At 37.6% G+C, this 54342-nt stretch carries 68 protein-coding genes, 3 pseudogenes, 1 riboswitch and 1 other annotated feature (2 of these 73 running past the window's edge); of the genes and pseudogenes, 49 read left to right on the top strand and 22 right to left on the bottom strand.

Translation table 11 applies throughout. The features are described 5' to 3' along the window. Positions 1–649: the 3' portion of an MFS transporter gene (locus MKZ18_RS13285; RefSeq protein WP_025910936.1), read on the top strand. It extends 590 nt beyond the left edge of the window; the window shows 649 of its 1239 coding nt (coding positions 591–1239); the start codon falls outside the window, past its left edge; the stop codon is at positions 647–649. 11 nt (positions 650–660) lie between these two features. Continuing rightward, positions 661–2130, top strand: a complete 1470-nt coding sequence (locus MKZ18_RS13280; protein ID WP_251385769.1) for a glycoside hydrolase family 32 protein — start codon at positions 661–663, stop codon at positions 2128–2130. 34 nt (positions 2131–2164) lie between these two features. On the opposite strand, the gene MKZ18_RS13275 is transcribed toward MKZ18_RS13280, so the two are convergent. Further along, the gene (locus tag MKZ18_RS13275) at positions 2165–2410 is read right to left on the bottom strand and encodes a DUF6241 domain-containing protein (protein WP_251385768.1); all 246 of its coding nucleotides are present in this window, start codon (positions 2408–2410) and stop codon (positions 2165–2167) included. A gap of 178 nt (positions 2411–2588) precedes the next feature. Further along, the gene (locus tag MKZ18_RS13270; RefSeq protein WP_251385766.1) at positions 2589–3131 is read right to left on the bottom strand and encodes a hypothetical protein; all 543 of its coding nucleotides are present in this window, start codon (positions 3129–3131) and stop codon (positions 2589–2591) included. A gap of 638 nt (positions 3132–3769) precedes the next feature. Between MKZ18_RS13270 and MKZ18_RS13265 the strand changes: the two genes are divergently transcribed. From MKZ18_RS13265 to MKZ18_RS13235, 7 genes and pseudogenes are all read left to right on the top strand, one after another. Further along, complete coding sequence (locus MKZ18_RS13265; protein ID WP_025910941.1) at positions 3770–4504, top strand: DsbA family oxidoreductase; 735 nt, start codon at positions 3770–3772, stop codon at positions 4502–4504. A gap of 394 nt (positions 4505–4898) precedes the next feature. Further along, the gene (locus MKZ18_RS13260) at positions 4899–5462 is read left to right on the top strand and encodes a histidine phosphatase family protein (protein ID WP_144593678.1); all 564 of its coding nucleotides are present in this window, start codon (positions 4899–4901) and stop codon (positions 5460–5462) included. A gap of 164 nt (positions 5463–5626) precedes the next feature. Beyond that, positions 5627–5893 (top strand): PadR family transcriptional regulator, encoded by a 267-nt coding sequence (locus MKZ18_RS13255; protein WP_061785558.1) that lies wholly within the window; start codon positions 5627–5629, stop codon positions 5891–5893. Positions 5894–5899: 6 nt separating this feature from the next. Continuing rightward, positions 5900–6508 carry a DUF2812 domain-containing protein gene (locus MKZ18_RS13250; RefSeq protein WP_061785544.1) on the top strand — a complete coding sequence of 203 codons (609 nt, stop codon included), beginning with the start codon at positions 5900–5902 and terminating at the stop codon, positions 6506–6508. A 202-nt stretch (positions 6509–6710) separates the two neighbouring features. Then, entirely contained in the window at positions 6711–7139 is a 429-nt protein-coding gene (locus MKZ18_RS13245) for a DUF4188 domain-containing protein (protein ID WP_090752826.1), read from the top strand. Between the two features lie 153 nt (positions 7140–7292). After that, positions 7293–8906 (top strand): putative polysaccharide biosynthesis protein, encoded by a 1614-nt coding sequence (locus MKZ18_RS13240; RefSeq protein WP_025909684.1) that lies wholly within the window; start codon positions 7293–7295, stop codon positions 8904–8906. A 189-nt stretch (positions 8907–9095) separates the two neighbouring features. Then, positions 9096–9605, top strand: a pseudogene (locus tag MKZ18_RS13235) (transposase); the annotation flags it as partial. A 100-nt stretch (positions 9606–9705) separates the two neighbouring features. Here the strand turns inward: MKZ18_RS13235 and MKZ18_RS13230 are convergent. The 4 genes and pseudogenes from MKZ18_RS13230 to MKZ18_RS13215 form a co-directional block, all read right to left on the bottom strand. After that, positions 9706–10464 (bottom strand): annotated as a pseudogene (locus tag MKZ18_RS13230) (IS3 family transposase); the annotation flags it as partial. After that, entirely contained in the window at positions 10463–10741 is a 279-nt protein-coding gene (locus MKZ18_RS13225; RefSeq protein WP_144593676.1) for a YrdB family protein, read from the bottom strand. The pseudogene MKZ18_RS13230 and the gene MKZ18_RS13225, both read right to left, overlap by 2 nt. Before the next feature lie 6 nt (positions 10742–10747). After that, positions 10748–11347: a TetR/AcrR family transcriptional regulator gene (locus MKZ18_RS13220; RefSeq protein ID WP_061786596.1), complete on the bottom strand. Its 600-nt coding sequence runs from the start codon at positions 11345–11347 to the stop codon at positions 10748–10750. 27 nt (positions 11348–11374) lie between these two features. Continuing rightward, a complete protein-coding gene (locus MKZ18_RS13215; protein ID WP_061786595.1) occupies positions 11375–12088 on the bottom strand; it encodes an MBL fold metallo-hydrolase in 714 nt (237 codons plus the stop codon). A gap of 153 nt (positions 12089–12241) precedes the next feature. Here MKZ18_RS13215 and MKZ18_RS13210 point away from each other — a divergent pair, with 153 nt between their 5' ends. The 5 genes from MKZ18_RS13210 (at position 12242) to MKZ18_RS13190 (ending at position 16644) form a co-directional block, all read left to right on the top strand. Further along, on the top strand, positions 12242–12550 hold the full coding sequence (locus tag MKZ18_RS13210; protein WP_186317454.1) for a LysR substrate-binding domain-containing protein: 309 nt from the start codon (positions 12242–12244) through the stop codon (positions 12548–12550). Positions 12551–12683: 133 nt separating this feature from the next. Further along, positions 12684–13190 (top strand): MarR family transcriptional regulator, encoded by a 507-nt coding sequence (locus MKZ18_RS13205; RefSeq protein ID WP_025909552.1) that lies wholly within the window; start codon positions 12684–12686, stop codon positions 13188–13190. After that, positions 13185–13400 (top strand) — a binding site (T-box leader). (Overlaps the previous gene by 6 nt.) 40 nt (positions 13401–13440) lie before the next feature. Next, positions 13441–14685, top strand: coding sequence for a tyrosine--tRNA ligase (tyrS, locus tag MKZ18_RS13200; protein WP_025909553.1), 1245 nt, complete (start codon positions 13441–13443; stop codon positions 14683–14685). A 223-nt stretch (positions 14686–14908) separates the two neighbouring features. Further along, positions 14909–15910 carry a DUF3231 family protein gene (locus tag MKZ18_RS13195; RefSeq protein ID WP_144593674.1) on the top strand — a complete coding sequence of 334 codons (1002 nt, stop codon included), beginning with the start codon at positions 14909–14911 and terminating at the stop codon, positions 15908–15910. Between the two features lie 128 nt (positions 15911–16038). Further along, positions 16039–16644 carry a hypothetical protein gene (locus MKZ18_RS13190; protein ID WP_025909893.1) on the top strand — a complete coding sequence of 202 codons (606 nt, stop codon included), beginning with the start codon at positions 16039–16041 and terminating at the stop codon, positions 16642–16644. A gap of 285 nt (positions 16645–16929) precedes the next feature. On the opposite strand, the gene MKZ18_RS13185 is transcribed toward MKZ18_RS13190, so the two are convergent. Further along, on the bottom strand, positions 16930–17175 hold the full coding sequence (locus MKZ18_RS13185) for a hypothetical protein (protein ID WP_062686637.1): 246 nt from the start codon (positions 17173–17175) through the stop codon (positions 16930–16932). 287 nt (positions 17176–17462) lie between these two features. Here MKZ18_RS13185 and MKZ18_RS13180 point away from each other — a divergent pair, with 287 nt between their 5' ends. Then, positions 17463–18326, top strand: a complete 864-nt coding sequence (locus MKZ18_RS13180) for an SDR family oxidoreductase (RefSeq protein WP_025909895.1) — start codon at positions 17463–17465, stop codon at positions 18324–18326. 120 nt (positions 18327–18446) lie between these two features. Next, positions 18447–19529 (top strand): iron-containing alcohol dehydrogenase family protein, encoded by a 1083-nt coding sequence (locus tag MKZ18_RS13175; RefSeq protein WP_144593673.1) that lies wholly within the window; start codon positions 18447–18449, stop codon positions 19527–19529. Positions 19530–19587: 58 nt separating this feature from the next. Here MKZ18_RS13175 and MKZ18_RS13170 read toward each other — a convergent pair whose 3' ends face one another. Next, entirely contained in the window at positions 19588–19869 is a 282-nt protein-coding gene (locus MKZ18_RS13170) for a hypothetical protein (protein ID WP_061786202.1), read from the bottom strand. Between the two features lie 305 nt (positions 19870–20174). Between MKZ18_RS13170 and MKZ18_RS13165 the strand changes: the two genes are divergently transcribed. The 3 genes from MKZ18_RS13165 to MKZ18_RS13155 all read left to right on the top strand — a co-directional run bounded on the left by MKZ18_RS13165 (position 20175) and on the right by MKZ18_RS13155 (position 23753). Then, positions 20175–20615: a DUF5392 family protein gene (locus tag MKZ18_RS13165; RefSeq protein ID WP_025909898.1), complete on the top strand. Its 441-nt coding sequence runs from the start codon at positions 20175–20177 to the stop codon at positions 20613–20615. A gap of 166 nt (positions 20616–20781) precedes the next feature. Then, positions 20782–23541 carry a phosphoenolpyruvate carboxylase gene (ppc, locus tag MKZ18_RS13160; protein ID WP_144593672.1) on the top strand — a complete coding sequence of 920 codons (2760 nt, stop codon included), beginning with the start codon at positions 20782–20784 and terminating at the stop codon, positions 23539–23541. A 65-nt stretch (positions 23542–23606) separates the two neighbouring features. Continuing rightward, the gene (locus MKZ18_RS13155; protein WP_025909900.1) at positions 23607–23753 is read left to right on the top strand and encodes a hypothetical protein; all 147 of its coding nucleotides are present in this window, start codon (positions 23607–23609) and stop codon (positions 23751–23753) included. Positions 23754–23806: 53 nt separating this feature from the next. Here the strand turns inward: MKZ18_RS13155 and mgrA are convergent. Continuing rightward, a pseudogene (mgrA, locus tag MKZ18_RS13150) lies at positions 23807–24798 on the bottom strand (L-glyceraldehyde 3-phosphate reductase). 154 nt (positions 24799–24952) lie between these two features. On the opposite strand from mgrA, the gene MKZ18_RS13145 reads away from it, so the two are divergent. Next, positions 24953–26278 (top strand): D-serine ammonia-lyase, encoded by a 1326-nt coding sequence (locus MKZ18_RS13145; RefSeq protein WP_035320725.1) that lies wholly within the window; start codon positions 24953–24955, stop codon positions 26276–26278. Between the two features lie 33 nt (positions 26279–26311). Here MKZ18_RS13145 and MKZ18_RS13140 read toward each other — a convergent pair whose 3' ends face one another. Then, entirely contained in the window at positions 26312–27517 is a 1206-nt protein-coding gene (locus MKZ18_RS13140) for a Mur ligase family protein (RefSeq protein ID WP_260864951.1), read from the bottom strand. A gap of 17 nt (positions 27518–27534) precedes the next feature. Next, positions 27535–27846: a Mur ligase domain-containing protein gene (locus tag MKZ18_RS13135; protein WP_260864950.1), complete on the bottom strand. Its 312-nt coding sequence runs from the start codon at positions 27844–27846 to the stop codon at positions 27535–27537. 550 nt (positions 27847–28396) lie between these two features. On the opposite strand from MKZ18_RS13135, the gene MKZ18_RS13130 reads away from it, so the two are divergent. Then, positions 28397–29086, top strand: coding sequence for a FadR/GntR family transcriptional regulator (locus MKZ18_RS13130; RefSeq protein WP_061786206.1), 690 nt, complete (start codon positions 28397–28399; stop codon positions 29084–29086). Positions 29087–29152: 66 nt separating this feature from the next. Here the strand turns inward: MKZ18_RS13130 and fabZ are convergent, their stop codons facing one another. From fabZ to MKZ18_RS13115, 3 genes are all read right to left on the bottom strand, one after another. Next, on the bottom strand, positions 29153–29590 hold the full coding sequence (fabZ, locus tag MKZ18_RS13125; protein WP_025909904.1) for a 3-hydroxyacyl-ACP dehydratase FabZ: 438 nt from the start codon (positions 29588–29590) through the stop codon (positions 29153–29155). A gap of 104 nt (positions 29591–29694) precedes the next feature. Next, complete coding sequence (locus MKZ18_RS13120; RefSeq protein WP_025909905.1) at positions 29695–29874, bottom strand: hypothetical protein; 180 nt, start codon at positions 29872–29874, stop codon at positions 29695–29697. Between the two features lie 390 nt (positions 29875–30264). Then, positions 30265–30879 carry an NAD(P)-dependent oxidoreductase gene (locus MKZ18_RS13115; RefSeq protein WP_025909907.1) on the bottom strand — a complete coding sequence of 205 codons (615 nt, stop codon included), beginning with the start codon at positions 30877–30879 and terminating at the stop codon, positions 30265–30267. Positions 30880–31213: 334 nt separating this feature from the next. On the opposite strand from MKZ18_RS13115, the gene MKZ18_RS13110 reads away from it, so the two are divergent. The 6 genes from MKZ18_RS13110 (at position 31214) to MKZ18_RS13085 (ending at position 36264) form a co-directional block, all read left to right on the top strand. Beyond that, complete coding sequence (locus MKZ18_RS13110; RefSeq protein WP_167556121.1) at positions 31214–31390, top strand: hypothetical protein; 177 nt, start codon at positions 31214–31216, stop codon at positions 31388–31390. A gap of 24 nt (positions 31391–31414) precedes the next feature. Then, complete coding sequence (locus MKZ18_RS13105) at positions 31415–32905, top strand: hypothetical protein (RefSeq protein WP_144593671.1); 1491 nt, start codon at positions 31415–31417, stop codon at positions 32903–32905. A 134-nt stretch (positions 32906–33039) separates the two neighbouring features. After that, positions 33040–33585: a helix-turn-helix domain-containing protein gene (locus MKZ18_RS13100; protein WP_239422052.1), complete on the top strand. Its 546-nt coding sequence runs from the start codon at positions 33040–33042 to the stop codon at positions 33583–33585. Then, positions 33582–34109, top strand: a complete 528-nt coding sequence (locus tag MKZ18_RS13095) for an IS630 family transposase (RefSeq protein ID WP_100346442.1) — start codon at positions 33582–33584, stop codon at positions 34107–34109. The genes MKZ18_RS13100 and MKZ18_RS13095 overlap by 4 nt, the downstream gene beginning before the upstream one ends. A 237-nt stretch (positions 34110–34346) precedes the next feature. Next, on the top strand, positions 34347–34544 hold the full coding sequence (gene cspD / locus MKZ18_RS13090; protein ID WP_025909909.1) for a cold-shock protein CspD: 198 nt from the start codon (positions 34347–34349) through the stop codon (positions 34542–34544). Between the two features lie 142 nt (positions 34545–34686). Continuing rightward, positions 34687–36264: a peptide chain release factor 3 gene (locus tag MKZ18_RS13085; RefSeq protein WP_025909910.1), complete on the top strand. Its 1578-nt coding sequence runs from the start codon at positions 34687–34689 to the stop codon at positions 36262–36264. Between the two features lie 32 nt (positions 36265–36296). Here the strand turns inward: MKZ18_RS13085 and MKZ18_RS13080 are convergent, their stop codons facing one another. The 3 genes from MKZ18_RS13080 to MKZ18_RS13070 all read right to left on the bottom strand — a co-directional run bounded on the left by MKZ18_RS13080 (position 36297) and on the right by MKZ18_RS13070 (position 38367). Beyond that, the gene (locus MKZ18_RS13080) at positions 36297–36623 is read right to left on the bottom strand and encodes a DMT family transporter (RefSeq protein ID WP_025909911.1); all 327 of its coding nucleotides are present in this window, start codon (positions 36621–36623) and stop codon (positions 36297–36299) included. 124 nt (positions 36624–36747) lie between these two features. Next, positions 36748–37877 (bottom strand): IS3 family transposase gene (locus tag MKZ18_RS13075; protein ID WP_318757758.1). Its coding sequence is split into 2 segments (ribosomal slippage): positions 36748–37598 and positions 37598–37877, totalling 1131 coding nucleotides; the frame shifts between segments, so codons are not numbered across the junction. A gap of 244 nt (positions 37878–38121) precedes the next feature. Then, positions 38122–38367 (bottom strand): hypothetical protein, encoded by a 246-nt coding sequence (locus tag MKZ18_RS13070; protein ID WP_341344555.1) that lies wholly within the window; start codon positions 38365–38367, stop codon positions 38122–38124. 111 nt (positions 38368–38478) lie between these two features. Here MKZ18_RS13070 and MKZ18_RS13065 point away from each other — a divergent pair. Further along, positions 38479–39608 (top strand): IS3 family transposase gene (locus MKZ18_RS13065; RefSeq protein ID WP_318757758.1). Its coding sequence is split into 2 segments (ribosomal slippage): positions 38479–38758 and positions 38758–39608, totalling 1131 coding nucleotides; the frame shifts between segments, so codons are not numbered across the junction. Here MKZ18_RS13065 and MKZ18_RS13060 read toward each other — a convergent pair. Then, entirely contained in the window at positions 39589–40029 is a 441-nt protein-coding gene (locus MKZ18_RS13060) for a hypothetical protein (protein ID WP_340842504.1), read from the bottom strand. The two genes, MKZ18_RS13065 and MKZ18_RS13060, sit on opposite strands and share 20 nt — an antisense overlap. A 137-nt stretch (positions 40030–40166) precedes the next feature. Here MKZ18_RS13060 and MKZ18_RS13055 point away from each other — a divergent pair, with 137 nt between their 5' ends. The 4 genes from MKZ18_RS13055 (at position 40167) to MKZ18_RS13040 (ending at position 42036) form a co-directional block, all read left to right on the top strand. Continuing rightward, entirely contained in the window at positions 40167–40745 is a 579-nt protein-coding gene (locus MKZ18_RS13055) for a poly-gamma-glutamate hydrolase family protein (RefSeq protein ID WP_062686646.1), read from the top strand. 145 nt (positions 40746–40890) lie between these two features. After that, positions 40891–41379: a VOC family protein gene (locus tag MKZ18_RS13050; RefSeq protein ID WP_144593669.1), complete on the top strand. Its 489-nt coding sequence runs from the start codon at positions 40891–40893 to the stop codon at positions 41377–41379. A 23-nt stretch (positions 41380–41402) separates the two neighbouring features. Then, positions 41403–41528, top strand: coding sequence for a hypothetical protein (locus MKZ18_RS13045; RefSeq protein WP_258954115.1), 126 nt, complete (start codon positions 41403–41405; stop codon positions 41526–41528). Positions 41529–41541: 13 nt separating this feature from the next. Then, complete coding sequence (locus MKZ18_RS13040) at positions 41542–42036, top strand: tetratricopeptide repeat protein (protein WP_340842505.1); 495 nt, start codon at positions 41542–41544, stop codon at positions 42034–42036. 19 nt (positions 42037–42055) lie between these two features. On the opposite strand, the gene MKZ18_RS13035 is transcribed toward MKZ18_RS13040, so the two are convergent. Continuing rightward, positions 42056–42379, bottom strand: a complete 324-nt coding sequence (locus MKZ18_RS13035; protein WP_025909916.1) for a YnfA family protein — start codon at positions 42377–42379, stop codon at positions 42056–42058. A 269-nt stretch (positions 42380–42648) separates the two neighbouring features. Between MKZ18_RS13035 and MKZ18_RS13030 the strand changes: the two genes are divergently transcribed. From MKZ18_RS13030 to MKZ18_RS13020, 3 genes are all read left to right on the top strand, one after another. After that, positions 42649–42852, top strand: coding sequence for a zinc ribbon domain-containing protein (locus MKZ18_RS13030; protein ID WP_025909917.1), 204 nt, complete (start codon positions 42649–42651; stop codon positions 42850–42852). A gap of 76 nt (positions 42853–42928) precedes the next feature. Then, positions 42929–44257, top strand: coding sequence for an AlbA family DNA-binding domain-containing protein (locus MKZ18_RS13025; protein ID WP_260864949.1), 1329 nt, complete (start codon positions 42929–42931; stop codon positions 44255–44257). Positions 44258–44442: 185 nt separating this feature from the next. Next, positions 44443–44601 carry a hypothetical protein gene (locus tag MKZ18_RS13020; RefSeq protein WP_153301146.1) on the top strand — a complete coding sequence of 53 codons (159 nt, stop codon included), beginning with the start codon at positions 44443–44445 and terminating at the stop codon, positions 44599–44601. Positions 44602–44840: 239 nt separating this feature from the next. Here the strand turns inward: MKZ18_RS13020 and MKZ18_RS13015 are convergent, their stop codons facing one another. Then, positions 44841–45134 (bottom strand): DinB family protein, encoded by a 294-nt coding sequence (locus MKZ18_RS13015; RefSeq protein WP_340842506.1) that lies wholly within the window; start codon positions 45132–45134, stop codon positions 44841–44843. Between the two features lie 118 nt (positions 45135–45252). Here MKZ18_RS13015 and MKZ18_RS13010 point away from each other — a divergent pair, with 118 nt between their 5' ends. From MKZ18_RS13010 to MKZ18_RS12985, 6 genes are all read left to right on the top strand, one after another. After that, entirely contained in the window at positions 45253–45717 is a 465-nt protein-coding gene (locus MKZ18_RS13010) for a GNAT family N-acetyltransferase (RefSeq protein WP_076512450.1), read from the top strand. 85 nt (positions 45718–45802) lie between these two features. Then, positions 45803–45922: a YjcZ family sporulation protein gene (locus MKZ18_RS13005; RefSeq protein WP_076512449.1), complete on the top strand. Its 120-nt coding sequence runs from the start codon at positions 45803–45805 to the stop codon at positions 45920–45922. Positions 45923–46080: 158 nt separating this feature from the next. Beyond that, positions 46081–46194: riboswitch (SAM riboswitch) on the top strand. An 83-nt stretch (positions 46195–46277) separates the two neighbouring features. Then, positions 46278–47096, top strand: a complete 819-nt coding sequence (locus MKZ18_RS13000; RefSeq protein WP_025909920.1) for a MetQ/NlpA family ABC transporter substrate-binding protein — start codon at positions 46278–46280, stop codon at positions 47094–47096. Between the two features lie 12 nt (positions 47097–47108). Next, on the top strand, positions 47109–48122 hold the full coding sequence (locus MKZ18_RS12995) for a methionine ABC transporter ATP-binding protein (RefSeq protein ID WP_035320727.1): 1014 nt from the start codon (positions 47109–47111) through the stop codon (positions 48120–48122). 1 nt (position 48123) lies between these two features. Continuing rightward, complete coding sequence (locus tag MKZ18_RS12990; protein ID WP_025909921.1) at positions 48124–48789, top strand: methionine ABC transporter permease; 666 nt, start codon at positions 48124–48126, stop codon at positions 48787–48789. A gap of 16 nt (positions 48790–48805) precedes the next feature. After that, positions 48806–49756 (top strand): L-lactate dehydrogenase, encoded by a 951-nt coding sequence (locus tag MKZ18_RS12985; RefSeq protein ID WP_061785583.1) that lies wholly within the window; start codon positions 48806–48808, stop codon positions 49754–49756. Positions 49757–49815: 59 nt separating this feature from the next. Here the strand turns inward: MKZ18_RS12985 and MKZ18_RS12980 are convergent, their stop codons facing one another. Further along, positions 49816–50265, bottom strand: coding sequence for a hypothetical protein (locus MKZ18_RS12980; protein ID WP_025909924.1), 450 nt, complete (start codon positions 50263–50265; stop codon positions 49816–49818). A gap of 120 nt (positions 50266–50385) precedes the next feature. Here MKZ18_RS12980 and MKZ18_RS12975 point away from each other — a divergent pair, with 120 nt between their 5' ends. The 6 genes from MKZ18_RS12975 (at position 50386) to MKZ18_RS12950 (ending at position 53317) form a co-directional block, all read left to right on the top strand. After that, positions 50386–50607 (top strand): DUF1659 domain-containing protein, encoded by a 222-nt coding sequence (locus MKZ18_RS12975; RefSeq protein WP_025909925.1) that lies wholly within the window; start codon positions 50386–50388, stop codon positions 50605–50607. Between the two features lie 16 nt (positions 50608–50623). After that, positions 50624–50836: a DUF2922 domain-containing protein gene (locus tag MKZ18_RS12970; RefSeq protein ID WP_025909926.1), complete on the top strand. Its 213-nt coding sequence runs from the start codon at positions 50624–50626 to the stop codon at positions 50834–50836. A 64-nt stretch (positions 50837–50900) separates the two neighbouring features. Next, on the top strand, positions 50901–51320 hold the full coding sequence (locus MKZ18_RS12965; RefSeq protein ID WP_025909927.1) for a BlaI/MecI/CopY family transcriptional regulator: 420 nt from the start codon (positions 50901–50903) through the stop codon (positions 51318–51320). Further along, on the top strand, positions 51317–52138 hold the full coding sequence (locus tag MKZ18_RS12960; protein WP_340842507.1) for a M56 family metallopeptidase: 822 nt from the start codon (positions 51317–51319) through the stop codon (positions 52136–52138). The genes MKZ18_RS12965 and MKZ18_RS12960 overlap by 4 nt, the downstream gene beginning before the upstream one ends. Before the next feature lie 64 nt (positions 52139–52202). Beyond that, positions 52203–52919, top strand: coding sequence for a DsbA family protein (locus tag MKZ18_RS12955; protein ID WP_025909929.1), 717 nt, complete (start codon positions 52203–52205; stop codon positions 52917–52919). Continuing rightward, the gene (locus tag MKZ18_RS12950; protein ID WP_061785581.1) at positions 52916–53317 is read left to right on the top strand and encodes a disulfide oxidoreductase; all 402 of its coding nucleotides are present in this window, start codon (positions 52916–52918) and stop codon (positions 53315–53317) included. Before MKZ18_RS12955 ends, MKZ18_RS12950 begins: the two co-directional genes overlap by 4 nt. 98 nt (positions 53318–53415) lie before the next feature. On the opposite strand, the gene MKZ18_RS12945 is transcribed toward MKZ18_RS12950, so the two are convergent. Further along, positions 53416–53862: a DUF2798 domain-containing protein gene (locus MKZ18_RS12945; RefSeq protein ID WP_144593667.1), complete on the bottom strand. Its 447-nt coding sequence runs from the start codon at positions 53860–53862 to the stop codon at positions 53416–53418. Positions 53863–54052: 190 nt separating this feature from the next. On the opposite strand from MKZ18_RS12945, the gene MKZ18_RS12940 reads away from it, so the two are divergent. Together MKZ18_RS12940 and MKZ18_RS12935 are read left to right on the top strand one after the other, a co-directional pair. Beyond that, entirely contained in the window at positions 54053–54208 is a 156-nt protein-coding gene (locus tag MKZ18_RS12940; protein ID WP_025909932.1) for a YvrJ family protein, read from the top strand. 112 nt (positions 54209–54320) lie between these two features. Continuing rightward, on the top strand, positions 54321–54342 hold the beginning of the coding sequence (locus MKZ18_RS12935) for a hypothetical protein (protein ID WP_076512444.1). Its footprint extends 458 nt past the window's final position; 22 of the gene's 480 nt are visible here — the first part of the coding sequence; the start codon lies at positions 54321–54323; the stop codon falls past the right edge of the window.

The raw sequence follows: 54342 nt of genomic DNA, 5'->3' as shown, positions 1-54342 counted from the left end.
AGCTGAATCCGTTAAAATGAAAGACGTTTGGAATCTCTTTTTATTGAAGGACTTCTGGTTCTTCATGGTTTATATACTTGGCGTTACGTGCATTTACGGCGTATATGACCAGCAATTTCCTATCTACTACGCATCATTATTTCCAACAGAGCAGTTGGGAAATCAGGTTTTTGGTTATTTAAATTCATTTCAAGTTTTCTTGGAAGCTGGAATGATGTTTCTAGCACCTTTTATTGTTAATAAGCTTGGAGCAAAGAATAGTTTAATTCTAGCAGGTCTCCTTATGGCACTTCGCATCATAGGGTCTGGCCTGGTTGGTGGGCCAATTGGGATTTCATCTATGAAACTCATTCATGCGCTTGAACTACCAATCATGTTAATTGCTATCTTTAAATATTTAGCGGCCAACTTCGATACACGCTTATCATCTATTCTTTACTTGGTTGGCTTTCAGTTTGCCTCACAGGTAGGAGCTTCTATCATGTCTCCACTTGCAGGAATGTTATATGATTTAGTTGGTTTTAGATCTACATACTTAATTATGGGTGGCTTTGTGTTATTTTTCACCATTCTATCAATCTTTACATTGTTAAATCACAAAAAACAACCTGTGCTGAAGCAGGCTAACAATGTACCTAAAATAGTGTAGGGGGAATGAATATGTTAACAACGAACGGAATTCAACAAGCAACGGAAGCAGTGGAACAAGCAAAGAAAAAGGTAAACAATCGTCATCGTCTCGGCTATCACATTATGGCTCCAGCAAATTGGATTAATGATCCAAATGGTCTTGTTCAATTTAAAGGAGAGTATCACGTTTTTTATCAGCATCATCCTTATGATGAAAATTGGGGTCCTATGCACTGGGGACATGTGAAAAGCTTAGATTTAGTTAATTGGGAACATCTTCCGATTGCACTTGCTCCAGAAGATGCTTGTGACAAGGATGGCTGCTTTTCTGGTAGCGCAGTTGATAATGATGGAGAGCTTACGTTAATTTATACGGGACATCATTATATCGACAAAGAAAGAGACTTGTTTTATCAAAACCAAAATATTGCAGTCAGTACAGATGGAGTACATTTCAAAAAGATAGTCGAGAATCCAGTTATTGAAAAGCCGCCAGCAGATAGCTCTCATCATTTTCGTGACCCAAAAGTATGGAAGCGCGGAAGGGATTGGTATATGATAGTGGGGAATTCAAAAAACAACATTGGTCGCGTTATTTTATATCGCTCTCCAAACCTTCGAAACTGGGAGTATATTGGCGTACTAGCAGAAGGAAACGAGCAGCTTGGTTATATGTGGGAATGTCCAGATTTCTTTGAGCTTAACGGTAAACATGTTCTACTGATGTCACCACAGGGGATAAAAGAAGCTGGAGATCACTTTAAAAACTTGTTTCAAACGGGCTATATGATTGGAGAATATGGGTACGACAAGAACAAGTTTGGGCATGGAGAATTTATTGAGTTAGATTATGGTCATGACTTTTATGCGGTTCAAACATTTTTAGACGATAAAAACCGTCGGATTGCAATTGGCTGGATGGATATGTGGGAATCGGATATGCCTACAAAGAAAGATGGCTGGTGCGGAGCACTTACATTACCTAGAGAACTTACGCTTTCAGCTGATGGAAAGATAAAGATGGTGCCTGTTGCAGAGGTGACACAGCTTCGAGAAAAGAAGCTGTCAGCGATTGAAAATCAAACGATTACTTCTAGCTATGAAATGGGTGTGCAGGGTTCAATGTTTGAGGTTGAAGCTGTGTTAGAGGTGACGAATGCAGAGAAGGTAGAGCTAGTACTTCGAGGCATCGAAAACGAAGCCACAGTTCTTGCCTATGACAAATCTACAAATAAACTTAGGATTGATTGCTCTAAATCAGGCAAGAAAAAAGATGGAATTCGTCGTGTCAAACTAGCAGCTAGTGACCAGTTGAAGCTACGTATTTTTGTTGACCGCTCTTCGATTGAAGTATTTATTAATGAAGGAGAGGCTACGATGACAAGTCGTATCTATCCAACAGAACCGTATCGCAGTGTAGAATTTACAAGTTGTTCAGGAAAAAGTCTACTGAAAAAAGCAACGTGCTGGAAATTAAAAGATATTTGGAATGAGAAATAAGCAAAAAGCACGGGACTAGTCCCGTGCTTTTTCGCTACTCTGCAAAATTATTCTCAATGAATTTTTGTTCTTCTTCAATTGTTAGTGTGCCGTAGGCTTGACCAACATTTCTACCTTGAAGTCTCCAAAAAAAGTTATGGTCTTCTGCAACTGTTGAAAAATTATCATTTTCCCAACGTTTTAAGATCGTTAGCATGTCTGTTTTATGTTCAAAAGAACTTGCTTCTACAATTGCAATCACTTTTTTGACATTTTCATTTGTTAAAGGAACCGCCCCCATTTATCCTGAGCACGCACTTTTTGATGAGTCATCTCGTGCATAATTTGCATCACTTCACTTTCTTCAGAATCAGCGGTTATACCGAGTTCTTCTGATACGCCACCTATAAAGCTTGCTTGTTCTTTAATTTTTTCTTCAATTTCTTCTGCTTTTTCCTTTTCAACAGAAGCAGCTGTGGTTAAAGAGGAGTATCCTGCTTTTTTGTCGTTAATCGAAGCGGACCCATAATGAACCAAATAAATACGGAAGAAATAATGGCTATGAGCCAGTAAATGAGCCAAAACGTATCTTGAAAGGGAACGATAAAAAAAGCAGATCCAATCAATATAAGCATAATAAGAGAGCACTTACAAAAACGGTAAAAGGAGCGCCACTGCTCTTGCTTTTTTGCTTCACCAACTAAACAGATTTTCTCAGGAAGCGTACCGTTATTCCATTTATGGTTCGCCCATTCGTCTGCCCACTTGATGGTTTGGTGGCCATAAACGATGGAAAATGCAATATATGCTGCCGATAAGCCGTGAAAAAAGGTTGGCTTTGTTCCGGTCGATAAATCGATAAATGTAACTCCTAACAGAAATAAATCAATAAGCGGTGTTGCTGCTAACAAAACAAGAGAGAGCTTTTCTTTTTTCCATACATACCGACAAAGCAATCCTAAAGCCAAGAACACCCAAAAAGCGACTTCTCCCAGTATAATGGCTAGAAAAATAGGGTTCATATACCTAGGTTCCTCCTTCTTACTTCAAGGTAGTCAATTCTATCATGACAATCATTTCAGCTAATCTTTCTTGTGAAATTAAATTTTTTAATCATAGTATAGTGCTGTTCAGCTTAACAAATAAGGAAAATTCCATGTATCTCTCTATGTGTATATGAAAAGTATAACTGCTCGTTTTAAATAAAGTAACATAACAAAAGGAAAAAAATTCATTTTTTGAAGTCGTAGTAAAAACTCAGGCTAAAGTTGTAGAAAAACATGCCAAAAGATACGGCAGGTGATGGATACGATAAAAGCTCTTTATTCATACAATGAAGATAGAAAGAAAGAGAGCGTTAGTAATAGAGGAGGAACCAATAATGACAGCTAAACAAAATGTTGAAACGAAAAAGCATATGTTTAAAGAATACTGGAATGAAATAATTAAAGCCCTCATTGAGACGAAATAAAAGGAGGAACAAATATGATTTACGTAAATGATTATGTGGTAAAAACCATTCATGAACTACACGTGCAAGAAGTTGAGCGAAAACGATTTTACCTTACCATATTTAAGCGCCAACATTGAGCATCTTATTAAGAGTTTCTTCAGTCATATGGTATGATAACAAATATCTTGAATTGAAGAGGTGCGAGTTATGAAAATTGAAGTATGGTCGGACTTTGTTTGCCCATTTTGTTATATTGGAAAACGTCGTTTAGAGGATGCCCTTGCGCAGTTTCCACATAAAGATGATGTTGAAGTGGAGTTTAAAAGCTTTGAACTTGATCAAAATGCGCCACTAAATACAGGTCAAACCATTAATGAAGCGTTAGCGAAAAAGTATGGCATGACGATTGAACAAGCGCAGCAGGCAAATGAAGGTATCGGCCAGCAGGCTAAAAGCGTTGGACTAACGTTTAATTTTGATAATATGAAGCCGACGAATACCTTTGATGCGCATCGCTTAGCAAAGTTTGCTAAAACAAAAGGTCAAGAAGAAGTAATTACTGAAAAATTACTCTATGCGTATTTTACAGAATCAAAAAATCTTGGTGATCGTGAGGTTCTTGTAAGCGTAGCGGAAGAAGCGGGCTTAGATCGCTCAGAAGCACTAGCCGTTCTGGAAGATAAAACGTCGTACTCAAATGATGTCCGTATTGATGAAAGTTTAGCGCAACAATACGGCGTAACGGGTGTTCCGTTTTTTGTCATTAATCAAAAGTATGCTATTTCAGGCGCACAGCCAAAAGAAACGTTCACAAGTGCTCTTGAAAAAGTATGGGCAGAAGAAAACCCAGCTCCTAAACTGCAGGATTTATCTGGGGATAGCTCTGTAGATGCAGCCTGCGTGGATGGGAACTGTGCCGTTCCATCAAAAGATGAACAATAACTAGTAAGTTATATCGTAAGAAAAAAGGAGAGAGCTTAAGCTCCTCCTTTTTTAATGGAATAATTTATTCACTTTTTCTTCGTTGTTTAGATAATCTGTAGCTAACTCTTTTAGTGACTGTTCACTGGAGAAATCGCTTAGTTGTTGAGTATACCAGCTTTCCAACTCCTTTTTTGTAAGTGTATATTCAGTATCATCAAATTGAAAGGTGATCCAGTTTGCATTTTGAATTAACGCAAAGATAAAGGTAGCGTTATAAATAGTGAATTGTTAAAATTAAACAAATGTGTAGCATTCCTTCAAGAAGTGAGCTTAGATTTCACAATATTGACAATAGAAATAAATTGAATATTTTGGTAATGTGTAAGTGGGACAATTGGGAAAAGGAGTATCTATGAAAATATCGTTTATAAGACATGGTAAATCTGCTTGGAACGAAAATGAAAAAATAAGCAGTGAACAATTTCGTGAATGGGTGTCAGCTTATGACGAAAAAGGCGTTCAGGAAGAAGAAGAGTACCCGCAGTCAACGGTCGAAGTTGTTGCTAGCAGCGGCATCGTACTAACGAGTGACTTAAAAAGAAGTCAACACTCAGCTAATCTATTGACGAGAGGGTCACGATTAAACTCAGACAGTATCTTTAGAGAAGTAGAGCTCCCTCAATGTACATTTGGTCAGTTTATTAAATGCAAACCAGCTGTTTGGCTTGTCATATTAAGGCTTTTATGGCTGGCTGGATACAGTCAGTCATGTGAGTCGTACAAGCAAGCGAGAAAGCGAGCAAAAATTGGAGCAGAACGCTTAGTTCAATATGCCAAAAATAAAGAGACAGTTGTCCTTGTTGGTCACGGATTTTTTAATCGTTTACTCGCAAAAGAACTAGAGAAAATGGGCTGGGTTACATATGAAAAAATGAGCAGCAAACATTGGAAGTGCATTACATATGAGTCGCCTTAATAAGTAGGTAAAGTCATCGCTTTTGGAAGCGATGGCTTTTTTATCTTTTTGGAAAAATGTTGACATATACAGTTAAACTATATATAGTTTAACTGTATAAAGTTGAACTGTATAAAGAGGGTGAATAAGTGAAAAAGCATAAACTTCTTCCGTTATCAGAAACAATGCACTATATTTTATTAGCTTTACGAGAACCTTTGCACGGATACGCGATTATGAAAAGAATTGAAGAGCTAAGTAATCATGATGTTCGGATTGCAGCCGGAACGCTATACGGAGCGATTGAAAATTTATTAAAACAAAAGTGGATTAAGCAGGTTCCATCTGATGATCCGAGGAGAAAAGTATATAACATCACAGACGAAGGGAAGCGTATTTTGAAAGTTGAACAACAGCGCTTAGCCCATATACTTTCTTTATATAAGGAGTGAGTGATCATGAAGAAATTTAAACTGTTTATCGATGTGGAGAAAGAAGAAGACTGGCTCAATGAAATGATAAGAAAAGGATGGCTTTGTCAACGAGTTGGGATGTTTGGAAGCTATCGTTTTATTAAAAGCTCTGCTGTAAGTCATGTTATTCGACTTGATCACCAAACGTTTAAAAATAAAGCTGATTTCTTATCTTATAAAACGCTCTATGAAGACTATGGGTGGAAGCATATTGCTGGAACAAAAATGAGTCATACACAGTATTGGATGGGGGAACCAGACGGAGATACGGAGTTGTTTTCAGACCTTTCTTCTCAAATTTCGTATTACAAGCGATTAATGAACTACAATGGTTTCTTCATGGTCTTTATTTTGTTTTTCATTATGATGTTTTACTCTGATAAAAACTTTGAAGCAGTTTGGAATCCAAAAGCAGCTTACTATACTCAAGGCCTTTGGGAGATGGAAAATCCTCAATTTATATTGGGCTTTCTATTTGAAACGCCCTTTGCTTTAATGAGATTTTTGAGCCCGTGGATTATGATTATATGTGGAATTATATTTGTCTTAACTTATCGGAAGTATGCAAAAAAAGTTAAAGAGCTATCTTCGTAACAGCAAGGGCAGGCTTCAGGTTTGAAGCCTGCCCTTGCTGTTTGTACATTCTTAGTAACAAGAGAATCAATATGTAAAAAATGTAATTTAAGTTATAGTGTTCCTTTGAAATAACTGGTAAACTATACATGATTACTGGGAGGTGAAGGTGTTGGCAAAGCAGATTTACAACGGGCGCTATACGGCAGATTGAGAAGAAGATATGGTTGTGTTTATTATCGGTATGAGAATTAATAAACTATTTTCTTTCTCAAAATGGCTTCCTGTATTTATGGCAATGCCGCCGATGATAAAAGAACTTTATCAAAACAAAGAGCTCGGCTTTTTACATACGGAAATGTCTTTTTCATGGAAAACAATGACTTTAATACAATACTGGAAAAGCTTTGAACAACTTGAGTCCTATGCAAAAGGAGCTCGTCATTTAAAAGCATGGAAGAAGTTTAATCAGCGAATTGGAAGCGATGGAACGGTTGGGATCTATCATGAAACGTATAAAGTCGAAGCAAATGCGTATGAGTCCATTTATGCAAACATGCCGCTGTTTGGACTGGCGAAAGCAAAAGGGCACAGGCCTGTAAATCGAGGGTTAGAGTCTGCGAGAGAAAGGTTGACGAAAGAGCATTCATAAATTCATTGTTGGTTACAATTGCAAATTAATAATGGTACTTAAAAGCTTTTGTTAACGAATAATAGAAAAAAGTAATGAAACAACCAAGAGTGAAGTGAAAGATGAAGAGTTTAAAAGTGGCTTATAGCTGCTTTTTTTAGCGAGGAGAGGAATATGAATAACAAGTTAGTCCGTGGCACGTTTTTTTTAACAGCTGCTACGTTTATCTCAAAAATCTTAGGGTTTGTTTATATTATTCCATTTATGAATTTGGTAGGAGATGAAGGATACGCTCTTTATAAATATGCGTATGGGCCTTATGGTCTTATGATTAGCTTATCGACAATGGGTCTCCCGCTAGCCGTTTCCAAGTACGTGTCAAAATATAATGGGCTAGGAAACTATCGGGCAAGTCAAGATTTATTGAAGTTTGGCTTGTTTTTAATGATGGTGACTGGGTTTATAGCATGCGCAACTTTATATGCTTTAGCTCCAACTTTAGCCCATTTCGTTGTTGGAAGGCAAGATGGAAGTGGAAATAGTATTGATGACGTAGTTTACGTAATTCGAATGGTCAGCTTTGCTCTTCTTATCATTCCAGCAATGAGCTTACTACGAGGGTATTTTCAAGGCAATCAATCAATGGGTCCCTCGGCTTTGAGCACGGTAATTGAGCAGGTCGTTCGCGTTCTGTTTATCGTATGTGGCGCGTATGCTGTGTTAACAATGTTTAATGGTAGTATAACAAGCGCGGTTGGAGTGGCGACATTTGGTGCAGTGATGGGAGGCGGCGCAGGTCTTCTTATATTGGTAACTGTGTATCAAAAGCGCAAGCATTTTATTTATAAACAAGTACAGAACAGTCGAGAGAACAAAAGAATTCCGATTGCTTCAATGTTAAAGGAGTTATTAAGTTATAGCATTCCATTTGTAATTGTTGGATTAGCCATTCCTATCTATCAAAATATCGATACGTTTACAATTAATGCGTTGTTTCAATCGATTGGCTATACCCAAGAAAAAGCCGAAACAGTCAATGCAGTTATTGGTCTTGCGCAGATATTGGTAATGATTCCAGTCTCACTAGCAACTGCTTTTGGGATGTCACTGCTTCCAAGCATTACGACTTCTTATACAAAAGGTGAAATAAATAATGTGAAGCAGAAAATTACGCAGGTTCTGCAGCTCTTTTTCTTTTTGACGCTTCCTGCTGCTGTTGGTTTATCACTGTTAGCAAAGCCTGTTTATCGAATGATTTTTCTGTCAGGAAGCAGCTATGAGCTGGGAGGTTTTGTTCTCCAATGGTACGCACCAATGGCCATTTTATTTGGTTTATTTACTATTACAGCAGCTATTTTACAAGGAATTAATCAGCAGAAAAAGGTCATTGCTGGTTTGCTAATTGGGATTATACTGAAGCTGAGTCTAAATATTGCACTACTTTCATCTTTTAAAGAACTCACACCAATTTTGGCGACGTACGTAGGCTATGGCGTCTCTGTTTTATATAATTTCCATCTTATTAAAAAAGCTCTGTCATACCGCATCATCCCCGAGCTTGCCAGAATGAAAATATCTATTGTGCACGTAACGTTCATGGGAATCGTTGTGTTTATCATGAGCAAATTGTTAACGGTTTGGTTAGCAGGCGCTGTACAGGATTATACTGCTTCTGTCCTTACAGCTATTCTTTCAGCAATAGCGGGAGCAGGTATTTATATGGGTTGCAGTTTTAGTAACAGCGAAATACGGGATCTATTTAAAAAGCCAAGGAGAAAAGTATCATGATGCTTTTCTCCTTAGTTATTTACTCAACTTTCGCATCGATAAATGTGCTATAAATTCATCTAGCTGTAGTTGCTGATGTCATTCAAGTACTATCATTGACACATAAAAATGCATGAAAAAACACCTATCCGTTTGGTATAGTTGATTTGTCGAGAATCAAACATTCCATACAGAAGAGGTGTCCTCTATATGATAGCGAATCATGACCAATCTAAGCAACTACCAAATGAAATAAAATCTACTTTTAAAGAACTAAAAGTATTGAAACATCTTAGAAAAGCTGGGATTACCAAGTCTTTTGGCTTTACCTGTGCTTATTTATTTCAGCTCATTTTCTGTTTGATCTTTGAAAACAAAAACTGGTTTCGAACACTTGAAAGTAAGAAATCTACCGATATTCCAGCTAAAGATGCGGTCTATCGTTTTTTGAACCGTTCCACTTATTCATGGAGAAGGTTTCTGCTTTTATTAAGCGCACACTCGATTGAAAAAGTAAGTAAGCTTACAAATCATGAGCGTATCAAAGTGTTGATTGTTGATGATTCATCTTATGATAAAAATCGAAGTAAATCGGTTGAACTTCTTGCGCGTTGTTTTGACCACGCTTCTCAAAAAATGCGCTTCTACAAAGGCTTTCGTATGCTTACATTGGGATGGTCTGACGGTACAACGTTTATGCCTGTAGACTTTTTGATACTACGTCAAGAAAATAGACACAGATTTCTACCGCACTTTCGCTTGGTAGCCTTCATAAAAAGTTTAAATTTATAAAGATTTAAACTTTTTTATGAAGGAGAAATCAAGATGCGAATTTCCTGTACATTTGTTCAAATTCATTCGGTGTGCAATACCCCAATGTCGAATGAATTCGCTTGGAATTGTAAAAGAACTCAATGTATTCAAATAGTGACTTCTTTGCTTCTTCTCTCGTTTTATACTTTGTTTGGTAAACAAGCTCTCGTTTTAGAATCCCGTGAAAGGACTCAATGCAAGCGTTGTCGTAACAATTTCCTTTCCGGCTCATGCTGCCAGTCATATTGTACTTTTTTAATAGATTTTGATATTCACAAGAAGCATATTGAACACCGCGATCTGAATGATGGACCACTCCATTCCCAGGTTTTTGGCGTTTGTAAGCCATCTTTAACGCAGAGATAACTAATTCTTTGGTCATTTTTTTATCCATGGCCCATCCTATTATCTTACGAGAATATAAATCCATTACGGTCGCCAAATACAACCAGCCCTCATTCGTTGGAATATAAGTGATATCCGTAACCCAGAACTGGTTTGGTTTACTCGCTTTAAACTGTCGATTTAAGACGTTTTCACTTACTGGGTGATGATGCCTCGAATTGGTCGTAGCCTTGTACTTTTGGACTGTACAAGACTTCCAGTGGTTCTTTGTCATTATTCGGGAGACTGTACGCTCACTTACTTTAACACCACGCTTTTTTAGTGTTTTCGTAATTTTAACACTGCCATAACGTTGCTTGAATTCAAGGTGAGTCTTTAATATCTCTTGTGAGAGTTTTTCATGCTTCTTCTGTCTTTCACTAATGTTTACCAGTAGCATATAGGGCAACAGAAGGAAGGCCAAATACAAGCAGTTCGAGCATTATATGCATAGACATAGATAGTTGAACTTGGGAACGTGGAGAACCGAAAACTCCCCAAACAATTGCAATTATTAATGGAGCACCTATTGCTAACAGTACTCTCATTACCCCTTTTCCAGTTTGTGCTCCCCAGTAAGCTAGTGAGCCAAGTGCAAATAATTCTAAGGAAAATCGCAACGCCAAATTTAAAACCTTTATGAGTGAAAGAATATTCATTTTAAATTAATCTCTTAAATATTCACTTTTTTTACTCTCTTGTTTAATTGCATCTATCCCTGTTAAAAAAATATCTATTAATGTATGAAAGCTTATATCAAGATCAAGAGGAAGGCCGAACCCTCTCTTCTGTTCAAGCGAAGCAAAACCATGTAAGATACTTCGTAATCCCCGTGTCGCGTGTATTGTTTGATCTTCTCCTAAGTCGTATTCATTAAGTACTTGAATAACAGTATCAACTGTTTCATTTTGTATGCTCCTAAGCTCCAGATCTTCAGGGTCAGGAGAACGAAGCATTGCTTCGTACAAACCAGGGTGATTACGAACAAAAAACATGTAAGCTTCTCCTAATGCACGAACTGCATTATCTTTTGAACGCCCTACAGTTGCACGTAGTAATACTTTATGAAGTTGTTCGTAACCATAAACAGCAAGCTTTTTTCTTAACGCTGGTAATCCGTTTATATGGTTATATAGAGAAGGTGGACGAATATTCAACGTTTTTGCAAGAGAAGCTAATGTTACTTCATCTATCCCTTGTGTATCTGCCATTTTTGTAGTGGCTTGTAAAATAGTATCTAAATCAAGTCCTGGTCTTGGGGTCATATTTAACTATTCCTTTCTTAAAATATACTAAATGTGTTCAATATTTAACTTAGCTTTTGTAATAGCGTGGGTTATAGCTTTTTCTGGTTGTTTTAACATTTTTCCATGCCCTACAGCAAGTAATGAAGGGTTATATTCTAGTAATTTATGTGCACTCTGAAGTGCAGTTTCCTTATTCCACGTAGCCATTGCTGGAAAAGGAAATAAAGGTCTAAGTTGGCCAGTTACTGCCATACCACCTCTTGTTTGGAAAGCATCACCAGCGATTAAGGTTCTACTACGCGTATCAAAATATGCCATTGAGCCTGGCGTATGTCCAGGAGCAGCTATCGCGATAAGTGAACCAATTTGATCTCCATTTTGTAATAAAATATCTGCTCGGGTTTTCAAATTTTTAGGTACTCCACCACGTATAGGAGTATCTGGTTCATTAGGATCCAGTGTAATGTCCCCACTCATTAATCGAGCATCTCTACTTGAAATATGTACAGGAACATCGGGAAGTAGTTGTTTTATCTTATCAAGTGCTCCTACGTGATCGTCGTGCGCATGTGTCAGAAGAATACGTGTAATTGGTTTATTAATTTTTTTAGCAGCTTTTAATATTTTCTTAGCACTGTAAGGAAGTGCAGCATCAATTAAGGTTAGACTATCATCCTCTTCAACTAGGTAACAATTAACCGGGAAAAAACGGGGTAAAAAAGTCAATTGATATAAATGTCCTTCGCGAATGATCCTCATAGGAACATCTCCTTCTCATATTAGCTTTAAAACTATTGTTATTTATATATTAACTAATATAGTTAGTTAATGCAAGCTAAGATACGTTTTTTTATTACTTTCTAGTTCTTATACTGTAACTTCTAATTTTTTTAGACCATACATAAGAGGGCTTTGAAGTGGTTCACGTATGGGTTGGAGCTACTGATTATTAGAAGGTATTGGCGCGAGCATTTTAAAAAGCGTCCTGATATTCAAGCAGCCCACGTTGTTCCAGATTTAAGAGCCATATTAGAAGCAATTGAACAAGGCATGGGGATAAGCGTCTTACCAACGTATTTAGTTCAAGGTTCAATCGCACAAAATCGCTCTAAAGTATTGTTTTCAACACTGCACGTCTCCAATACAATTTATGCTGCTTATAAATCGGATCATAAAAGTCACCCTGCGTTTCAAGAGATACTTTTAAAATTACAGAAATAGCATGAAGTCGCGTTTAGGCTTCATGCTTTTTTTATATAGAGCTTGCTTTTTAGGTTAAAGTATAGTTTAATTACACTTATATAAATTAATCATTAGGTAGCTAATGATTCTGAAAATTCAAGGTAAGGTGCGAATGGATAAGAAAAATAAACATCAAATAGAAGAGGTAGATCGTTTAAAGGTTTTATCTGAAAGCCTAGGAGAAGACGTTGATTTACACGCAGTAGCAGTTGCTACCAATCTCTACAGAGCAGCTCAATCTTTGCGCATTGTGATGGAACGCGACGTACTATCAGCTCATAAACTATCGTGGACTGCATTTTCATTACTATATGATGTGTGGGTATGGGGGCAAAGGGAAACAAAAGAGTTAGCTGTTTCTTCAGGCGTTACGACGGCAACAATTAGTACCATAACGAATACATTAGAGCGCAAAGGCCTATGTAAGCGCAGTGCTGACCCAAGAGATAGACGTCGTGTTAGCATTAGCCTAACAGAAAAAGGTGAACAAGTAATTAAAGAGCTGTATCCAAAATTTCATCAAGGTGAAAAGAAGCTTGTTCATTCAATGGAAGTAAGTGAGCAAGAACGGTTAGCTGAGCAGCTTCGCTATATGATTCAAAATATTAATAACGTATAGGCATTGAGAGGATCTTAGTAGTTTTTATCTCCCTATTTTTCAGAGAGCCAGTGGACGGTGTGAACTGGTATATAGATAAAAGTGAATTACATTCCTTGAGCTTTCTTTGTGTAGCAGCAAAGAGCGGTGAGTAGCCGTTAAAAAATGAAGTGGAAGAGAACATCTCTCTTCAACAAGGGTGGTAACGCGTGTAAAAGCCACGTCCCTTATTTAGGGGCGTGGTTTTTATTATTTTTAAGGAGGAAGTAAAATGGAAAACTTTTTAGCACAAGCAACAGAAAATCAAAAAGCAGAGATTGAGAGGCAGTACAAATTATATAGTTTTGGAACTCAGGAAATCATTCCTGCGGATGAACTGAAGCAAAAAGTAGCAAAGGCCGTTATAACAGGTGCACCGCTGAAAATTAAGCTAGGATTGGACCCTTCAGCTCCTGATGTTCATTTAGGGCATACAGTCGTATTAAATAAGCTTCGTCAATTTCAAGAAAATGGGCATGTTATTCAGCTTTTAATCGGTGATTTCACAGGTAAAATTGGTGATCCAACGGGTAAGTCTATTGCGAGAAAACAATTAACGGATGAGGAAGTCAAGCATAATGCCAAAACGTACTTTGAACAATTCGGAAAAGTGCTAGATATGAACAAAGTAGAACTTCACTATAATTCCTTTTGGTTATCAAAGCTTAATTTTGAAGACGTCATTAATTTAGCAGGGAAAATTACCGTATCACGCTTACTAGAACGAGATGACTTTGAAAAGCGTTTAGGAGAAGGAAAGCCAGTTTCTCTTCACGAATTTTTCTATCCACTTATGCAAGGGTATGATTCTGTAGAATTAGAATGTGATATTGAACTTGGTGGGACAGATCAGCACTTTAATATTTTAATGGGACGTCACTTTCAAGAGAAGTATGGAAAAGAAAAGCAAGTAGCCATGCTTATGCCTTTATTAGAAGGGTTAGATGGAGTAGAAAAGATGTCTAAGTCCAAAAAGAACTACATCGGTATTGATGAAGAGCCTTGGAACATGTATGGAAAAGCAATGTCAATTCCAGATGAACTCATGATAAAGTACTACAAGCTTGCTACGGATGTACCTTTAGAAGAAATTGAAGAGATGGAACGAGGTTTAACAATGAACACGAAACATCCTCGAGATCTAAAGATGCAGCTTGGTAAAACAATTGTACGAATGTACCATGGTGAAAAAGCTGCACAAGAAGCTGAGAATCATTTCAAAACGGTCTTCCAAAAAGGAGCTTTGCCAGATGATATTCCGGTGGTGAAATGGGAAGGTTCAGAACAACTTCCAATCATTGAGCTATTGGTTGAGCTAGGACTTCAAACCTCTAAAAGTGAAGCCCGTCGGATGATTAAAAATGGTGGGGTAAAACTAAATCAAGAAAAAGTAACAGATGAAAACTTACAAGTAGCCATAGAAAATGACTTAATTGTTCAAGTTGGCAAAAGAAAATTTGTTCAGCTTAAAAGATAACGGAGAAAGCTCTCATACCAGAGAGCTTTTTTTCATGGCTACATATTATGATTAAAAATGTAAATAGTAGTAGTATCAAAAAAAGTAAAGATATAGAGATGAGAACGCCTAAATTAGAAGCCGTGCTATGTAGTATTGCTTTTAAGGGACTTACTCAGAATTTACATAAGAGATTAATCAAAGGTATTTTATTTATCTTGATAAAGTATAGGAGGCACCATAAATGACAAGTCATATACCACTTAGCTCAAGTGAACTAGCAACGCTATGGATGACGTATCAACAAAAAACAATGTCTCAGCGGTTACTGGAACATTTCATTGAGCATGCACAAGATGAAGAAGCTAAAGAAATTTTAACATCTACGCATAATAAAATTGTTCATTATATAGAAAGAATAAAACAAATTTTTGAACAAGAAGGAGCCGTTGTGCCCGTTGGATTTACAGAACAAGACGTAAATACAGAGGTACCAAAACTTTACGACCACCTATTTGACATTATGTTTTTACGCTTATTAAAGCAAATGAGCATGGGGTTACACACTCTTCATTTAAGCATGGCACATCGTGATGATATCGTGTCTCTATTTCAAGAGCTAACAGAATTTACGCAAGGCGTATATAGCAAATGCGTAGATTATTTACAGAAAAAAGGTGTTCTAGTGAGACCACCTGTGGTATCCATGCCAAAAGAAGTAAAGTTTGCTAAAGGTACAGGGTATATGAATGGTATGAAGCTATTTTCTGAAAAGCGAGCGCTTAATACGGTCGAAGTAGCGCATATTCATTATGCAGTGGAAACAAATATTTTAGGCATGCAAATGATAACAGGATTTGCACAAGCTGCTAATGAGCCAGAAGTACGTAAATATTTTATAAAAGGGAAAGAGTTATCAAAGAAAATTATCGCTAACTATACGCAGCTGCTTCTCGCCAGCGACATTCAAGCTTCATCGACGTGGGCTGGTAAAGCAACAAATTCTCAAATAGCACCATTTTCAGATAAACTCATGATGTACTGCACAAGTATCTTCTGTAGCTTCGGATTGGGAAGCAACGCGCTTGGAACAGCCTTTAGCTTACGAAATGACCTTCCGCTACTTTTAATTGATACGGCTAAAGATATCTTAACCTATGGTCAAGAGGGTGGGAAAATTATGGCAAGGAACGGCTGGATGGAAGAACCACCGCAGATGGAGGATCGAATAGATTTAACAAAATAAAAAAAGTAAAAAAAGTGCAAGACAACCGTTTGTACATGGTAGAAATTACCCTTCATTTCAGTTATTATAAAAGAAAAATGAGTTGTTAGACAATCAGGTGGCTAACCGTAATAGGGTAGGGGAAAGCGATGTTAAAAGAAACGGTAAAAGAGTATATTGAAGTAGAACTAAGAGGAAGTTCGGGACAAAAAGTAGAGCTTTATGAAGAGGAGAAGGATTTTGCAATGAAAAACGAATTAATTCCAGAAGGCGTCACAATTTCTTCCAAAGCTGATTACACTAGATTTGCGGATGCATATGTGGAGAGAGTAGATAAAGAGTCCGAAAATTTATTATCTGAAGAAGCTGCTGGTACATTTTTAAAAGAGCCAATTCAATATGTTAAAAACCATCCGAATGAGTTTATTTATATTGAATGTCAATCATTTGATGTAATTCGTGTTGAAGGGGTTTCTGTAGAGCTTGATGATGTTTTTCGTACGTACAAAGTGCTTTTAGGACTGCGTCAGCCGAAAAAAGTAGGTTCTCATATCAAAGCATTTTTAACAAATCAATTGTCAGAGGGACAAAACAGCTTTCAAGCACTATTTAACGACAAAGACGGTATGTGGGACATTAATATTGATATCGAATCAATGAAAGGATTTGATGAAAACCTTTCTCTACATGATACGTTTGAATTAATTTATCACGTATTGTTTGAGCTAGTTCAGTATATTGATGAGCAAAAATAAAAAAGGATGAACCATAAGTATTTCAGTTAATGATATATCCAAACTATCGCGAGTTAACTGCTTTTGATAGTTTGGGTATTTTTTGTTGGTTCCAAGACAAGTTTAAAAAGCTAGTGAAATGGAGCTTAGGACACGCGACTCCTACGCTCCATTCCACCCTGTTTCCAACATTGTTTTCACAATCAACAAAAAACCTGAACGATTAAAAGTGAGAAACTCTCAATCGTTTAGGTTTATCATTGGCTGAAATCCTTATATCTCAGCCTCTCAATCATGAAGTTAGATTTAGCGACTACCACCATAAATATTACCTGCAGAAGAAGTAATAGTGCCATTGTTGACATTCAACGTATAGGATAGCCCGCCAGAACCAGACCATGTTGAAAGGTTAAACGTGTTTCCGTTAAAGAGTTTATAAATAGAAACGTTGTTGAATGTTAGCGGTACCCCACTTAAACAAGTAGTTGGTGCTTGGTTTGTTTTCGCCATATAAACTGCAGCGTTTACAGATCCTGGCTGCGTAACGACCATTAATCATCCATTTAAATGCTTCGTCTACATCCGTACTGCCTCCCGTGTAGACTTGTCCGAAAGTCGTGGTTGTCGCTTTATCAACTGAACTGCCCTTTGTATAGAGCGTATAGTTAGCTGCTGCAGCTGAGGTTGGTAAGGTAGATAGAAGTAGTCCTCCTGTTAAAGCGATGCATGTGATCATACGTTTACCAAAGTGGTTTCTCTACAGATAATTAATCTATAATGGGTGTATATGGTTGAATGAACCTGTGTTAAACAACCACTAAAATAGAGAGAGTGATAACATGAGTCAATTTCCTGAGTTTAAAGAACAAACAGTATTAATTACAGGTACCTCAAGCGGGTTTGGTTTACTTAGCGCGTATCACCTTGCCAAAGCTGGATATAATATCATCGCTTCAATGCGCAATTTAGAAAAGAAAAGTGCTCTGCTAAGGATGTTAGAAAAAGACAAGTTAAAGGAGAGGGTAACGTTTGTTGAACTAGACGTTACGTCTCAGCGTTCAGTTGACCAGTTAACTGCATTTTTAGATAAGGGTAACGGGGTTGATGTGTTAATTAATAACGCAGGATTTGCGTTTGGTGGTTTTAGCGAAGAAATTCATATAGATGAATACAAAGAGCAGTTTGAAACGAACGTATTCGGTGTCATGAGGGTGACTCAAGCGGTGCTTCCGTTTATGCGAGAAAAGCGCAGGGGTAAAATTATTAATATTAGCAGCATCAGTGGGTTAATCGGCTTTCCGGGATTATCGCCGTACGTATCTTCTAAACACGCACTCGAAGGATATAGTGAAAGTTTACGGCTTGAGTTAAAGCCGTTTGGAATTGATGTTGCTTTAATTGAACCAGGTTCTTATGCGACGAATATTTGGACAACAGGTAAGAAGGTATCGAAGCATTCGTTGAATGAAGGATCTCCTTACCACGCTTATATGCGCGCAATTGAGAATGAGCTACAGGCTGGTGAGAAAAACCTTGGTGACCCTGATCAAGTTGTTTCTTTACTTCTTTCTTTGTGTAACCAATCTCAGATAAAAAAACTTAGATATCCTGTTGGTAAAGGGGTCAAGTTATCCATATCGGTAAAGCGTATGCTTCCGTGGAGCGTTTGGGAGAGAGTCATCATTAAAAAGTTGTTGAAATAAGACATTAAGAGCTTTTACATAAGTGAAAGACTTTTTAGGGTTTGCATGCCAAATTCTTCTATCGTATACTGAGTTAATTAACGAAAAATTAAAAATTATGAAACGATTAAGGAGGACAACATGAGTGAACCCAATATTGTAAGAAGTGGCCCTAATCATTATATTTGTGAAATAGGTGCTGCGAAGAAAATTGACGAGTATATAGCAAGTTTTTCTAGACCAGTAGTTTTTACAGGATTCAAATCATTTGATGCTTTTAATCAATACGGTGTATTGCCTGAACATATTCCAGTTATCCAGCATAAAGGGTATTGTTATGATGAAGATATTCATACCTATGCAAAAGAACTTTATAACGTTGATTTGGTAATTGGAATTGGTGGAGGTATTGTACTAGATAGTGCAAAATCATTAGCGGATTATTTAGACGTTGAAGTTATTCTTGTGCCAACGATTCCTGGAACATGTGCAGCAACAACGCCTCTTAGCGTGATGTATGATGGAGACGGGCAGTACGTTCGCGTTGATTACCATAAGAGAGCGAGCTTTTTAACAGTTGTAGACCCAAAGCTTTTACTTTCATCTCCTGTTAACTATGTTAAAAGCGGCATTGGAGATACTCTAGCAAAATGGTACGAAGCAGATGCGATTATTCGAAACACGAAAAACGCACATGAACTTTCAGCAATGGTATATTCAGGTCTTAATCAAGCAAAATATATTAGAGATATATTGATGGCAGATAGCGAAGCTGCTATTAAAAATTTACAAGAACAGAAGGTTACCCCGGCATTTACGAGGGTAGTAGAATCCATTATTATGATTGCTGGAACCGTTGGAGGATTTGCGGTTCAGTATGGGCGGGTATCAGGTGCTCACGCAGTTCATAATGGACTTAGCTTTGTTGAAGAAGCTCATCATGTTCTTCATGGTCAAAAAGTGACATATGGTATTTTGGTTCAGCTCATGTTAGAAAACCAATTAGAAGTGGTCAAAGAACTTATACCGTTTTACGAAGCGTTAGGGTTTCCGCGCACGCTCTCAAACTTAGGGATTAAAGAAAAAGAAGAAGCTAAACAGCTAGTAGCAACTCATGCAATTAAGGAAGAAGAAGCTCTTCGCTTTATTGGGGATTTTACAAAAGAAGAAGTAATAAATGCAATGGACCAAGTAGAGGACTTCACATTAAGCACACGTCTATAAAGGCAATGAATGAAAGGTATGAAAAAATGCCTCTTAAAAGAGAACAATTTTTCATGCCTTACGTTGTTTTTAGACGTTTATATTCACTAATAAACGTTGAGGGATCTGCTTGAATTTCATATTTGAAAACACCTTGATGAGTATGTAAATACAGTAATCCTTTTTCTGAAGAAAAGGGTTTATATGAAATGTCCAAAACTTGTTCTAGCGTGAAAGACCGCGCGTTACACTTTACTTGAGTAGTGAAAAGCTGGAGTTCGTACTCTTGTTTTATATAATATTGCTGAAAGCGATCAACTTTTCTAACCACATATGAATACATAATGCTGGAAATTAGCATAGTGTAGACTCCCTTCTAAAGGTTTTTGTAGGGCTATGATAGCATGAGAGTGTCAAAAAGCGAAACATTTGACAATGAAACTTACATTTTCTAAAATGATAGTAATTATAGGATGTTGCTCTAAGGGGAGTAGCTTTTACAATAAGGTCGTCAGTACAGAGCATATGCTCTCGGCTTTGTTGGAAACGAGTTCGTTGTTAGCAAGACCTTACCAATAAGCAGGTAGAGGTCTTTTAGGTTATGAACATGCCGCTACCTAATTGGTAACGGCTATTTGCATATTTAAACATAAGGTTGGGGATTTTGTGAAACTATTATCATTACAAATGTCAGCGTATATTCAAAAAGAGGTGGAACAGCTTCAAGAAAAACTTTCACCTTTTACGAAGAAAGTATCACGCTATATGTTTTGGTCACTGCCTCTCATCGCAGTTTCTGTCTTCAATTTAGGGTTTATGCTTTTTACAGATCCTGTTACTCGTGAAGCGCTACCGATGTTAGGTATATATGCTCTGATTGGAGCAATTGGTATGGCGTTATCAAGAGAAACGAAATTAAAGCGTAAAGAAATGCGGAAGGTAGGAGCAGAATACGCAATTGAGCGCATTCAAAAAAGTGAAGTGGTCTCTTCATATCGTAAAGAAGAATACATTGAGCGAATTAAAGCACAGCCGCTTGCAATGATGGCTCATTTTATCCAGTTCTTAAGCGAGGAAGAAAATAGAATGAAACGTGCAAATATGTAACTTTGTAATGACAGGTATTCCTTAGTGAGTACCTGTTTTTTTATATAATAAAAAATATGTTAGGTTTTTTTACATGAAAATTGAATTTATTTATGATATACTGTAACTAGTTTCAATTTTCTAAAAAATGAAACGTTAGATTTTTTGTCAAGGGGTGGAAGAAGAAATGACGGTTTTACAAACTACTGAGCAAGACAACAGCGTCGCATTGCGTCGAGACGTCAAGTTTCTTGGACAACTACTAGGAAATGTATTAATTTATGAGGGTGGACAAGAGTTACTTAATAAAGTTGAAAAAATACGTGAAGTGGCAAAAATACTTCGTGAACATAATAATCAGGATATCTATGAACAGTTAAAATCTGAAATAACAAGCATTGAAGATCCAATGAGACAGCAAGTCATTCGTGCATTTTCTGTTTATTTTCATCTAGTTAATATTGCGGAACAAAACCACCGCATTCGCCGCAAGCGCGAGTATCAGCAGCAAGAAGAAGCAAACATACAGCCTGGATCACTTGAAAAAGCAGTAAGTGATTTGAAAAATAGTGGCGTAACAGCGGACGTTATTACAAAACTTCTTGAAACGCTGTCTTTAGAGTTAATTATTACAGCGCATCCAACAGAAGCAACGAGAAGAAGCGTGCTGGACATCCATAAGCGAATTGCTGATATTTTACAAGCGTTTGAACAAAAATCAGTAACAAAACGTGAACGGGAAGAGTTAGAAGAGCAGCTTTTTAACGAAGTCATGATTTTATGGCAAACGGCTGAACTACGAGATCGTAAGCCGCGCGTAATGGACGAAGTGGCAAATGGATTATACTATTTTGATGAAACGTTGTTTGAAGTATTACCACATATTCATCAAGAGCTGGAGGATTCATTGAAACGCTACTATCCTGAGCAGCAGTGGCAAGTGCCAAACGTTCTGCGTTTTGGATCTTGGATTGGTGGAGACAGAGATGGTAATCCAAACGTAACGCCAAAGGTAACGTGGCAAACCTTAACAAAGCATCGTAGCGTAGCGGTTCGTAAGTATAGAGCAGCTTTATTGAATTTAAGGGAGCGCCTAAGTCAATCAACAAAGCGAGTTTTAATTTTAGAAGATTTAGTGCAATCGGTTGAACAAGAAAAACAGCTTTTGCCTCAAAAGAAAAGATGGCGCGTGCCTCATGAGGTATATCGCTGTAAATTAACGATTATGCTTCATAAGTTAGAATATGTTGGACAAGAAGGTGGGTATAAGCAGGCTGACGAGCTACTTAATGATATTAAGCTTATTCAAAAAAGCTTACGTTTACATCATCCGATGCAATATGAATTGAAAAGCGTTCGTCAATTAATTCGTCAAGTAGAATTGTTTGGCTTCCATTTAGCAACGCTTGATATTCGAAATCATAGCGGTGAACATGAAGCAGCAATTAAAGAGATTTTATATTCAGTTGGCATTGTAGAAGACTATTCTTCCTTGACAGAAAAAGAAAAGTTGGAGCTGCTAAGCGGAATCTTACAAGATCCTCGTCCGCTTATTTCGTTCACTGAAGACTATTCGCCAGAAACAAAGCAAATAATTGAAGCGTTTCAAATGATTAAGCGTGCACATGAAGAATTCGGAAAGCGTTCGATTGAAGTCTACTTAATTAGCATGACCCAATCAGCTAGCGATTTATTAGAAGTAATGGTTTTGGCAAAAGAAGCAGGAATCTATCGTTTGCATGCCAACGGAGAAATTGAAAGTTATTTAAACGTTGCCCCTTTATTAGAAACGATTGATGACTTAACGGCTGGGCCAAAAATTATGGAAGAGCTATTCCAACTTGATTTTTATCGAAAACATTTGGCAGAACAAAATGATTTACAGGAGATTATGCTGGGGTATTCTGATGGAAGCAAGGATGGCGGAACGTTAACAGCAAACTGGAAGCTCTACAAAGCTCAGCAGGAAATTCATGATATGGCGAAGCGCTATAACGTACGCCTTAAATTTTTCCATGGTCGAGGTGGATCTCTTGGTCGAGGCGGTGGTCCATTAAACCGAAGTATTTTATCGCAACCTGCTGAAACGCTAGGAGACGGCGTTAAAATTACAGAGCAAGGAGAAGTATTATCCTCTCGCTATTCGCTATACGACATTGCGCACCGAAGCCTAGAACAAGCGGTTTCAACCTTGCTAACAGCAGCTGCCAAAGTGTCGTCTGAAGCTGAACAAACGGATATTCGTACATCTCAGTGGGAAGAAGCGATGAACATTGCATCAAAAGAAGCGCTTGCTCATTATCAGCATCTTGTGTTTGAAGATCCAGACTTTTTAACATACTTTAAACAAGCAACACCGTTACCAGAGTTAGGTGCTCTTAACATTGGATCTCGTCCAATGAGTCGAAAAGGCAGTGACCGTTTTGAAGACCTGCGAGCTATTCCATGGGTATTTGCTTGGACACAAAGTCGACAGCTTTTGCCTGCTTGGTATGCAGCTGGAACGGGTCTTGTACATCTTATCAAAAAAGAAGGAAGTCTTTCTCTACTGCAGCAAATGTATAAAGAGTGGCCATTTTTCCGCTCAACAATTGATAATTTGCAGATGGCTTTAACGAAAGCAGACTTAATGACTGCGAAAAACTATACTTCAATGGTTGAAGACAAAGCGATTGCTGATCGAATTTTCGGAGCGATTGAGAAAGAGTATACCGAAACGAAAGAAGCAATTCTACAAATTACGGATCAAGAAGAATTAATGGAGCACCTACCGAATATTCAATCGTCTATTCGATTGCGAAATCCATACGTTGATCCGTTAAGCTTCTTCCAAGTCGAACTTATTTCCAAACTTCGTCAAGCAGATGAAGAGCAGGCTGATAGACTTCTACAAGAAGTGTTATTAACTATTAATGGAATTGCGGCCGGCTTGCGTAATACAGGCTGATTTTCTAGCGTATGATGCCCGAAAAAGTGGAGAAGCTAACGGGGTATCAAGCTGGAGGTGATAACATGAGCAATGCAAAAGGACGTTCAAAGAAAAATTTACCGACTGATGCCAATCATGTAAATGCTCAGGAGAAAGCTGAGCAAATGCGTATGACAGATGAGCGCAATCAAAAGCATAATGATGGTCGCAAATACGATGGGAAAATCTAAATGCGCTCTCACAAAAAAACCTTCTACTCTTATCTGGAGAGCAGAAGGTTTTTTTAGCTATTTAAGATGGCATCAATCTGGCGAAGTTCATCTTGCGTAAATGAACGTTTATGAAGGGCTGCAACGTTCTCTTCAATTTGACTTACGCGACTTGCTCCTATGAGGGCAGAGGTAATATTTCCATCTCTTAACACCCAAGAAAGAGCCATTTGAGCTAAGCTTTGATCTCGTTTCTGTGCAATTTGATGAAGTCTTTGCACTTGATTAACCACCTTTGCAGTTACGCGCTTCGCATCTAAAAAGCCGGTTTCTTTTGCTGCTCTCGAGTCTTGTGGAATGCCGTATATGTATTTATTCGTAAGCAACCCTTGCTCAAGCGGACAAAATGCAATGGAGCCAACCTGATGATCTGCTAGCACATCTTGGAGTCCGTCCTCTATCCAACGATTAAACATTGAGTAGCTTGGCTGATGAATGAGAAGGGGTGTGCCGAGTTCATTTAAAATATGCACAGCTTCTTTTGTTTGCTCCGCGCTATAGCTTGAAACACCTATATATAGCGCTTTTCCTTGTTTTACAATTAAATCAAGCGCTTGCATGGTTTCTTCAAGAGGGGTATTAGGGTCAGGGCGATGAGAATAGAAAATATCAACATATTCAAGGCCCATGCGCTTTAAACTTTGATCTAAACTAGCAACAAGGTATTTTTTTGATCCCCATTCTCCATATGGACCTTCCCACATTCGATAGCCCGCTTTTGTAGAGATAATTAATTCATCTCGATAAGAGGAAAAGTCTTCATTTAACATTTTTCCAAACATCTCTTCAGCAGAGCCTGGTGGTGGTCCATAGTTGTTTGCTAAATCGAAATGAGTAATTCCTAAGTCAAAAGCCCGTCTTAGCATGGCTTTTCCATTTTCAAACGAATCTACCCCCCGAAATTATGCCAAAGTCCCAGTGACAGTGCGGGAAGCAGTAAGCCAGAGTTTCCACACCTGTTATAAATCATTTCTTTGTACCGCTGTTCATTTGCGCTGTAAGCCATCACACATGTCCCCCTTTTGTTTAATGAAATCGCTTTAATCATAATAGGGAAATCAAAAAAATGTCACTTAATTTATCTTTTGGATTAGCATTAATAAAAGAATAGTTCATGATAAAATGATAATAAAGCATAGACAAAAGAGGGGGGAATAAGGATGGAAATAGAAAAATACGACGTAGTAAGGTTAACAGAAACATTTCCGGTTATAAAAGAACTTATCCAACTCACAGAAACCTGCTGGATGAACCCAAACAAGCAGTCTTTTCAACTACATAAACAAAAGATGCCACTAACTGAGCAGGACGTTAAGGATGCAGAATCAAGGCTTGACCGGTTTGCACCTTATTTACAGAATGTTTTTCCCGAAACGAAAGAAACAAAGGGAATAATTGAGTCACCTTTGATTGCCATTCCTACAATGAAATCGCGTTTAGAAAGCCGTTTTAGCCAACAAATCGAGGGAGAACTTCTGCTTAAGTGTGACCATGACTTGCCCATTTCGGGTTCAATTAAAGCGCGAGGTGGCATTTATGAAATTTTAAAGTATGCTGAAGACTTAGCTATTAAACATAACATGCTTTCGTTTGAAGATGATTACCGAAAGTTTGATAGTGAAAAATTTCGTTTGTTTTTTCAGCAGTATACAATCGCGGTAGGGTCGACTGGGAATTTAGGATTAAGTATTGGAATAATTAGTGCTAAGCTTGGCTTTCAAGTAACCGTTCACATGTCAGCTGATGCCAAGCAATGGAAAAAAGATTTGTTAAGAAGTAAAGGGGTAACGGTTATCGAGTACACAGATGACTACAGTAAAGCTGTAGAAGAAGGGCGTAAGCAGTCATCACTTGATCCAATGTGTTATTTTGTAGATGATGAAAATTCAAAGCATTTATTTTTAGGTTATGCTGTAAGCGCCATTCGTTTGAAAAAGCAGCTTGCTGCAATGAAGGTCAAAGTAGACAAAAACCATCCTTTATTCGTGTATTTACCGTGTGGAGTTGGAGGTGGTCCAGGCGGAGTGGCTTTTGGCTTAAAGCTTATGTATGGCGATGATGTTCGCTGCTTTTTTGCTGAGCCAACCCACGCACCTTGTATGTTGTTAGGTTTAGCAACAAATCTTCATGATAAAATTTCTGTGCAAGATATTGGTCTTGATAATATAACTGAAGCAGATGGATTAGCCGTAGGAAGGCCATCAGGGTTTGTTGGTCAAGTAATTGGTCCAGTTCTAGAGGGGAGCTACACAATCAGTGATGATGAAATGCATCGATTGTTAGCAGAGTTGGCTGATAGCGAAGGAATTGAATTAGAGCCATCAGCACTAGCCGGTATGATGGGACCAGTAATGACAAACAGACAGCTGTCTCGACAAACACTTGAACATGCGACTCATATTGTATGGGCAACAGGTGGAAGCATGGTACCACTAGCAATAAAAAAAGAGTACTATGAAAAGGGAAAACTGGCTTTAAGGAGATGATAAAAACTCCCCTCATGCATATGAGGGGAGTTTTTATAATGCTACATAATAAGATTCAATAATAGCTTCATCGGAGTGAGGAATATACTCTCCTTTTACAATTTGCGACCCGTTGATACAGCCGCTGGTTAATAAAATAACATCATTTGCTCCTCCAAGCTCTAAGGATTTTAAGACTCCTTCTCTTCTCGTTGGAGCTCGGTGAAGGTTCGAAGCATTGGGATGAGCAAATCCTGTAAATACTTGGTCAATGATATCGTTAGGGTTATGAAAGCCAGGATGGTCAACGGTAACAACAACTTCATCCACTTGTCCCTCAATGATGCTGGCCATTTTGGGCATTTTGTTAAAGTCTCGGATGCCAATTCCAGCAATCATCACAATTAAACGATTATATGTTAATTTTTTTACTTCTTGCAAAAGTCGAGTTAGAGCTACAGGCGTATGAGCATAGTCAAGGATAATCTTTTGATTTTGTGGCCCTTCAATTACTTGGAAACGCCCTTCAGGACTAGCGAGCTGTGGTAGAACGTTAAGAATATCCTCAATGTGAAAATTAAGCAGTAGCGCTGTACCGATAGCTGATAGCACATTAGCAATATTATATTCGCCAAACACAGGGACGGTTACTGGATAAATGTTGTCGTTATAATGAAGCTCAAACGTTGTTCCTTTTTCTTCTACGCTGATAGAATCAGCACGCAGCGTTGCGTTGGAGTTCTTGTTGAGACTATAAGTAACCATTGGATTTTTAAATAGTTGAAGCAAATCTTTTCCCATCAAATCATCATCAACGTTTATAACAGCCGTTTTGGCTTGTTCAAATAGCTTCATTTTACAGTTTTTATAGTGTTCCATCGTTTTATGATACTCAAGGTGTTCTTCTGAGAAATTTGTATGAATAGCGACATCGAATAAAATTCCTTCAACGCGCTTTTGATCAATGGCAATGGATGAAACCTCCATGACAGCTGCCTCATCTCCGAATGTTTCTAGGTCATGAAAAATTTGGTGCAAATCAATTGATTCAGGCGTTGTGGGGGTGCTTTTTTGATAGGTTAATTTTTTATGTGAAGACCAAATCCCCGTCGTGCCAATTGAACCTGTTGGTAATCGGAGTAGCGTTAATAATGAACGTACGTAAGCTGCTACTGTTGTTTTCCCGTTTGTACCAGTTACGCCAATTGTTTTGAGCTTTTCATCCGCTTGTTGGAAATAGAACTTAGAAATCTTTGCCATTGTTTTTCGAACATCATCTACAACGATAAACGTACAGTGCGGATACTTATCATGAAGTTGTTGAAAACAACGATAAACGTACAGTGCGGATACTTATCATGAAGTTGTTGAAAACAACGATGAACGGATCCAAAGACTCCTACAGCTCCTTTTTGAATAGCTTCTTCTATAAATTGATATCCGTCCGCGTTTTCGCCTTTCATGCTAAAAAATAATGACGAGTTTTTGACATGTTTCGAGTGATAAGCGAGATGTAAGACGCGCTGAGAAGTTGGGCCGACTAGTTGCTTAATTTGAATGTCAGGTAACTGTTCAAAGTTTAGTATCATGATTTTCCTCACCATTTAGTTTATTTTACAAGTTAACTTGCAGAAATTACCGTTTATAATGTTCTTACTATTTGTCAGTTTGAATTGAACTATTCGCAAGAACATATATGAACCATACAAAATATCTAAATAGAATTTCAAATTCTGACTCTTTTCCCTTAAAATAAGAGTGATAAACAAGGGGTAATATGGAAAAAAACCTTTTTAATCCTTGGTATCTCGCTATTTACAAAGAAGTTTGCTGCTGTATAGTGAAAAGGGAAATAGTGGAATGTTATGTCAAAAAAAACATGAACATTCATTCATTTATGATTTGTTTTCATGTGAAAATTGTGATAATTATAGAAATTTTTTTACATTTTTTTAAAAATTAATGTATACTTGTAATACAAAGAAATTTTAAAGCGGTTACATATGAGAGGTTTACACTTCATCAAGGGGACTCAGTACAGATTAGTTGGGATCTTACATCGCGTAAATCCCTCTTTCGTGCAGGGAGAAGAATGTTGTAGACGAATAAGACAAAAAGCAAACAGAGAGGGGAATAATAATGTTTGTACCAATTGAGCGTAAGAAAGTATCAAGTCAAGTTCTTGATCAGTTAAAGAAGATGATAAAGGAAAAGACTTTTCCGCCTGAATCTCGCTTACCATCTGAGCATGAGCTTTCGAAAATGTTTGGCGTTAGTCGTGCACCTATTCGTGAAGCGTTAAGCGTTTTGTCAGCTAGTGGATTAATTGAATCCAGACAAGGTGGAGGAAGCTATGTTAAGCGAGTAAACTTAGCAGGCATGCTTGATCCGATGACGTTTGAAATGGTTGAAGCAGACCAGGTGTTAGAATTAGTTGAGATGCGAATTATCATTGAATCAGAAGCGGCAAGCCTAGCGGCTATTCGTCATACCGAAGAAGAACTACTAGAAATTAAAGAATCGTTAGAAGCATTCAAAGGAACGATTAAAAATAGTGCTGAAATTGGTTATGAAGCAGATTATCGCTTTCACCATGATATTGTAAAAGCGGCACATAATTCATTTTTGCTTCACACAGTAGAGAACTTGGGTCATCTATATCGCAAAGCGTTAGCGTATTCGTTAACGCAAAGGCCTGAGAGTCGCAAGCAGGTTCATGAAGATCATGATCGCATCTTTGAAGCAATTAAAAATAGAGATGCTCAAGGTGCAGCAGAAGCAGTTCGTGAACATTTAGAGCATGTTCGTATGAAAGTGAGGCAAGGATAATAGATTCACAAAAAAGAACGCTAGCAATGGCGTTCTTTTTTGTGGCTTCCAAATGCTCTAAAGTAGTTATGCTTGTTTTGGATCAAACAATGCAAACGTTACGTCCGCTTCACAAGCCACTTCGCCATCGACCGACGCAACAGCACGAGCTTTCGCAATCGTACCGCGCACGCGTGTCATTTCTACTTCTAAACGAAGCTGATCGCCAGGAACAACTTGCTTTTTAAAGCGACAGTTGTCGATACCTGCAAATAAGCCAAGTTTTCCTTTGTTATCATCTTTTTTCAACATAACAACGGCGCAGACTTGAGCAAGTGCTTCTACAATTAGAACACCTGGCATAACTGGATATTCAGGAAAGTGTCCGTTGAAAAATTCTTCATTAGCCGTCACGTTTTTAATACCTACGGCACTTTTGCCTTCTTCTACTTCAATAATACGGTCCACTAGTAGAAATGGATAGCGGTGAGGGATAATTTCTTTAATTTGCTCAATTGTTAGCATAATGGTCTCTCCTTTATGTAAAAACTTATACCTGATACTAGTATCAAACTATATACGTACAAAGTCAACTTGTAAAGAGTAAAATTAATAAAAGTGCATGGATCTCATTTCGGTTCCGTTAATAAGATTTGGGTAAAGCGATAAGTGAAATAACATTGTCCAAATAAACCTAACATTCCAAGTGGAATTAAGAAAAGGTATCTTTCAGAATACAGCATGCTAATAGAAAAGAGTAAAAAGCAGGCCGTGATTGTTAATAGATGAATGACTAGTTTACGTGTCATGAATTAGACCTCCCTCTTATAAGAATCGTATACCATATTTTATTATATTTAGTTATGTTTGGATTTTTATAAAAAGAGGGTGGGACATAACAAAACAAATTTCCAAAAAGACGAACACTCTCTTTTCTCACCTCTTTACGTTGTCAGAACCATTCGTTCCATTGCGCTACGGCCACTCGCTTTCCGCGGAGAGGAAATTGAGCTTCCTCGCTGCGCTGCGGGATCTCAGTTTCCCTCTCTTTCCTCCAGGAGTCGAGTGTCCTACGCTCCATTCCACCCTGTTTCCAACATTGTTTTCACAATCAACAAAAAACCTGAACGGTTAAAAGTGAGGAACTCTCGATCGTTCAGGTTTATCATTGGCTGAATTACCTATGTCTCAGCCTCTTTTTAATAGGAAAGAGCCACGGATTGTTTTAAATGAATTTCTGCATTTGCTGCGTGTAATAAAAAGTGGGCTACGTCTGCGCGGCTAATGTTTTTGCTGTCTTCAGGTACACCCGTCACAGCTTTTCGATACTGAGCGGTTACGGGGCCATTTGTTAACCCCATTGGTCGAGCGACTGTCCAATGAAGGTTGCTTGTTTTTAGCAGTTGAACAGCTTTTAAATGGTCGCGTAGTGGATTTTTTAAAATATTTTGAGCAAGCCAACCTGTCATACCTGGAATTTCTCCTTCAATTCCAGCTGAAGCAGTATATAAGATTCGGTGTAAGCCTTGCTCTTGCATTGCTTTAATAATAGTAGATGTTGCTTCTTCTAAAAATGTAGAAGGGCCTAATCCATCAGTTCCTAAGCAAGAAACAACAGCATCGTGGCCTGTAATAGCATGAGCCACCTGAAAGGAATCCGTTACATTTCCTTCTATAATATGCAAATTGCTATTTGTTATTGTTAGCTTATCTGGTGTTCGAACGAATGCTGTGACGAAATGTCCTTCTTCTAAAGCCTGATTCACGAAAGCTTGTCCAGTGCGTCCGCTAGCTCCAAATACAACAAATTTCATGATCATCATCCTTTTCTGTAGAATTACTATCCCATATCCTTCTTATAAAAAATATTCTATACGTAACATAGCATATTTCGCGGTGAATTTCTCACAAAAAGTATGGAATTGCTGAAAAAAACAGAAAACTAGCGTTTTAATAAGAGATTTGCAAGATGAAGGAAAAAGGAACGAGGCTTGTACCTGCCGTCTGACAAAAGGATGTCTAATTTTAAAACTCTTGTCATAGACTGTCTAGAAAAGAGAGAATTGAACGAACGGTTTATAAAGGTGTTTTTTAATAGAAAGCGAACTTTGTATATAAGCATATGGAGCGAAAAGGGAGCGATGAGGAATGGGAAAAAAGATAAGCAAGGTTCGGATTGGTGTTGTATTGATAGGGCTACCACTCGTTTTTGTCATCGTATCCATCATCACAAAAGACTGGCGATATTTAACGTGGAGTATACCACCTGCGTTAATGTCTTGTTGGACTGCACTTGTTGTTTTACGAAAGCAAGAAGAGTCTTAAAAGCCAAAAAAAGGAGATGGGGAAATGAATGGTCAACAGCTTCTTTATAGTTTGCTAACAGCGAATGGACAAGGGTTACAAAGTGCGTTTGTCATAAGTAAACATAAAATATCCAAGCTACAACCAACTTTGCCAAACGAAAAGGATGAACACATCCAGTTTCAGCAAAATCTCCAGCAGGATATGAAAAAAATTGCTAAGCAGCCAGAGGTCGATTTGCATCTTCAGCTGTTTTTACATATGGCTGAATACTTTCGACTGCCTGTTTCTCACACTACAACAAATGGAGAACTATACGAACTTAGTGAAGAAATAGGCAATATGTTTGTCGCAAAGTATAATGAATTGTTTTCAATTGCTCGCTGTCATTCCCTAGACGATGTTTTGCGTCATCAAATTCGTTTGTTTATTCACCTTGCAGATTCACAGTACTTAATCGCTTCAAAGCGTGAGCAGATGCTGTTACAAACAGCTCTTTTAACGTGGATTGAGCAGTTACCAAGCTTATATCAAGATCGGATTCTAGAACTATTCAGCAGAGAAGTCACTCAAAAAGCAATGGAAGAGGTCTTACAGAGACAGGGAATTATCAGCTTTTTTAAGCAACTTCCTCCAAGTGCATACGATCTACTATCATCTTTACTTTGTGCAGTAATGCCTTTGTTTGTGCCTATGCAGCATGCACCGTCACTTCTAGTTGGTTTCAATGCACCGCTATGGACGTTAGCGAGCTTGGAAAGTCATGAAATTGTAGCCAAGCGTAAGGAAGCAGAACCTTTTTTACCGCTGTTAGCGACCGTTGTTCATTTAATGTGGATGTGTAAGCTTGAGCACCAAGATGAGTTGCTTAATTACCAATCTTTGTTAATTAAGTGGTCATCTGTGTATCATCGGTATGAAGATTTTCAAATAAAAAAAGAGCAGGCTCAGTTTGACGTCGAGCGTCTTGAGGGCCTTATTTATAATGGAGAGCAAGATATTAAAGAGCTTAAAGGTATAGAAAGACAGCTTACTAAAAAAATAGATAGCTTAAAAGAGTCCATTCGCCATCAGCTTAATCAAATGGATTTAAAAACGCTAAACTGCGGCCTTGTTATGAAAAGGATGGTTCAGGAGCATGAAGCCTTAAAGGAAGATGTAGATGAATTAAAAAGAAAGCTTTCAATAAAAGGCGATATCATGGAACGAATTCGACTTACGTTTCGTTCAGCTGAGCGCATAGTAAAAAGTAAAGTAAAGGAAGTTGAGCGCAAAAAAATACTGATGCAAATGACGGATTTTATTTTAGCGAACCGGCTTCCAATCTGTGTGGATATACAAAATGAAATTGAAGAATTACAGGAGCGTTTAACAAGCACGCTGTTGAAGCTTAATCAGCATATTGAATTGCTGGACGAAACAAAAAGTTCTCGAGGGCTAACGAGCGGTAAACTTAAGCGATACGAAGCAGAAATTAAGCGCTTGGAGAAAGTCTATTATGGATTAGCTGTCAGAGAATTAGAGTCAATTTCGTAGATTAGATAAGCTGATAGATAAATATGAGTTACCCTAAATTTAGCCTATATAAGTTTGATTTTAATTTCCGACGTGCTTATTTTTAAAAAAATGCGTCCATACTGTTCCTAAGATAATCATAAGGGAGTAGATGGATGATGAAAGTTCTACGTATTACAAATGACCATGGATGGACACCTGCTGACTTACGTCAATACGAAAAAACCATTCAAAACGTGAAAATGAGACAACGCGTCATGACGATTCGGCTCATCATGGAACGCTATACAGGAAAAGAAGTATCTCAGCTTTTGAATCTTCACCGTGAAACCGTGTCTATCTATGTCAAAACCTTTAATCAATATGGGATGGATGGTTTAGTCACCCGTCAGTATTCTACCGGTAAACCTGCTTATTTAACCCAAGAAGAAAAAGAAGAACTTCGACGCATGATCTTAGAAAGTACACCGGAAAAAGAAGGATTTGGGATTGACGCTAACTGGGATACACGTGTGATTCAACATGTCATCTACGAAAAATTTTCAGTCACCATGAGTCGAAGTGGCATTTATCGAATGTTGACGGGCATGGGATTGAGTTACACTAGACCTACTTATACCTTAGCAAAGGCGGATCAAAACGAACAAAAGCAATTCCTGCAAGACATGGAGATGGTAAAAAAAACCTCTCGGGCGATATGATTTTACTTTATGAAGATGAAAGTCGAATCCACGCCTATCAAGCTTTACGATCCACATGGTTTCAAAAAGGGAAACAAAAACAAGTCCCTACTTTTGGGCACCATGCAGCTGTTAGTCTATTTGGAGCTGTCAATGTCTTAAATGGCGACTTTCTCTGCCAAGTAGCTGACAATTGTAAAGCCCCAGCTTTTCATTCCTTTATGAAGTATGTGCTCGACTATTACCCAAATAAAGTCATTATTATGGTGTTGGATCGTGCTCGTATTCATGATGCAAAAGAGTTACAGCCCTTTTTTGAACAGCATGAGGATCGACTCATTCGTTTCTTTCTGCCGAAGTACTCGCCCAATTTGAACCCCGTTGAACGGATTTGGAAATGGCTGAAAGAAACCGTCATCCAAAATCGATTCCATCCTAACAAAGCAGCTATTCAAGAGTCTGTTTCTTCTTTTCTAGCTTTTTTGGAGGGGGCATCTGAGCAAATTTTAAAAAGAATAGCCGGTGTTCATATGCCGGATTATTAAGTAAAAATTATATAGGTTATTATGAATAAAAAAAGCAAAAAAAGCACGATTTCTTTGAAAAAAATGAGTAAAAGTTTACACAAATCCCTTTGAAATTTTTTTGATAATTTGGTACAATAAAGTTGCTTATTTTTGTTCCATAAGGATAGTTCGATGGGTTTCGTCTTGACTTATTGTAAGAGCAAGAATGGAGTAATACACAAGGTGTAGCTTGCTGCACGAGGAGGAAAAGAGATTATGTTACAAGGTAAAGTAAAATGGTTCAACGCTGAAAAAGGTTTCGGTTTCATCGAAGTTGAAGGACAAGACGATGTATTCGTACACTTCTCAGCTATCCAAGGCGAAGGCTTCAAAACTTTAGAAGAAGGCCAAGAAGTTACATTTGAAATCGTTGAAGGTGCTCGTGGACCACAAGCTGCTAACGTTCAAAAGTAATTCTTTTTATAGGATTATCAGGGGCTCCCAAATGGGGGCCTTTTTTCTTTTCCTTCGAAAAAGGCTGGTCATCTTGTATAAAAAAAGCGTATAATGAAATGATGAAAATAGGAATTGTATAGTAGAAAGGATAATTAAACTTATGAGCAATCAACAGCAACAGCAGATGGTCGACTCACGTCGTACGTTCGCCATCATTTCCCACCCGGATGCTGGAAAAACAACATTAACTGAAAAAATGTTATTACTAGGTGGAATGATTCGTTCTGCTGGAACAGTTAAAGGTAAAAAGTCAGGAAAGTTTGCAACATCTGACTGGATGGAAATTGAAAAGCAGCGTGGAATCTCCGTTACATCAAGTGTAATGCAGTTTGAATATAAAAATCATTTTATCAACATCCTAGATACACCTGGACACGAAGACTTCAGTGAAGATACATATCGAACACTAACAGCGGTAGATAGTGCTGTCATGGTTATTGATGGAACAAAGGGAATCGAAGCGCAGACGTTAAAGTTATTTAAAGTGTGTCGTATGCGCGGGATTCCAATTTTAACATTTATCAATAAGCTAGATCGTGAAGGAAAAGATCCTCTAGAGCTATTGGAAGAAATTGAAGAAGTACTTGGAATTGAGTCTTACCCAGTGACGTGGCCGATTGGCATGGGGAAAAGATTCCAAGGTACGTACGATCGCTTTTCGAAGCAAATCGAAGTGTACCAAGGAAATAAAGAATCATATTTTGCAGACTTTGACGGTGAAAACATTGATGATGAAGTGAAAAAGCATGTGGATGAAATGTATTTGCCAACGCTTGTGGATGAATTATCTCTTCTTGATGAAGCAGGTAACGATTTTTCAATTGAAAAAGTAAAGCAAGGCCTTTTAACACCTGTATTCTTTGGTAGTGCGATTGCAAACTTTGGAGTACAGTCGTTTTTCAATTCATTTTTGCAATTAACATCACCACCACAGCCGCGTGAATCATCTGTTGGAACAATTCAACCAACGGATAACAATTTCTCAGGCTTTATCTTTAAAATTCAAGCAAATATGAACCCAGCTCACCGCGATCGAATTGCCTTTGTACGCGTGTGCTCAGGGAAGTTTGAGCGTGGCATGAACGTAACGCTTGCTCGTACAAATCGTAAAATGAAGCTTGCTCAGTCACATCAATTTTTAGCATCAAGTCGTGAGACGGTGGATACAGCATATCCAGGTGACATTATTGGTTTGTATGATTCTGGTACGTATCAAATTGGAGATACGATTGTCGGCGATGGTAAAGTGTTTCAATTTGATGCGCTTCCGAAGTTTCCACCCGAGCTATTTGTGAAAGTACGTGCTAAAAATGCCATGAAATCAAAGCATTTTGAAAAAGGAATTAACCAGCTTGTACAAGAAGGAGCGGTTCAGCTCTATCGTACACCGTTCTTTGGAGATTATATTTTAGGTGCTGTTGGTGAGCTTCAGTTCCAAGTGTTTGAACACCGTATGAAAGGTGAGTATAACGTAGATTTAGAGTTTGTTCGCATGTCTCATAGCATTGCAAAATGGGTGGACAAAGAGACGATTAAGGATAGCATGTTTGACTCTCGCGTTATGCTTGTTGAAGATCGGGATGGGCATGCTGTACTCATGTTTGAAAATGATTTTGTATGGCGCTTATTCCAAGATAAGTATCCTGACGTGAAGTTTTTAGATCCATTTAATTTATAAAAAAAACGCTTGGCGGTTGCCAAGCGTTTCTTTTAATGCGCAAATGACTTTAAATTTAAAATGACAACTCCTGCAATAATTAACGTAATGCCAATGACCATTGAGATGCTGCCGCTTTCCTTCCAAATCACAACACCGATAATAGCTGTAAGGGCAGTTCCTACTCCTGACCAAATTGCGTAGGCAATGCTCAGTGGAATTTGTTGAAGAGAAGCAGAGAGTGAATAAAACGCAACTCCAAATCCAACGATTACACCAATGCTTGGCCAGAGTTTTGTAAATCCTTGAGATGCTTTTAACATGGATGTTCCAAAAAGTTCCGCTGTAATAGCAAGTGCTAGAAATAAATAGGCTTGCATCTGAATTCACCCCTCGCTACGTAAAAAATATTTTTTACGACGTATACTGTAAGATATGCTAAATTTAACTTCGACATCTTATCATAGGATGAAAATGGAATGTCAACACTAAACTGGACAAAAATTATAAGGGCTGTTGTTTAAATTCAGCAGGCGTTAAATAGGCCAATGTTCCGTGAATTCGAATGTTATTGAACCAATGCACATAATCGTTAAGTTCAAGAGCTAGTTGTTCAAGGGAAGAGAAATGAGCTCCGTTAGCGAACTCTGTCTTAAATACCTTAAATGTCGCTTCAGCTACAGCGTTGTCATAAGGGCATCCTTTCATACTCAGTGATCGTTTGATACCAAACGTATCAAGTGCCGTTGAAATAAGCTTGTTATCAAACTCTTTCCCACGGTCTGTATGAAACATTTTGACATCATTCAAATTCGCTTGGATGCTTGCAATGGCTTGATACACAAGCTCTGCTGTCTTATTCACACCAGCACTATGACCAATGATTTCTCGATTAAAGAGGTCGACAAATAGGCATACATAATGCCACTTTTTTCCGACACGGACGTATGTTAAATCGCTGACTATGACAGCTAACGGTGCTTCTTGTGTAAATTGGCGTTGTAATTCGTTCTTAACAGGAGTTTCATTACAAGTTGATCGATGTGGTTTAAATTGTGCCACAGTGTAGTTTGAAACAAGACCCATTTCGTTCATTAATCGACCAATTCGGCGACGTGAAACTTGCTTGGCTTTAGGTAATTTTGCTAATACTTTTTTGATCTTTCGTGTGCCATAATTATTACGGCTTTCTTTGAAAATACGCATAATTTCTCTAGAAAGCTCTTTATCTTCAGCTTTCTTCGCGCATTCGTTCCTTTCATCGGCATGATAATAATAAGTACTTTTTGGAATATTGAGGACGTCACACATTGCTGATACTGAATATTTGTGAGAATTGTTACGAATCACATTTATTTTCGTCCCATGATCAGCGCTGCTTGCTTTAAAATATCGTTCTCCATCAGTAAACGTTGGTTTTCTTTACGTAATCGAGCAAGTTCATTTTCTTCTTCTGTTCGATTATCTTTCGCAGCGAATGAACCAGATTCAAGATAGTTTTTAATCCAACGATCTAAAGCAGATGGTGTAATATCATATTCTCTGGCAATATCTGCGCGAGATTTGCCATTTTCATAAAGCTTCACTAATTGCAGTTTAAATTCGGGTGTAAAAGTTCGACGTTGACGTGTCATAGTAGCACGCTCCTTAAGTTAATAGTCTAAGTTTACATCCCCTTATTTTATCTGTCCAACTTAGTGTAGCCTATCCAAAAAACTCGCTACTATTTTTTCTTCGATAGGTAATCCACAGTTTCTTGCTTTCCTAAAGCGGCATGTCCTTGTTTTTTGTTATAGTTTAATATCACTTTAATTTCATGAACCTCACAATCATCGCTTAGTGCGTGAAGGCCTGATAAAAAAGGGATAAGGTGGTTTATCATATCGAATTCTGAGGCTGCATTTTGAAGGTAATCAATGGGGGGACGTAACCAATTTTCTGATAAAATGCTAGGACATTAATTCGTTCATGAAACGTTTGAACCACTTCTTCCTGTGACATATCTGGATAAGACAAGGAAAATACGTTGCGAACGGGAGTCTTAAGCCATTTTGTTAAGCATGTTTGCGGATTATTCACAACTGCTTTAGCACCTTTTAAATAGCCGGCTAATATGAGGGACATAAAGCCTCCTCCTGATGAACCGTAACAGGTGACCTGGATAGGCTACACTAAGTTGGACAGATAAAATAAGGGGATGTAAACTTAGACTATTAACTTAAGGAGCGTGCTACTATGACACGTCAACGTCGAACTTTTACACCCGAATTTAAACTGCAATTAGTGAAGCTTTATGAAAATGGCAAATCTCGCGCAGATATTGCCAGAGAATATGATATTACACCATCTGCTTTAGATCGTTGGATTAAAAACTATCTTGAATCTGGTTCATTCGCTGCGAAAGATAATCGAACAGAAGAAGAAAATGAACTTGCTCGATTACGTAAAGAAAACCAACGTTTACTGATGGAGAACGATATTTTAAAGCAAGCAGCGCTGATCATGGGACGAAAATAAATGTGATTCGTAACAATTCTCACAAATATTCAGTATCAGCAATGTGTGACGTCCTCAATATTCCAAAAAGTACTTATTATTATCATGCCGATGAAAGGAACGAATGCGCGAAGAAAGCTGAAGATAAAGAGCTTTCTAGAGAAATTATGCGTATTTTCAAAGAAAGCCGTAATAATTATGGCACACGAAAGATCAAAAAAGTATTAGCAAAATTACCTAAAGCCAAGCAAGTTTCACGTCGCCGAATTGGTCGATTAATGAACGAAATGGGTCTTGTTTCAAACTACACTGTGGCACAATTTAAACCACATCGATCAACTTGTAATGAAACTCCTGTTAAGAACGAATTACAACGCCAATTTACACAAGAAGCACCGTTAGCTGTCATAGTCAGCGATTTAACATACGTCCGTGTCGGAAAAAAGTGGCATTATGTATGCCTATTTGTCGACCTCTTTAATCGAGAAATCATTGGTCATAGTGCTGGTGTGAATAAGACAGCAGAGCTTGTGTATCAAGCCATTGCAAGCATCCAAGCGAATTTGAATGATGTCAAAATGTTTCATACAGACCGTGGGAAAGAGTTTGATAACAAGCTTATTTCAACGGCACTTGATACGTTTGGTATCAAACGATCACTGAGTATGAAAGGATGCCCTTATGACAACGCTGTAGCTGAAGCGACATTTAAGGTATTTAAGACAGAGTTCGCTAACGGAGCTCATTTCTCTTCCCTTGAACAACTAGCTCTTGAACTTAACGATTATGTGCATTGGTTCAATAACATTCGAATTCACGGAACATTGGCCTATTTAACGCCTGCTGAATTTAAACAACAGCCCTTATAATTTTTGTCCAGTTTAGTGTTGACATTCCAACCTTTGGGAGAGGTATGTGTAATTTTTCTAAGATTTCTTTTAGCAACACGGAGATTTCCTGAAGGTAAAACCGTTCTTTCGTTCCTTGCCCCCATCCTAAAGAGAGAGGACCTAAATATAAAGTAGGGTCGTTGTAGTAAATAACCGATGCATTGAATAGGTCCATCCATGAATGGCGCTGAAAATAAGGAGGACCTTGCGGGTGCTCTTGCTTAGCACCGGCTCCAGAGCCTAACAGAATCATCTTTGAAGAGTTTTCTTTTAGTTTGATTAAAAATTCATATAATACGCCGTCCCACTCAACGGCAAAGACATACGGCATGTCATTTAATAAATCAACATCATGTAGCTGATGCTTTTTGATTGCAATTCGCGTGTAGTTTTCAATCAATTGTTTAACACCACTTTCTATATAGTAAAAAGCATTCATTCCATCTTATGAAAAATCTAAAAAAGTGCTTGTACGTTTAATGTATACTCTATAAAAATCAAGTCATATTAAGAAACAATAGAAGGGAAGTGATCGTTGTGCGAGATATATATCAAACGTTTCAAGAGCTATCTCAGTGTGAGCGAGCTGGAATTGACTATGAAATTGAGTGCATCATTCGTAAGAAAGACATTGTTGTGTTGGCGATTCATGGCGGTACAATGGAAGAGGGTACACTTGAAATGGCAAGGGAATTGGCGCAGGAGGTTAACGGGACTTTTTATGCATTTAAATGCTTAAAAAAAGAAGATCCCTTTGAACTGCATGTAACATCTACTCATTACGATGAAGAGTTGGCAAGGTCATTAGTCCATCAGTCAAATATAACTATTTCATTTCACGGTGCACGCGGTGCGGAACGAGAGATTTATATAGGAGGGCGCGATGAACCTCTTGCATCTCGCGTGAAAGAATTATTAAAACCCGGGTTTATTGTAGTTGAGCCGCCCCCTCATTTAAGAGGAGTTTCGCCAGATAATATTGCAAATGATAATACCCGCCATCAGGGACTGCAGTTAGAATTGACAGTACCTCAATATGATGAGCTGCTAACTAACGTAGAAAAAAAACAGTCTTTTATTGAATCGTTAGTAAAAGCGATTAAAGAAAGTGAATAGCATGTATACAGCGCCGGAAAAAATAGGCGCTGTATTTTTATTGCAGGATAGTTGAAAAGCGCATCTCCATATGGAAGATATGCTAAAATATAGAAAAAGAAAGTGTTGCACCTTTAATGGTTGGTTTATAAAGTGAGGAGATAAGATGAAAATTAAAACAGAAGGAATATCAGAAATTGTCCTTGAAGTACAGTCAATGGAACGAGCCGTACAGTTTTGGTCTAATCAGCTTGGCTTTCCAATCGTGGAACAATGGGGGTATGATAACGGACAGTTTACCGAGGAATCAAATGGAATTTGGGCAACATGGCTCTATGTTGGAGGGCCAACAAGGCTAGGACTATGGCTTCCTCGTATGTTTTCCAAAGCTGAGCAAAAGATGAAGCAGCTGAATATTTCAAGCTGGCCAAACCTTTACGATGAGGGTGGCGTTCACGTTCACTTAGCTCTCCACGTGCAGAAGCAAAATCTTGAGGGAACGCTTATATTGTTGAAGCAGGAAGATATCGATGTGAAGATAATAAAAGAAGCAAATGAAACAAGAGTGTATTTTAAAGACACGGAATCAAATATTATTGAATTCTATACAAAATCAATGGCCGACGATTACACAAAACAAGTGATAAAGAAATAGTAGAACACTAGGGAGGGGTATCAATGAATGAACTCAATGGCTATTTGCTTGCAATGGAACACGTAAATCATTATACAAATCATGTCTGTACGTTTGTATTTGATACAAAAGAGATGCTATATGTGCTTGAGCTTGGAATTGATAGCTAGAAGGGAGCTCGTTTTGCAAAATTATTATTGGATCATAATTATGTTAGTTTTGGGAACATGTATAAAACTATGGAAAGTTATTCGTAAGAAAAAGCCACCAACAAAATTTGAGCACTTTCATAGTAAAGCTTATGATTTGGAGGAAAAAGGAAAGTTAGAAGAAGCTATTTCAATGAGAAGTGAAGGAATTAAAAATTCGGCGCTTTCACCTTTAGAAAGAGGTGACTTGCACTTTGGTAATGCTTATACATACGTTCAGATGAAACGCTATAAGAAAGCAACCTCATGCTTTGACAATGCGTTTGAGGAAGCAAGACAGGAAGAGTTTCCTTATGATAAACAGTATGAGCAGATACTAGAGATTTATCTAAAAGCGGGAAGAGAGCAAGATGCACTCCGTATCGTTGAGGAATTAATAGAAAGAAGCTACTATGATAAAGAGTTTTTAAGTTTAGAAACAGCTAAGCAGTGGGTGCAAACAGAAATGCAAAAGCGTGCTCTATCATGAGTACGCTTTTAAATTTCGTTTAGCTTCGAGGCCAAACAATGACAATAACGCCAACTAAGCAGATAATGCTACCTAACCAATCTTGGAAATCTGGTGTTTCTTTGTCAATTAACCAGCCCCAAAATAGACTCATGATAATAAAAACACCCCCGTAAGCCGCATATACTCGTCCGAAGTCGGGAAAAGCCTGCCAAGTGGCGATAATCCCGTATAGAACGAGAGAGATTCCACCAGCTAATCCAAACCAGCCAGACCAGTCATCACGAAGCCATTTCCAAATAAAGTACCCGCCACCAATTTCAGCAATTCCAGCTAATATAAAAATAATAGTTGCCTTAAACATAATTTGAAGCTCCTAACATAGTAATCTCTGTTTTAATGATATCTGTATTTGTTTAAAAATACGAGGTGAAATTAAAAATGTGTTAAAATGGATAATAAGGAATAAAAAGTATAAAAATGGAGGTAGTTCGTTTGGATTTCATATTGTTCTGTCCAAAGAAGGTAAACAACGAGTATTGTAAGAACGGAAAAATATGAAACTTTTTAAACACTATTTCGTATTACTTAATATAAATTAGATTTTTTATTTTAACAAAGGAGATGACAGAAATGAAAGAGGCGGGATGTATAAAATGTGGTGGACAGAGCGTTGGGCAAAAGGAAGTGGCAATGACAGGCACAGGTCTTTCAAAGCTTTTAGACGTTCAGCATAACCGCTTTGTTGTGGTTTATTGTAAGTCATGCGGTTACTCAGAGTTTTATAATAAAGAAGCGTCTAAGGCGTCTAATATTCTCGATTTGTTCTTTGGTTAATTTAGAAGAAATACGACTGTTTAGCCACTTTTCATCATATGGATAAGTTATATGCATATGATGAGGAGGAGAAACTGTGAGTGATTCGTTTTATTCGCCGTTCATAAATAAAGAGGGAAGAAAGCTAACGATTGCTGAAATTTGTTTCTCTGATGTAGAAGTGATGGTTGCGAAGCAGTTAGAAGAAGGGTATCAGCTTGAATTTAAGCGAGAAGTTAGTTCCACTGTGAAGAGGAAGATTCCAAATATTATTGCATCGTTTACCAATGAAATGGGCGGGTGGCTAATATTTGGAGTTGATGAAGATGATTACTCAATCAATTTACTTGAAAAAAAAGAGTATGAGCTCTTTATTCACAACATGCTGAAGGATGTAACGAATCCAATTCCTCGTATTTTTACTCGGTTTCTATCACCTGAACATACCACAGAGTACGGCGTCTTTGTTATTTGGATTCCAGAAGGCTTGTACCCTCCTTATATGTCATACGGGAAAGTTTATCGCCGTATTGGGAGCGGAACTTCTCCAATTTCAGAAATTGATGACCGCTATCACCTGGACCGTCTATATCAAAAGTCAAAAGACCGAATGATGCGTTTAGAAGCATTTTGCACAAAAGAATTATCTATCTATAACCGAAAGGGGCTTACGCACGGCGAAGGCTATGTTCACTATGGAATGTGCAATATGTACGTCATTCCAATTTATGACTTGTACTTATTGGAACATATGGATGAAGATAAATTAAAGCAGTATATCTTATCAAAATCAAATGAACCGAAAGCTTATCCAATGTATGAAGAAATTGAAATGAACGTTCATTTACCGTTTGTTAAAGCATCATATTCTGCAGAGTCAATTATTTTTCGAAACACTGATGTTATTGACTCCTATGATAAAACCGTTGCTTGGGAACAGTTTGTTAATGGAGCGGCAAAATTTCATATTCCAATTCCATATGTAGAAGAGCTTGATGAAGTAAAATCTGTTTTGCAAGAGTGCGTACCAAGCTACAGAAATGCTGCTATTTTTGATCAATTTCAATACGTTGATGGCCATCAATTTTTAACATTGTTACTAAGCTGTCTTGGTGAGTACATTGAATGTATGACGCAGCTCAACGCTGAATTAGAAGATATGATTGTTGTAATTGATCTTGAAAACGTGCGAAATGATGTTTTGTATTTTAACCAAGGGGCATATAAAGGTTTTTTAAGAGAAGAAGGCCTAGTTTTTTCTGATAAAAAGCATTATCGATTTAATAAATCTTTTCGAGCTATGAAGCTAAAAGAAAAAAACGGTGAATCTTTATTTCAATATGTTGATTATATTATTAACGCGTTTGGTCTCTCTAAAAACAAAGCTCTTCATTTTCTTATGCAATCTTTTTATCAATCAAAGTAAAAAAATGACTATTTTTTAACAATTGAGAACATTTATACATTTTCTGAAAAAGGTATGGTACCATCAAATAGAGTGAGGGGAATAGTGGTTATTCCTCAAACTCGCTTGAATAAACCTTTCAAACAAAAGGGGATGTTACAAAGGTTTATATCAGACTTTGTGAGACATAGGGGAGAGAATGAAACATGAAAAAGGTTGGGTCCATTCTGTTAATTGTGTTAGCGCTAGCAGGATTGGGAGGGGTGTGCGCTGCTTATTATCATTTCGAGCAGCAAAAAGAAGCAGTAGATAAGTTTGTGGTAAATGAAACATACATATTAACAGTAGGGGTAACACAAATATAGAGATTTTAACCAGATATACGGGTAAGCTATTCAAGAAAAAAATCCTAATAATTGTTAGGATTTTTTTCTTGAATAGCTTTTTTAATTTGTTTAATTGTTTCAACATGCATTCCCTCATGGTAAAAGTTAAACAAGAACGTGCTGCCAACGTGATCAAACGAAATGCCAGCTTTATTAGTGAACCGCTTGGCTAGCTTCAAATCATAATGAGCGGGTATGAATTCTTTAATACGCTCAGTTTAAGTCATCAGCTCTTCTTTTAGTTGAATTAAGGTAGGAGGTGTTTCCTTCCATTGAGAAGGTTTTGTTTCAGCCGCGAATAATCGCTCATATGAGGCAGGCAATTGATTTTTCTTTCCAGCAAGCTCAAAAACAAGCTTTTCTTGAATATATACAATCTGCCCTAAATTCCAAAAAATGTTGTTTGAAAAGCCATCGGGAGTTACTAACGATTCCTGTTCAGTTACGCTTGATAAAACTTTTAGCGTAATACTTCGAACGGTTTCTAAATGATGTAATAACAATAAATTCATAAATAATTCCTCCTTTAGACTTGTTTCTTTTCTAGTAATATCTTTTAATTATAACAGGGAAACAGTCAAATACGGTGTAGTTTGCTTAACGAAAATAGTAAGAAGAAAGGGCGATACCATGTCTAGTTTACGTTTTGAAAAAATATTGCAAGTAACAAAGAACCATATTGAGTTGTTAAAGGAAGCTGATCCATCAGAAGAGGTTATTTCAGGCTATATTGAGAGAGGAACATGCATTGCAGGAAGAGCAGATGGTGAGTTAGTGGGGCTTGTTGTACTGCTACCAACAAGGCCGAATACGGTGGAAATTGTCAATATTGTAGTAAAGAAAAACATGCGAAATCAAGGATACGGAAAGCAATTGGTGGAAGAAGCTTTAAAGCTTTCAAAGCACTATGGATATAAAAGCGTAGAAATTGCAACAGGTAATTCAAGTATTGAGCAGTTGGCGTTGTATCAAAAATGTGGATTTCGTATTACAGGAATTGAAATTGATCACTTTGTTCATAACTATGAAGAAGAAATCTATGAAAATGGTATTCAATGTCGTGATATGATTCGACTGCGACAAATATTGAGTTAAGGGTACATATTTTTAGAAAATGGGCGTTTAGACAAGCAAAAGGATGATGCGTGCATACACTGAGACAGAAAGGATGGTGTATGTTATGTGTTTTTACGGCGGTTATTGTGGAGGATACGGCTATAATAAAGGCGGCAGTGGGTTTGCCTTAATCTTAGTTCTGTTTATTCTTCTTGTTATTGTAGGATGCGTTTGTTGGAATTAATAAAGAAAAGAAGTATACAAAAGGAGACTTTTGTATGCTTCTTTTCTTTAAATTAAAACTAATCTAAAAAATTTTATAAAATAAAATTAAAAAAATATTGACACTATATACAAACTACCTGTAGAATAGCCATCATAACAAAGTGAATAAAAAAGCAACTCTTATCGAGAGTGGTGGAGGGACTGGCCCTATGAAACCCGGCAACCTATCAGCAATCGTGCTGTAACGGTGCTAAATCCTGCGGTGTATCTTTATACACTGAAAGATAAGAGAAGCGGATTGGTTAAAATCGCTTCTCTTTATCTGCAAGAGGCGTTTTTTTTATGGAAAAAAAGAAAAGGGAGCGATTGACATAATGAAAAAAACAACAAAAGTACTAGGTTTAACACTGGCGTCAGCACTACTAATTGTAACGGCTGCGTGCGGAAAAGAAGAAGCAAAGACTTTGAGCACAGAAAAAATTACAATCGGAGTAACTGGTGGTCCTCATCAACAAATTAACGAAGAAGTGAAGAAGTTAGCAGAAAAAGATGGATTAGAGATTACCATTAAAACGTTTAACGACTATAATACACCGAACACAGCGCTTGATGAACGTGATTTAGATTTAAATAATTATCAAACATTACCGTTTTTAGAACAACAGGTAAAAGATAAAGGCTATAAAATTGAGGATGCGTTTAAAACGGTTGCGTTTCCAATGGGTATTTATGCAGACGGCATTAAAGATATAAAAGAACTGAAAAAAGGTGACAAAATTGCTGTGCCAAATGATCCAAGTAATGAATATCGTGCGTTAAAGCTATTTGAAGCGGCTGGAGTTATTAAATTAAAAGAAGGCGTTGAAGAAAAAGCAACGAAAAAAGACGTAGCTGAAAATAAACTGGATCTTGAAATCGTTGAGCTAGAAGCTTCACAAATTCCATCTCAATTAGGTGAAGTAGCAGCTGCTGCAATTAACACAAACTTTGCGATGGGTGCAGGTTTAACAATTAATGATGATGCCATTTTCCATGAAGAAATTGAAAACAATCCATATCCAAACTACGTTGTTGTACGTACGGAAAATAAAGATGATGAAGTTGTAAAACAGCTAGAGAAATACTTCCATTCAGATGAAATTCGTCAATTTATTGAAGAAGAGTTTAACGGCTCAGTTGTCCCAGCATTTTAAGGAGTGGTGAACGTGATTGAATTAAAGCAGACTTCCAAAACATATGAAGTCAACGGCAAGAAAGTGGAGGCTGTGAAAGACGTGTCCTTGACTATTGAAAAAGGAGAGGTGTTCGGAGTAATTGGATATAGCGGTGCGGGGAAAAGTACGCTGATTCGCTGTGTTAATCTACTTGAAAAACCAACGTCTGGAGAAGTATTCATTAATGGTGTAAGCCTAACGACTCTTTCAAAGCAGGATCTTCAAAAGACACGCCGGAAAATCGGGATGATTTTCCAGGGGTATAATTTATTAAAAACAGCAACTGTATATGAAAACATTGCAATTCCTCTAAAACTAGAAGGCATTGATAAAGAAACCATTCAAAAGCGCGCAGAGAAGTATTTAGAAATTGTCGGGTTGTCTGATAAAGTTAATCACTACCCGTCTCAGCTATCTGGCGGTCAAAAGCAGCGTGTTGCCATTGCACGAGCGTTAGCGCATGAGCCTGAAATTTTATTAAGCGATGAGGCCACAAGTGCCTTAGATCCAGAAACAACGGAAGCTATCTTGGAGTTACTATTAAAAATTAACCGAGAATTAGGCTTAACAATTTTTCTAATTACGCACGAATTAAACGTTGTTCAACGTATTTGTGATCGCGTAGCAGTGATGGAAAATGGAAGAGTCGTAGAAGAAGGAAAAGTAGTGGATATATTTACTCATCCACAGCATCCAACAACTAAGCGTTTTATTGGTTCAGAATCTGCATTTAATCTTCCAGAAGCTTTAAAAACAGAATATCGTAAAACTGGTAAGCTTGTATCACTTTATTTTAAAGGAAGTGAAAAGTCCAATGAACCGGCGCTTGCGATGGTTTCACGCAAATTTGATGTATTACCAAGTATTTTAGCCGGTGGAATTGAACAGTTAAAAAATGAAACGCTTGGAAAGCTGCTTGTTCATTTAAGAGGAGATAAGGAAGCTTATGAAGAAGCAATCGGATATTTAGAAAGTGAAGGCGTTATTGTAGAGGAGTGGAAATAAGATGGCTGAATTTTTTGTAGAGTGGGGAGACGTTATTTGGGAAGGCTTCCTTCAAACGTTAACCATGACAAGTATCTCATTAGTTATTGCCATCTTGATTGGTTTACCGCTTGGGATTTTACTTGTTGTAACTAGACAGGGTGGACAGTCAGAAAACAGATGGTTATACCAAGTTCTGAACTGGATCATCAACATTATTCGTTCGATTCCATTTATTATTCTATTATTCTTCATTCTACCATTTACTAAGCTTATTGCTGGAACAACCATTGGTGTACAAGGCGTAATTGTTCCCCTTGTGGTTTATACCGCACCTTATATTGCAAGATTAATGGAGTCTGCGCTGTTAGAAGTTGATAAAGGAATAGTGGAAGCATATCAATCAATGGGGATTTCAACGTCAAAAATTATTTGGTACGTTGTTGTAAGAGAAGCGCGTTCTGGTATTATCTTAGGATTAACTATTGCAACAATTGGTCTCATAGGTGCTACTGCAATGGCAGGCCTTGTTGGTGCTGGTGGGCTTGGAGATATCGCCTTTCAATATGGGCATTTACGCTTTGAACCAACAGTGATGTACACAACTATTCTCGTATTAATTATTATGGTACAGTTGATTCAATCGTTTGGTAGCCAGCTAGCTAAGAGATTAAAAAGAGAAGGGTAAGAGAGGTAGGTTGCTCATGGGAAGGAAAGTTGGAATTATTGGATGTGGCAATGTTGGCTCAGCGACAGCTTTTTCATTAGTTAATCAGCAAGCAATAGAAGAATTGGTACTTGTGGATTGTTTAAAGGAAAAAGCGGAAGGTGACGCGCTTGATTTACAGGATGCAACTGTCACAGCGTCTGGGTTTACAAACGTATATGCAGGTGGATTGGTCGATATTAAAGATGCAGATGTGATTATTATAAGCGTTGCCGGTCCAAGACCTCAAAAAGGTGAAACGCGGCTTGATGAACTAAAAGCAACTGCACCTATTATTATGGAAGTAGTTACAACTCTAAAAGAGCTTGGTTTCTCAGGCTGTTACGTTGTAGCCACAAATCCATGTGATGTTATTACATACCATGTATGGAGTTTGTCTGGATTGCCAAGAGAGCGTGTAATTGGAACAGGAACTTTATTAGATAGTTCACGTCTTCGGCGAGTTGTTGCAAATGAACTCAAGGTAAAGCCACATGACGTTCATGCGTATATGCTTGGTGAACATGGCGATTCGCAGTTTGCACTATGGTCACATTCAACAATTTTTGGACAAAAACTAGAAGATTACTACCAACATGAGCAGTCTATTTTAGATAAAGAAAAAATTGAAAAAGAAGTGATCAAACTAGGTTTTGAAATCTATTGGCTGAAAGGAAATACGGAATTTGGTATTGGAAACGCGATTGCACAGCTAACCAAAGCCATTGTCAGTAACGAACGAGCTGTTTTTCCAGTTTCTACGATATTGCAGGGAGAGTATGGCTTACATGACGTAGCTATTAGTATTCCATCTGTTATTGGAAAAGGAGGAATTGAGAAACGAATTCCTCTTCATTTATCACTAGAAGAACATCGTAAGCTGGAATATTCAGCAAACATTATTCAAACAGCAATTTCTGAAATACGTTCTCAAAAAATACAGCACTAAAAAAGCACGCTTTTCTGAAAAGCGTGCTTTTTAACGATAGCTTGTCGTACATACATAACTCATACTAAATAAAATAAGGTTTTTGCCTGCTCCGTCTTTTTGAAAATTTCTATGGTTGTAACAAGCAAAAAGATAAAAGCAACACTAGAGGCTAAAAGGGAAATACGCAAAAATAAACGCTTTCTCTTTAACAGCCGATAAATAAAGAAAAGCATGATCCCAATTAACACAATACAAGCAATACCAAGTTGGATAGAGAGCTTTGCTAATTCATCAATGGTTTCTTTAAATAAAAGTAGCCCTTCGTTGTTAAGCTTTGTTTCAGAAATATTTGTTTTTTCTTCATGGTTTAATACGCCGATGTCCCACTTTTGAGAGGATGTATCATTGTATACTGTGTAATAAAACGGCCCGAGTTTTTGTTCATCAACGTGATGGTTACTTGCTGAGACGTGTGAAGCAATGGGAAAGGCGAGTAAAAAAATAAGCAGTGAAATCCATCTTTTCATAGTTAAAATCCTCTTTCTCTATCACAATCTTCTTTTATTATAAAGGAGATTTTTTTTTGTATCTATCATCCCTCCGTCCTATTTAGATTTCTATATATAAGGCGAAAGGGGGAATGAAGGATGGCAGAAAAAATTCAGGAAAAAAGCCAGCTTCGCATGACATTTCACAACGGTGATAAGGAGGATGGAACGATGATTTTAAAATCAAAACTATACCCAAATATTGCAATAGCTTCTTCACCTGATGCGTTGCTAACAGCAAGTGAAGCCATTGCGAGTCTACAGTTACTTCCACTTGTTGAAGTCGCAGAAGTCGTAACATATACGCTTGTAAGTGAATAATAAAGGGGGGAGCTAAATGAAAACATTAACAATGCAGTTTTTGAACTTAGAACAAAAAACAGTGGGTATTTCAATTGAGCAGCCGAAAGAAGGGCTTGAAGCTTCTGAAATCAGCGCAGCTATGGATCAGATTTTAGCAAGCAATGTGTTCACATCAAATGGTGGAACACTTACATCAAAAAAGGGTGCACAGATCATTGAGCGTAACGTAACGGAATTTGAAATCTAAACATGGTTTGCCTTGACCAAAAACCACCTCCGCACTACAATGAGTAGTGTGAGGTGGTTTTTTTATGAAGATTCAACAGTTTAAGTTTAAAGAAAGTGGCTTGAATCGTTTTTTTGGACCTCTAGAAGCAAAGGTAATGGAATGTATATGGCATGGAAAACAAATGACAATTAAAGATGTGCAAATTGCTCTTGAAAAAGATAAGATAGTCAACTTCAATACGGTTATGACCGTTATGAATCGTCTTGTAGAAAAAGGGCTGTTGGACAAGTATGTAAAAGGGAGAGTTTCTGTTTATCAACCTGTGCTGTCACAGCAGGAATTTTTAGAAGGGCAATCTAAGGAATTAACGTCTGAATTAATTGATGAATTTGGACTCTTGGCTGTGAGTCATATGTTAGATGCAGTAGAAGAAGCAGATGAAGAGCTGCTGCTGCTTTTAGAACAGAAAATTAAAAAGTTAAAAGCGAGCGAAGAAATATGAATAAAAAGCAATCTGTTGTTCTTTTTTACGCATCCATACTAGTAGCCATTAGCCTGCTTGTACAAATGACGGTTTATCTCATAGACCCACATCATCATTTAAATGTGTTTACTCTATGCTATCACGCTGTAGAACATATTGGTTGGAAGTGGGCACAGTATGTTTTATATGGGTTTGTGGTTTATACCCTCTTGCTTGTTTTCTGGAAGCTAACTAGACAGTTTTGGCTTTTGTACCAATTTTATCATCAAATTAAAGTCAGTAAAGTATCAAGCTTAACTCGTTACATAGGCAAGGATGAAGATATTTATCAAGGGGTCGTTGTTGTTAATTCTACCCGTCCATTTGCTTTAACGAAAGGATTTGTGAAGCTTCAAATTGTTGTTTCAACAAATTTAGTTAATCTGTTAAATGAAAAAGAACTTGAAGCAGTGTTATATCATGAGCAATTTCATAGGCGTAATAAAGACCCACTGAAAATTTTTCTGTTATCATTGTGTGCATCTGCACTGTGGTATCTTCCTGTGCTGAAGTGGAGCAATGAACGTTACAAATTAATAAGTGAACTGTTAGCTGACCGTGCTGCGATTGATTCGCTAGACTCGACACTTCCAATTGGAAGTGCGCTTTTAAAACTGATTAAGTACCAAAAGCAGCAAACTTCTTATGCATATGCGCCTTTTGCCGAGACAGCAGTCAATTATCGCATAAAGTGTTTGGTAAATCCAAAGATGACCATCACATGGAATATTCCAAAACTTATGATGGTAAAGTCAGTGGCTGTGTTTGTGCTGCTTTGGTCAGTATTTGCTTATTAAGGAACGAATAAAACATATTGAGGGAGAGGTGAAAGCTGCTTCTATTTAAGTTGCAGCAAACAAAATGGCAAAGTCAAAGAAAAAAGGAAAAACAGGAGTTCAAAAAAAGCAGTCTACAAATTCTAAATGGCTGTTTTGGACAATTGGAATTGTGAGCGTGGTTGTTTTAGCGTTTATTATCTTTGGTAATATCAATAAAGGTAGCGAACAAGCTGATATCAGCTATGAAAATCAACCGTTCTTGGGTGAAGAGGATGCACCAGTTGAAGTGATTGAATTTGGTGATTATAAATGTCCTCATTGTAAAGAGTTCAACAATACATTTTTTCAATTGATTGACCAAGAATACATTCAAACAGGCAAAGTGAAGTTTTACTTTATGAACTATGCTTTTATTAACGTAGATTCAACTCGCTCGGCTCAGTTTGCTGAAACGGTTTACAAAGAGCTAGGAAATGATACATTTTGGAAGTTCCATAAGCTGCTTTATGAGAAACAACCTGATTCAGCCGGTGCTGAAACACAGGATATTTTTACAGACCAATTTTTACAAGATACCCTCGGCGAAATAGCCAATGAGGAAGATGTGCAAAAAGTAGTGAAAGCTTATGAAAACGAAGAGTTTAAAGAAGCGTTCCGCCAAGACATGTCTTATGCCAAGAAACTAAATGTTTCTGGAACACCGGCTCTTTTTGTAGATGGAAAGCCATTTGAAGGATCAACTGCTGAAGACTTTGATAAGATGGTTAAAGAAGCAGCTGAGAAGAAGGGACAAGAATGAAGAAAACATTAGTAGGGAGCTGGATTGTTACAATTGTTGCAACTCTGGGCAGCTTATCTTTTAGTGAATTGTTTAATTTTATTCCATGCACATTTTGTTGGTATCAGCGAATTCTAATGTATCCGCTCGTGATCATTTTAGGCATAGCTGTGTATGAACAGAATGACAGAATTTATAAATACGTACTGCCGTTCTCAGTCGTAGGTATGCTTGTATCGGGCTATCACTATGCATTACAAAAAATACCTGCATTACAAGCGTTTGAAACATGTACAAGCGGTATACCTTGCTCGGGTCAGTACATTAACTGGCTTGGCTTTATCACAATTCCATTTTTAGCATTCATTGCGTTTACAATGATTACATTCTTAATGGTAATGTTAAAAAGACAAAAATAACAGAAGGACTCTAAGCTAAAAACTTGGAGTCCTTCTGTTATTTTTGAATAAACTATGTTCTAAATAAACACATATTACATCAACTAAAAATGATGTTCTTATAAAGAAGGAGCTTGTTTTATTGAAATAAATTTTGAAAAGAGAAATCGAACAGCTGGCCCTATAATAAGAATCTGTGTTGGGTAGGCGACAATTATGTTTTTTGCAAAAATTGTAAAGAAACTAATTAGTACATGTTGGTTTGTCAAAGAGCCAGCTATAGATGCATGAATAAGTCCATAGATTGACATGAAAAACACCATTCCTATCACCATACACGTAGATAAAGTTAAGATCATATAAAACTTCTTCTCTTTCTTAAAAGGTAGTGAAAAGACAACTTTGTGAGCTATAGGCCCTACTATTACTAATTCAAGTGCAAGAGCAATAATGAAGACCATTATCATTTCTTTTACCATTTGCAGCGGTGTTAGTACGTTGAACATCCCATTAAGCATGAAGTTATACGTTGTCATAACGAATACCATGCCTAAGCACATCATCATTCCAAAATAAAATTCCTGTTTTTTTGTTGTTGGCGTATCGTAATCCTCCTTTTGAATTCTTTGTTAAGCATAGAGATTTAAAAAACGCTTCGTAAGTGAACATTATGTGAACTTTTTTTGTTTTTCGTCCCTTTTGAAAAGTAAAAAGCCTATATATAAAGCGATAGAGCATTAAAGGAGGAGAAGAAAAATGACGGATTGGCTTTCTTTCGTTTCAGATGTTGGCTTTCCAATTGTAGTGACTTTATATTTGCTGCATCGGATTGAAGCGAAGCTTGATATGGTTGTAACGTCGATTCAAAAATTACCTTACGAGTTAGAACAACGGGAAAATGAATCAACTTGAAAAGTGGAGAAATATCGATGTGTTAGTAAAATAAAGGAAAAGAGCTTTTTACATTTATGAGCATGTTATACTTGTTCTAGCTGTTAAGATAAAAAGTGGAGGGATTCAAGTAATGAACATGTACCCTGACATCG

The organism is Priestia sp. FSL W8-0001, assembly GCF_038050335.1.
GTDB classification, from domain to species: domain Bacteria; phylum Bacillota; class Bacilli; order Bacillales; family Bacillaceae_H; genus Priestia; species Priestia flexa.
Note: the sequence above shows the minus strand (reverse complement) of the source record. Positions and strands in the feature narration are given on the sequence as shown.

Bases quoted from the DNA above. Each gene is read 5' to 3' on its own strand.
- MKZ18_RS13280 (WP_251385769.1), top strand. From the start codon at position 661: ATGTTAACAACGAACGGAATTCAACAAGCAACGGAAGCAGTGGAACAA.
- MKZ18_RS13275 (WP_251385768.1), bottom strand. From the start codon at position 2,410: ATGGGGGCGGTTCCTTTAACAAATGAAAATGTCAAAAAAGTGATTGCA.
- MKZ18_RS13270 (WP_251385766.1), bottom strand. From the start codon at position 3,131: ATGAACCCTATTTTTCTAGCCATTATACTGGGAGAAGTCGCTTTTTGG.
- MKZ18_RS13265 (WP_025910941.1), top strand. From the start codon at position 3,770: ATGAAAATTGAAGTATGGTCGGACTTTGTTTGCCCATTTTGTTATATT.
- MKZ18_RS13260 (WP_144593678.1), top strand. From the start codon at position 4,899: ATGAAAATATCGTTTATAAGACATGGTAAATCTGCTTGGAACGAAAAT.
- MKZ18_RS13255 (WP_061785558.1), top strand. From the start codon at position 5,627: ATGCACTATATTTTATTAGCTTTACGAGAACCTTTGCACGGATACGCG.
- MKZ18_RS13250 (WP_061785544.1), top strand. From the start codon at position 5,900: ATGAAGAAATTTAAACTGTTTATCGATGTGGAGAAAGAAGAAGACTGG.
- MKZ18_RS13245 (WP_090752826.1), top strand. From the start codon at position 6,711: ATGGTTGTGTTTATTATCGGTATGAGAATTAATAAACTATTTTCTTTC.
- MKZ18_RS13240 (WP_025909684.1), top strand. From the start codon at position 7,293: ATGAATAACAAGTTAGTCCGTGGCACGTTTTTTTTAACAGCTGCTACG.
- MKZ18_RS13225 (WP_144593676.1), bottom strand. From the start codon at position 10,741: ATGAATATTCTTTCACTCATAAAGGTTTTAAATTTGGCGTTGCGATTT.
- MKZ18_RS13220 (WP_061786596.1), bottom strand. From the start codon at position 11,347: ATGACCCCAAGACCAGGACTTGATTTAGATACTATTTTACAAGCCACT.
- MKZ18_RS13215 (WP_061786595.1), bottom strand. From the start codon at position 12,088: ATGAGGATCATTCGCGAAGGACATTTATATCAATTGACTTTTTTACCC.
- MKZ18_RS13205 (WP_025909552.1), top strand. From the start codon at position 12,684: ATGGATAAGAAAAATAAACATCAAATAGAAGAGGTAGATCGTTTAAAG.
- tyrS (WP_025909553.1), top strand. From the start codon at position 13,441: ATGGAAAACTTTTTAGCACAAGCAACAGAAAATCAAAAAGCAGAGATT.
- MKZ18_RS13195 (WP_144593674.1), top strand. From the start codon at position 14,909: ATGACAAGTCATATACCACTTAGCTCAAGTGAACTAGCAACGCTATGG.
- MKZ18_RS13190 (WP_025909893.1), top strand. From the start codon at position 16,039: ATGTTAAAAGAAACGGTAAAAGAGTATATTGAAGTAGAACTAAGAGGA.
- MKZ18_RS13185 (WP_062686637.1), bottom strand. From the start codon at position 17,175: ATGGTCGTTACGCAGCCAGGATCTGTAAACGCTGCAGTTTATATGGCG.
- MKZ18_RS13180 (WP_025909895.1), top strand. From the start codon at position 17,463: ATGAGTCAATTTCCTGAGTTTAAAGAACAAACAGTATTAATTACAGGT.
- MKZ18_RS13175 (WP_144593673.1), top strand. From the start codon at position 18,447: ATGAGTGAACCCAATATTGTAAGAAGTGGCCCTAATCATTATATTTGT.
- MKZ18_RS13170 (WP_061786202.1), bottom strand. From the start codon at position 19,869: ATGCTAATTTCCAGCATTATGTATTCATATGTGGTTAGAAAAGTTGAT.
- ppc (WP_144593672.1), top strand. From the start codon at position 20,782: ATGACGGTTTTACAAACTACTGAGCAAGACAACAGCGTCGCATTGCGT.
- MKZ18_RS13155 (WP_025909900.1), top strand. From the start codon at position 23,607: ATGAGCAATGCAAAAGGACGTTCAAAGAAAAATTTACCGACTGATGCC.
- MKZ18_RS13145 (WP_035320725.1), top strand. From the start codon at position 24,953: ATGGAAATAGAAAAATACGACGTAGTAAGGTTAACAGAAACATTTCCG.
- MKZ18_RS13140 (WP_260864951.1), bottom strand. From the start codon at position 27,517: ATGGCAAAGATTTCTAAGTTCTATTTCCAACAAGCGGATGAAAAGCTC.
- MKZ18_RS13135 (WP_260864950.1), bottom strand. From the start codon at position 27,846: ATGATACTAAACTTTGAACAGTTACCTGACATTCAAATTAAGCAACTA.
- MKZ18_RS13130 (WP_061786206.1), top strand. From the start codon at position 28,397: ATGTTTGTACCAATTGAGCGTAAGAAAGTATCAAGTCAAGTTCTTGAT.
- fabZ (WP_025909904.1), bottom strand. From the start codon at position 29,590: ATGCTAACAATTGAGCAAATTAAAGAAATTATCCCTCACCGCTATCCA.
- MKZ18_RS13120 (WP_025909905.1), bottom strand. From the start codon at position 29,874: ATGACACGTAAACTAGTCATTCATCTATTAACAATCACGGCCTGCTTT.
- MKZ18_RS13115 (WP_025909907.1), bottom strand. From the start codon at position 30,879: ATGAAATTTGTTGTATTTGGAGCTAGCGGACGCACTGGACAAGCTTTC.
- MKZ18_RS13110 (WP_167556121.1), top strand. From the start codon at position 31,214: ATGGGAAAAAAGATAAGCAAGGTTCGGATTGGTGTTGTATTGATAGGG.
- MKZ18_RS13105 (WP_144593671.1), top strand. From the start codon at position 31,415: ATGAATGGTCAACAGCTTCTTTATAGTTTGCTAACAGCGAATGGACAA.
- MKZ18_RS13100 (WP_239422052.1), top strand. From the start codon at position 33,040: ATGATGAAAGTTCTACGTATTACAAATGACCATGGATGGACACCTGCT.
- MKZ18_RS13095 (WP_100346442.1), top strand. From the start codon at position 33,582: ATGATTTTACTTTATGAAGATGAAAGTCGAATCCACGCCTATCAAGCT.
- cspD (WP_025909909.1), top strand. From the start codon at position 34,347: ATGTTACAAGGTAAAGTAAAATGGTTCAACGCTGAAAAAGGTTTCGGT.
- MKZ18_RS13085 (WP_025909910.1), top strand. From the start codon at position 34,687: ATGAGCAATCAACAGCAACAGCAGATGGTCGACTCACGTCGTACGTTC.
- MKZ18_RS13080 (WP_025909911.1), bottom strand. From the start codon at position 36,623: ATGCAAGCCTATTTATTTCTAGCACTTGCTATTACAGCGGAACTTTTT.
- MKZ18_RS13070 (WP_341344555.1), bottom strand. From the start codon at position 38,367: ATGTCCCTCATATTAGCCGGCTATTTAAAAGGTGCTAAAGCAGTTGTG.
- MKZ18_RS13050 (WP_144593669.1), top strand. From the start codon at position 40,891: ATGAAAATTAAAACAGAAGGAATATCAGAAATTGTCCTTGAAGTACAG.
- MKZ18_RS13045 (WP_258954115.1), top strand. From the start codon at position 41,403: ATGAATGAACTCAATGGCTATTTGCTTGCAATGGAACACGTAAATCAT.
- MKZ18_RS13035 (WP_025909916.1), bottom strand. From the start codon at position 42,379: ATGTTTAAGGCAACTATTATTTTTATATTAGCTGGAATTGCTGAAATT.
- MKZ18_RS13030 (WP_025909917.1), top strand. From the start codon at position 42,649: ATGAAAGAGGCGGGATGTATAAAATGTGGTGGACAGAGCGTTGGGCAA.
- MKZ18_RS13020 (WP_153301146.1), top strand. From the start codon at position 44,443: ATGAAAAAGGTTGGGTCCATTCTGTTAATTGTGTTAGCGCTAGCAGGA.
- MKZ18_RS13015 (WP_340842506.1), bottom strand. From the start codon at position 45,134: ATGAATTTATTGTTATTACATCATTTAGAAACCGTTCGAAGTATTACG.
- MKZ18_RS13010 (WP_076512450.1), top strand. From the start codon at position 45,253: ATGTCTAGTTTACGTTTTGAAAAAATATTGCAAGTAACAAAGAACCAT.
- MKZ18_RS13005 (WP_076512449.1), top strand. From the start codon at position 45,803: ATGTGTTTTTACGGCGGTTATTGTGGAGGATACGGCTATAATAAAGGC.
- MKZ18_RS13000 (WP_025909920.1), top strand. From the start codon at position 46,278: ATGAAAAAAACAACAAAAGTACTAGGTTTAACACTGGCGTCAGCACTA.
- MKZ18_RS12990 (WP_025909921.1), top strand. From the start codon at position 48,124: ATGGCTGAATTTTTTGTAGAGTGGGGAGACGTTATTTGGGAAGGCTTC.
- MKZ18_RS12985 (WP_061785583.1), top strand. From the start codon at position 48,806: ATGGGAAGGAAAGTTGGAATTATTGGATGTGGCAATGTTGGCTCAGCG.
- MKZ18_RS12980 (WP_025909924.1), bottom strand. From the start codon at position 50,265: ATGAAAAGATGGATTTCACTGCTTATTTTTTTACTCGCCTTTCCCATT.
- MKZ18_RS12975 (WP_025909925.1), top strand. From the start codon at position 50,386: ATGGCAGAAAAAATTCAGGAAAAAAGCCAGCTTCGCATGACATTTCAC.
- MKZ18_RS12970 (WP_025909926.1), top strand. From the start codon at position 50,624: ATGAAAACATTAACAATGCAGTTTTTGAACTTAGAACAAAAAACAGTG.
- MKZ18_RS12965 (WP_025909927.1), top strand. From the start codon at position 50,901: ATGAAGATTCAACAGTTTAAGTTTAAAGAAAGTGGCTTGAATCGTTTT.
- MKZ18_RS12960 (WP_340842507.1), top strand. From the start codon at position 51,317: ATGAATAAAAAGCAATCTGTTGTTCTTTTTTACGCATCCATACTAGTA.
- MKZ18_RS12955 (WP_025909929.1), top strand. From the start codon at position 52,203: ATGGCAAAGTCAAAGAAAAAAGGAAAAACAGGAGTTCAAAAAAAGCAG.
- MKZ18_RS12950 (WP_061785581.1), top strand. From the start codon at position 52,916: ATGAAGAAAACATTAGTAGGGAGCTGGATTGTTACAATTGTTGCAACT.
- MKZ18_RS12945 (WP_144593667.1), bottom strand. From the start codon at position 53,862: ATGATGATGTGCTTAGGCATGGTATTCGTTATGACAACGTATAACTTC.
- MKZ18_RS12940 (WP_025909932.1), top strand. From the start codon at position 54,053: ATGACGGATTGGCTTTCTTTCGTTTCAGATGTTGGCTTTCCAATTGTA.